The sequence below is a fragment of the Streptomyces sp. A1277 genome, assembly GCF_004795015.1.
Lineage (GTDB): Bacteria > Actinomycetota > Actinomycetes > Streptomycetales > Streptomycetaceae > Streptomyces.
Map to the genome: position 1 here is coordinate 1 of NZ_SSBI01000029.1, position 57,147 is coordinate 57,147.

Genomic DNA, 57,147 nt, shown 5'->3' on the forward strand with positions numbered 1-57,147 from the left:
GGCGGCTGCGGCCGGGGGCGCGAGTGCGCGGGAGCGGCTGGCGCGGGCGGCGCTGACCCGGGTGCTGGAGCCGGGCGACGAGCGCGGCGGCCGGTGGCTGCGGGAGTGCGGTGCGGCGGAGCTCTGGCGCCGGATCACGGTCCCGGGCGGGGAGGCGGAGCGGCTGAGCGGCATGACGGCGAGGCGGCTGGCCGGCTACCGGCTCCGTGCCGAGGGCGTCGACCCGGAGCGGGACCTGGCGGCCGTCGCGGCGGTCGGCGGGCGCTTCGTCTGCCCCGGCGATCCGGAGTGGCCGACGCAGCTGGACGACCTGGGCGATGCGCGGCCGACCGGGCTCTGGGTGCGGGGGAGGCCCGATCTGCGGCTCTGGGCGCTGCGCTCGGTCGCCGTGGTCGGCGCCCGCGCCTGCACGCCGTACGGGGCGCACATGGCGGCGACGCTGGGTGCGGGGCTGGCGGAGCGGGGCTGGGTGGTCGTCTCGGGGGCGGCCTTCGGGGTGGACGGGGCGGCGCACCGCGGTGCTTTGGCCGCCGGCGGGGCGACGATGGCGGTGCTGGCCTGCGGGGTCGACGTCGTCTACCCGCGCGGGCACGCCGAGCTGATCGGGCGGGTGGCCGAGCAGGGGCTCCTCATCGGTGAACTGCCGCCGTCCGAACACCCGACGCGCAGCAGGTTCGTTCTGCGGAACCGGGTGATCGCCGCGTTGACGCGGGGGACGGTCGTGGTCGAGGCCGAGTACCGCAGCGGCTCGCTCGCCACGGCGCGCAGTGCGCAGCGGCTCGGCCGGTTCACCATGGGCGTTCCCGGGCCGGCGACCAGTGGTCTGTCGGCAGGCGTGCACGAACTCCTGCGAGGCGAGGGCGTGCTGGTGACGGACGCGGCGGAAGTGGCCGAACTCGTGGGCGGCATCGGGGATCTGGCCCCGTCCAGAAGCGGCCCCGTGCTGGCCCGGGACCTGCTCGACACCAGCGCCGGCAGGGTGCTCGACGCCCTGCCCGCCCGGGCGTGCGTCGACGCCCGGGAGGTGGCGCGCGCCGCCGGGACGAGCGCCGACGAAGCCCTCGGCAAGCTGTACGAACTGCACTCACTGGGATTCGTCGAACGCGAGGGCGAAGGATGGAGGTTGACGCGGCGGCCCAGTTGCCGGGACGACGCGCGGCGAGGCGGTTCTTGACCTGGGGCATTCGGGTGAAAAGGTGATGCCGATGACCTCGGCGGACGCTTCGACGGTGCCTGAGGGGCCGGTGCCTGCGGCGACGGCCCCGGGCCCCCGACGCGTCCGCGCCCCAGCGGGCTGTCATGTCCGCGGCCCGGTCGCGCGTCATGTCCGTCCGCCCGGGAGCGCAGGGTCCCCATCCCTTATCCTGCGCGCACCGCGACAGTGCGGTCACGCTACGCTCACAAGGATTCCGCCCCAGAGACAAGTCCCAGTACTTCACGGCAGAACGGCTCAAGGCACCACATGCCCCAGCACACCTCCGGGTCTGACCGCGCGGCAGTACCACCGGCTGCGCGTGGCACTGTGCGCCCTCCCGCCCCGTCCTCGCTCGACGAGTTGTGGCGTTCGTACAAGACGACGGGCGACGGGAGGCTGCGGGAGCAGCTGATCCTGCACTACTCGCCCCTGGTGAAGTACGTCGCCGGCCGGGTGAGCGTGGGGCTGCCGTCCAACGTCGAGCAGGCGGACTTCGTCTCCTCCGGGGTCTTCGGGCTGATCGACGCGATCGAGAAGTTCGACATCGAGCGGGCGATCAAGTTCGAGACGTACGCGATCACCCGCATCCGGGGCGCGATGATCGACGAACTCCGGGCGCTGGACTGGATTCCGCGTTCCGTGCGGCAGAAGGCGCGAGCCGTCGAACGTGCCTACGCCACGCTGGAGGCGCAGCTGCGGCGCACCCCCTCCGAAGCGGAGGTGGCGGCGGAGATGGACGTGACGCTGGACGAACTGCATGCGGTTTTCAGCCAGTTGTCGCTGGCCAATGTGGTGGCGCTGGAGGAGCTGCTGCATGTGGGCGGCGAGGGCGGCGACCGGCTGAGCCTGATGGACACGCTGGAGGACACCGCCGCCGACAACCCGGTGGAGGTGGCCGAGGACCGTGAGCTCAGGAGGCTGCTGGCCCGGGCGATCAACACCCTCCCGGACCGCGAGAAGACGGTCGTCACGCTCTACTACTACGAGGGCCTCACGCTCGCCGAGATCGGCAACGTCCTCGGGGTCACCGAGAGCCGGGTCAGCCAGATCCACACCAAGTCGGTGCTCCAGCTCCGCGCGAAACTGGCGGACGCCGGCCGCTGAGCGGCGGGCCCGCCCTCCGACGGCCGCCACCCCGAGTGCCGCCATCCCCAGTGCCGCCATCCCCAGTGCCGCCATCCCCCAGTGCCGCCCCTCCCGTGGCCCGCTTCGGTCACCGTTTGGGCCGTGCTCGTTCTCTTCGGCGGCCCTCGCCGTAGAGTGGAGGCGTGCCCAGGATTCGAGCGGCCTCCGTGGCCGAGCACCGGACCATGCAGCGCGGCGCCCTCCTGGACGCAGCGCGCTCCCTGCTGTCCGAAGGGGGCACGGAGGCGCTGACCTTCCCCGCCCTCGCCGAACGCACGGGCCTCGCGCGGTCCTCCGTCTACGAGTACTTCCGTTCCCGCGCCGCCGTTGTCGAGGAACTCTGCGCCGTCGACTTCCCCGTCTGGGCGGCCGAGGTCGAGAACGCGATGGAGCGGGCGGGGACGCCCGAGGAGAAGATCGAGGCGTACGTCCGCCGACAGCTCGACCTCGTCGGGGACCGGCGCCACCGGGCCGTGGTCGCGATCTCGGCCAGCGAGCTGGACGCCGGTGCGCGCGAGAAGATCCGGGCCGCGCACGGCGGCCTGATCGCCATGATCGTCGAGGCGCTCGGCGACCTCGGCCACGACGAGCCCCGCCTCGCGGCCATGCTGCTGCAGGGCTCCGTGGACGCCGCGGTCCGGCGCATCGAGCTGAGTGTGGCGGAGGAGCCCGGTGTCATCGCGGACACCGCCGTGGCCATGATCCTCAACGGCGTCCGGGGCGCCGCGGCCGACCGGGGCTGACCCCGGCGCCCGACGCCGGGGCCCGGCCCCGGGCCCGACCCCCGGGCCCGCCACGGCCACCGCCCGGCGAGGACTACCAGCACCGCGGGGCCGACCGGGGCCCCGTCACCGCTCACCCCGAACGGCCCGCCGTTACCAGCGGCCGTCCGCGTTTTGAAAGCCTCCCGAGCCCCGGTGGCCTCCCGAGCCCCGGTGGCCTCCCGAGCCCCGCCGGTCACCCCCGCCCCGGTGGCCTCCCGAGCCCCGCCGGTCACCCCCGCCCCGGAGGCCACCCCCGCCCCGGCTGCCTCCGGCAGTGGTACGCCGAAGACCGGCAGGAGGCGGGAGGGTCCGCGCCGCAGCAGTGCGGCCGGCAGCAGCGACAGCGGGTCCAGGTAGGCGTCCGCGCGGCGCAGTCCCCAGTGCAGGCAGCCCGACGGACAGTGGAAAGGACCTGCCTCCAGCACGGCCACCACCTGCCCCGCCGTGACCTCGTCGCCCTTCGCGACGAGCGGGCGCACCGGCTCGTAGGTGGTCCGCAGTGGCGGGTCGCCCGACCCGGCGACCTCGATCGAGACCACCCCGCGTCCGGCGACGCCGCCCGCGAACGAGACCCGGCCCGACGCGGCGGCCAGCACCTCGGCGCCCGGAGCGGCGGCCAGGTCCACCCCACGGTGCCCCCGCCCGTACACCGTGGCCGGCGGCTCCCACCCCCGTACCACCGCCGGCCGGCCGGACAGCGGCCAGGCCCGTCCGCCGTCGCCCGCCCCCGTCGCCGCCATGGCCGTACCGGACCGGCCGCCACACGTCACCGCCAGCAGCGCGAGGACGAGTGCCCAGGCGCTGCGCCACCCTGTGATTCGCATGGCACCACCGTCCCCCGGGGCCCGGGATCGCGGGAATCACAGGCCGGATCTGTGGACTACCCGCTGGTTGTGGACAGCGCCGTCACCCGGGACCCGGCCGGTCCCGTACACTTCTTCTGGCGATCCGGGTCACCGGGTCGACTTCGCACGCCCCGCCACCACCCGCTCTGCGGAGGTGGCCGCGCCTCTCGGTCCCTTGCGGCACGGCGCGTCGGGGCGTCAGGCGCGGCAGCAAACCTGCTGCCGCGACAACCGAGTACCTCAAGGAGTACGGCCATGGCCGTCGTCACGATGCGGGAGCTGCTGGAAAGCGGCGTCCACTTCGGTCACCAGACCCGTCGCTGGAACCCGAAGATGAAGCGCTTCATCTTCACCGAGCGCAACGGCATCTACATCATCGACCTGCTCCAGTCGCTGTCGTACATCGACCGCGCCTACGAGTTCGTCAAGGAGACCGTCGCCCACGGCGGCTCCATCATGTTCGTGGGTACGAAGAAGCAGGCCCAGGAGGCCATCGCCGAGCAGGCGACGCGCGTCGGCATGCCGTACGTCAACCAGCGCTGGCTCGGTGGCATGCTCACCAACTTCTCCACCGTCTACAAGCGCCTTCAGCGTCTGAAGGAGCTCGAGCTCATCGACTTCGAGGACGTGGCCGCCTCCGGCCTCACCAAGAAGGAGCTCCTGGTCCTCTCGCGCGAGAAGGCCAAGCTGGAGAAGACTCTCGGTGGTATCCGCGAGATGCAGAAGGTCCCCAGCGCCGTCTGGATCGTCGACACCAAGAAGGAGCACATCGCCGTCGGTGAGGCGCGCAAGCTCCACATCCCGGTCGTCGCGATCCTCGACACCAACTGCGACCCCGACGAGGTCGACTACAAGATCCCGGGCAACGACGACGCGATCCGCTCCGTCACCCTGCTCACCCGCGTGATCGCCGACGCCGTCGCCGAGGGCCTCATCGCCCGCTCCGGCGCCGCGACCGGCGACTCGAAGCCGGGTGAGAAGGCCGCCGGCGAGCCGCTCGCCGAGTGGGAGCGCGACCTGCTCGAGGGCGACAAGAAGGCCGACGCCGAGGTTCAGTCCTCCGTCGAGACCGAGAAGGCCGCCGCCGCCGACGCGGAGCCGGCCGCCATCGCCGCCGAGCAGGCCGAGGCCCCGGCCGAGGCTCCGGCCGCGGACGCCGAGCAGGCCTGACACCCGTCACGGCTGATGACGGCGGGGGCCGGTGCCACAAGCACCGCCCCCGCCGTCCACCCGTAGATCTTTCAGACTTCGAGAGAGAACACAGACTCATGGCGAACTACACCGCCGCTGACGTCAAGAAGCTCCGCGAGCTCACCGGCGCCGGCATGATGGACTGCAAGAAGGCGCTCGACGAGGCCGACGGCAACGTCGACGGAGCCGTCGAGGCGCTGCGTATCAAGGGCCAGAAGGGCGTCGCCAAGCGCGAGGGCCGTTCCGCCGAGAACGGCGCGGTCGTCTCCCTCGTCTCCGAGGACAAGACGTCCGGCGTTCTGGTCGAGCTGAAGTGCGAGACGGACTTCGTCGCCAAGGGCGACAAGTTCCAGGCCGTCGCCAACGCGCTGGCCGAGCACGTCGCCGCGTCCTCCCCGGCCGACCTGGAGGCGCTCCTCGCCTCCGAGATCGAGCCCGGCAAGACCGTCCAGGCGTACGTGGACGAGGCCAACGCCAACCTCGGCGAGAAGATCGTCCTGGACCGCTTCGCGCAGTTCCAGGGTGCCTACGTCTCCGTGTACATGCACCGCACGATGCCCGACCTGCCGCCGCAGATCGGTGTCATGGTCGAGCTGGACAAGGCCGACGCCGACCTGGCGAAGGGCCTCGCCCAGCACATCGCCGCCTTCGCGCCGAAGTACCTCTCCCGCGAGGACGTCCCGGCGGACGTCGTCGAGGCCGAGCGCCGCGTCGCCGAGGAGACCACCCGCGCCGAGGGCAAGCCCGAGGCCGCCCTCCCGAAGATCGTCGAGGGTCGCGTCAACGGCTTCTTCAAGGAGGCCACCCTCCTCGGCCAGCCGTACGCGCTGGACAACAAGAAGTCCGTCCAGAAGGTCCTGGACGAGGCCGGTGTCACCCTGAAGCGCTTCACGCGCATCAAGGTCGGCATCTGAGTCCGTCCGCGAATTAACGGCGGACCCCGATAGGGTCTGGTGCAGTCGACGGCCGCACACCGCCGTACGACCGCAGATCTGACGAGGAGGCCATTGCCGCTGAGGGACACCAGGCCCACCGGCAATGGCCTCCTTCGTATGTGCACGAGGAGAATTCCCATGAACAAGGGCGCGGACGCCGCCAAAGGTGACCACAAGCGCGACGACGGCAAGGTGGCCGGACGCTTCATGCTGAAGCTGTCCGGAGAGGCGTTCGCCGGCGGCGGAGGTCTCGGTGTCGACCCCGACGTCGTGCACGCCATCGCCCGCGAGATCGCGGCGGTCGTCCGGGACGGCGCCGAGATCGCGATCGTCATCGGCGGCGGCAACTTCTTCCGCGGCGCCGAGCTCCAGCAGCGGGGCATGGACCGGGCCCGCTCCGACTACATGGGCATGCTCGGCACCGTGATGAACTGCCTCGCCCTCCAGGACTTCCTGGAGAAGGAGGGCATCGACTCCCGCGTCCAGACCGCCATCACCATGGGCCAGGTCGCGGAGCCGTACATTCCGCTGCGCGCCGTACGGCACCTGGAGAAGGGCCGCGTCGTCATCTTCGGCGCCGGTATGGGCATGCCGTACTTCTCCACCGACACCACCGCCGCCCAGCGCGCCCTGGAGATCGACGCCGAGGCGCTGCTCATGGGCAAGAACGGCGTGGACGGGGTCTACGACTCCGACCCGAAGACCAACCCCGCGGCGGTCAAGTTCGACGCGCTGGAGTACAGCGAGGTGCTGGCCCGCGATCTCAAGGTCGCCGACGCCACCGCCATCACGCTCTGCCGCGACAACGAGCTGCCGATCCTCGTCTTCGAGCTCACCGCCACGGGCAATATCGCCCGCGCCGTCAAGGGTGAGAAGATCGGCACGCTCGTGAGCGACCGGAGCACCCGCGCCTGACCACGGGTGGTTCCACCGGTGAGGCCCGGTGGAGCCCGGGGGGCGGGACCGCCCCGGAAGATGGACAACGGCCTGCCGGTCGGACACCGTGCAGGTGAGGACGCGACGCAGGACCCGTCGGGCCCGCCGGGCCCGTTCAAGACACGCAGGAGCACGTGGTGATCGAAGAAACCCTCCTCGAGGCCGAGGAGAAGATGGAGAAGGCCGTCGTCGTCGCGAAGGAGGACTTCGCCGCGATCCGTACCGGCCGTGCGCACCCGGCGATGTTCAACAAGATCGTCGCCGACTACTACGGCGCGCCGACCCCGATCAACCAGCTGGCCTCGTTCTCGGTGCCCGAGCCCCGTATGGCCGTCGTGACGCCGTTCGACAAGACCGCGCTGCGCAACATCGAGCAGGCCATCCGCGACTCGGACCTCGGCGTCAACCCGAGCAACGACGGCAATATCATCCGGGTGAACTTCCCCGACCTGACCGAAGAGCGCCGTCGCGACTACATCAAGGTCGCGAAGACCAAGGCCGAGGACTCCAAGATCTCGATCCGGGCCGTCCGCCGCAAGGCCAAGGAGACGCTCGACAAGCTGGTCAAGGACAAGGAGTCCGGCGAGGACGAGGTGCGCCGGGCCGAGAAGGAGCTCGACGACACCACCGCGAAGTACGTCGCGCAGGTGGACGAGCTGCTGAAGCACAAGGAAGCCGAGCTGCTCGAAGTCTGATGAACGACTCGTCCTGGGGTGCTCCGCAGGGCGCCGGCCACCGGGTCGCCCCCGAGATGCGGGCCGCTGCGGCGGGTCCTGCATACGATGCGCATGACGCCCAGCAGACTCGGCCCATGCCCATCGTGCCGGACGTTCCCGACGCAGGTAGAGACGCTGAAGACCGTGATCACCGGGAACAGGGGGCCGGACGCCTGAGCGGCGGCCCCCTGTTCCGCGACCCGAAGCCGCAGGAGCCCATGCCCACCGCGCCGCCGCCACCCCCGCAGAAGAAGCGTGCGGGCCGGGACCTGGGATCTGCCATAGGGGTCGGGCTGGGGCTCGGTGCTCTGGTCGTCGTCTCGCTCTTCTTCGTCAAGGCCGTCTTCGTCGGCGTGATCGTGCTCGCCGTCGTCGTGGGCCTGTGGGAGCTGACCTCCCGGCTCGACGAGCGCAAGGGCATCAAGGCGCCGCTCGTGCCGCTCGCGGTCGGCGGCGCCGCCATGGTCGTCGCGGGGTACGCGCGGGGCGCCGAGGGAGCCTGGGCCGCCATGGCCCTGACCGCCCTGGCGGTGCTCGTCTGGCGGATGACCCAGCCGCCCGAGGACTACCTCAGGGACGTCACGGCCGCTGTCTTCGCCGCGTTCTACGTCCCCTTCCTGGCCACCTTCGTCGCCATGCTCCTGACCGCCGACGACGGGCCGCAGCGGGTGCTCACCTTCCTGCTGCTGACCGTGGTCAGCGACACGGGGGCGTACGCGGTCGGCTGGCGGTTCGGCAAGCACAAGCTCGCGCCGCGCATCAGCCCCGGCAAGACCCGTGAGGGCCTGTTCGGGGCGGTCGGCTTCGCGATGGTGGCCGGTGCGCTGTGCATGCAGTTCCTGATCGACGACGGTTCCTGGTGGCAGGGGCTGCTGCTCGGCCTCGCCGTCGCGGCCAGCGCCACCCTCGGTGACCTGGGCGAGTCCATGATCAAGCGGGACCTCGGGATCAAGGACATGGGGACCCTGCTGCCCGGCCACGGCGGGATCATGGACCGGCTGGACTCGCTGCTGCCGACCGCCCCGGTGGTCTGGCTGCTGATGGTGCTCTTCGTCGGCTCCGGCTGAGCGCGTACAGACCCGTTCACGCGTGAGGGTCCGCCGTCCACGGGACGGCGGACCCTCACGCGTGTGACGTCAGGCATGCTCCCGCAGGGCCGCGCGCATGTGGTGGTACAGCTCCAGCGTCCGCCGGCGCATCCACAGGAGCCAGAGGATGAACCCCGCCACGAGGACCGCCACGCCCAGCGAATACCCCAGCGAGCCGCGGGTGGCGCCGAGGACGAGCAGGCCGACCGCCACCAGCCCCATGACACCCAGCCAGTACGGCAGCCACCGCTCGCCCCGCTCGATCTTGGCCAGCTGGTCGTCCAGCAGCCGCCGCATGACCGCCCGCTCCTCCGGGTCCCGGGGCACCTCGCGATGCCGGATCTTGCGGTTGAGCCCGGCGATGGTGCGCGGGCCGGCCCCGGTCGCACGGCTGGTCCGGTGGCGCTGGACGGCGAGGGTGCCCATGACCACGGCGGTGTAGAGGACGCCCTGGACCATCCATAAGCCCGGATGCTCGTCACGCCGGAACAGCGCGCCCAGGCCCACGCCGAGCACGAGGACCAGCAGGCCCTGCCCGATCAGGCTGTCGCTGAACCAGTGCTTCACGGTGTGCACGGCATCTACCTCCTGCGGCATCTGCGGAATCTCCCTGTGATGACCCGGTTACCCCCGACGGCCCGGTCCATCGGTGCTCCGCCCGCCCGCCCGGTCGGCCGACGCACCCGGGTACCTCCGCACGTCTGCGACACTGGAAGAACCATGCCTAAGCCCGGAGAACTCACTTTCGTCGCGCCCCGCGGAGCCAAGAAGCCGCCGCGGCACCTCGCCGACCTCACGCCCGCCGAGCGCAGGGAAGCCGTCGCCGCGATCGGCGAGAAGCCGTTCCGCGCCCAGCAGCTCTCGCAGCACTACTTCGCGCGGTACGCGCACGACCCGGCCGAGTGGACCAACATCCCCGCCGGGTCGCGGGACAAGCTCGCCGAGGCGATGTTCCCCGACCTGATGTCCGTCGTCCGCCACATCAGCTGCGACGACGGCACCACCCGCAAGACCCTGTGGAAGCTGCACGACGGGACGCTGGTCGAGTCCGTCCTGATGCGCTACCCGGAGCGGGTCACGATGTGCATCTCCTCACAGGCCGGCTGCGGGATGAACTGCCCCTTCTGCGCCACCGGGCAGGCCGGTCTCGACCGCAACCTGTCGACAGCGGAGATCGTCCACCAGATCGTGGACGGCATGCGGGCGCTGCGCGACGGAGAGGTCCCCGGCGGACCCGCCCGGCTCTCCAACATCGTGTTCATGGGCATGGGCGAGCCGCTCGCCAACTACAACCGTGTGGTCGGCGCGATCCGCCGGCTGACCGACCCCGAGCCGGACGGCCTCGGCCTCTCGCAGCGCGGGATCACCGTCTCCACCGTCGGTCTCGTTCCCGCGATGCTGCGGTTCGCCGACGAGGGCTTCAAGTGCCGCCTCGCCGTCTCGCTGCACGCCCCGGACGACGAGCTGCGCGACACGCTCGTCCCGGTCAACACCCGCTGGAAGGTCAACGAGGTCCTGGACGCCGCGTGGGAGTACGCGGAGAAGTCCGGCCGCCGCATCTCCATCGAGTACGCCCTGATCCGCGACATCAACGACCAGGCGTGGCGCGGCGACCGGCTCGGCCGCCTCCTCAAGGGCAAGCGCGTCCACGTCAACCTGATCCCGCTGAACCCGACCCCGGGCTCGAAGTGGACCGCGTCCCGGCCCGAGGACGAGAAGGCGTTCGTCGAGGCCATCGCCGCGCACGGCGTGCCCGTCACCGTCCGGGACACCCGTGGCCAGGAGATCGACGGGGCCTGCGGACAGCTGGCGGCATCCGAGCGCTGAGGCCGGAAAGAGCCGTGTAGCCTGGGGCCGAAATCAACTGCATATTCCGACAGGGGAGCGCCACAGCGCTGAGAGTGCGGCACCGAGGACAGGTTGGCCGCAGACCCTCTGAACCTCGCCCGGGTCATTCCGGGTAGGAAGTTCGGACCATACTCAAGCTGTTGCGCCCTGCCCGCTTCTGGTTTCCACCGGTGCGGGCAGGGCCGCGTCTCTTCCTGGTCACTCCAGGAGGAATCACACATGAGCACCACCCAGAAGGCCGCGGTCGCGGCCGTCGCCGCCGCGCTCGGCGTCACCGCGCTGGCCGGCTGCGGAAGCTCCGACGACCCGGCCCTGGGCGCCGAGGGCACCAAGGGCGCCGGCTCCAAGACCGTGACGCTCGTCAGCCACGACTCCTTCAACGCCTCCAAGGACGTGCTGAAGGAGTTCACCCGCGAGACCGGCTACTCCGTCAAGGTGCTGAAGAGCGGTGACGCGGGCGCCGCCCTCAACCAGGAGATCCTGACCAAGGGCTCCCCGCGCGGCGACGTGTTCTTCGGCGTCGACAACACCCTGCTCTCGCGCGCCCTCGACAACGGCCTGTTCACGCCGTACGAGGCCAAGGGGCTCGACCGCGTCCCGGCCGACGTCCAGCTGGACGCGGGCAAGCACCGGGTCACCCCGGTCGACACCGGTGACATCTGCGTCAACTACGACAAGAAGTACTTCGCCGACAAGAAGCTCGCGCCGCCGAAGACCTTCGCCGATCTGGCGAAGCCCGCGTACAAGGGCCTGCTCGTCACCGAGAACGCCGCGACCTCCTCGCCCGGCCTCGGCTTCCTCCTCGGCACCGTCGCCGCGTACGGCGAGGACGGCTACCAGGACTACTGGAAGAAGCTGAAGGACAACGGCGTCAAGGTCGTCGACGGCTGGGAGCAGGCGTACAACGAGGAGTTCTCCGGCTCCGCGGGCGGCAAGAAGGCCAGGGCCGACCGGCCGCTCGTCGTCAGCTACGCCTCCAGCCCGCCCGTCGAGGTGCTGTACGCCGACCCGCAGCCCAAGACCGCCCCGACCGGGGTCGCCACCGGGACGTGCTTCCGGCAGATCGAGTTCGCCGGGCTGCTGGACGGGGCGAAGAACGAGGCGGGCGGCAAGGCCCTGCTGGACTTCCTGATCGGGAAGAAGTTCCAGGAGGACATGCCGCTCACCATGTTCGTCAGCCCGGTCGCGAAGGACGCGAAGGTGCCGGAACTCTTCAAGAAGTTCGGTGCCACCGCCGAGAAGCCGGCGACCGTCGCCCCGGACACCATCGCCGAGAACCGTGAGCAGTGGGTCCAGTCATGGTCCTCGCTCGTAGTGAAGTAGCGAAGGACCCCGTACGCGGACCGGGCGCGCGCGGGAAGTCCGCACGCGCCCGGGCCCGGCGCGGGAACGCGGTCCGGCTCGGCCTCATGGCCGTGCCGGTGGCCTTCTTCGCCGTGTTCTTCGCCTATCCCGTCGCCGCGATCGTCGGCCGCGGGCTCAAGGCGGACGGCGTCTGGCAGTTCGGCCGGTTCGGCGGGGTGCTGGCCCGGCCCGAGATCCGTGACGTCCTGTGGTTCACGCTGTGGCAGGCGCTCGCCTCGACCGCGCTGACCCTGCTCATCGCGCTGCCCGGCGCGTATGTCTTCGCCCGGTTCGACTTCCCCGGCAAGCAGGTGCTGCGGGCCGTCGTCACGGTGCCCTTCGTGCTGCCGACCGTCGTCGTGGGCACCGCCTTCCTCGCGCTGCTCGGCCGCGGCGGACTGCTGGACGAGCTGTGGGGCGTACGGCTCGACACCACCGTGTGGGCGATCCTGCTGGCCCACGTCTTCTTCAACTACGCGGTCGTCGTCCGCACGGTCGGCGGTCTCTGGGCGCAGCTCGACCCGCGCCAGGAGGAGGCCGCCCGGGTCCTGGGCGCCGGGCGGTTCACCGCATGGCGGCGGGTCACCCTGCCCGCGCTCGCCCCTGCGGTGGCCGCCGCCGCGCTGATGGTCTTCCTCTTCACCTTCACCTCCTTCGGGGTCGTACAGATCCTCGGCGGGCCCGGTTTCTCCACGCTGGAGGTGGAGATCTACCGGCAGACCGCACAACTGCTCGCCCTGCCCACGGCGGCCGTGCTGACGCTCGTGCAGTTCGCCGCGGTCGGCGCGATCCTCGCCGTGCACGCCTGGACCGTACGGCGCAGAGAGCGCGCGCTGAAGCTGGTCGACCCGGCGCAGACGGCCCGCAGGCCGAGCGGCGCCGGACAGTGGACGCTGCTCGCGGGGGTCCTGCTGAGCGTGCTGCTGCTGATCCTGCTGCCGCTCGCCGTGCTGGTGGAGCGCTCGCTCGGCGGCTCCGGCCTCGCCTACTACCACGCGCTGACCTCGGCGGACGCCAACAGCGGTACGTTCCTGGTCGCGCCCATCGAGGCGATCGGCAACTCGCTGCGCTACGCCGTGGTCGCCACCCTCATCGCCCTGGTCGTCGGCGGACTGGCCGCGGCCGCGCTCACCCGCCGGGCGGGCCGGCTCGTACGGGGCTTCGACGCGCTGCTGATGCTGCCGCTCGGGGTCTCCGCGGTCACCGTCGGCTTCGGCTTCCTGATCACGCTCGACAAGCCGCCGCTGGACCTCAGGACCTCCTGGATCCTGGTGCCGCTCGCCCAGGCGCTGGTCGGGGTGCCGTTCGTCGTACGGACCATGCTGCCGGTCCTGAGAGCGGTGGACGCGCGGCTGCGCGAGGCGGCCGGGGTGCTCGGCGCATCCCCGCTGCGGGCCTGGCGCGAGGTGGACCTTCCGTTGGTGCGGCGGGCGCTGCTGGTCGCCGCCGGGTTCGCGTTCGCCGTGTCGCTGGGGGAGTTCGGGGCCACCGTGTTCATCGCCCGGCCCGACAACCCGACGCTGCCGGTGGCCGTGGCCCGGCTGCTCGGGCGGTCCGGGGAGCTCAACTACGGCCAGGCGATGGCCCTCAGCACCATCCTGATGCTCGTGTGCGCGGTGTCGCTGCTGCTGCTCGAACGCATCCGTACCGACCGGTCCGGGGAGTTCTAGAAAAAGGAGAGTTCTGGACGATGCTGACACTCGAATCGGCCACCGTCCGCTTCGGCGAGCGGGCCGCGCTCGACGGGGTGGACCTGGAGGTCGCCGACCACGAGATCGTCTGCGTGCTCGGGCCGAGCGGCAGCGGCAAGTCCACCCTGCTGCGGCTGGTCGCCGGCCTCCAGGAGCCGGACGGCGGACGGGTGCTGCTGGACGGCGCCGACCAGGACGGCGTCCCGGTGCACCGGCGCGGGCTCGGCCTGATGTTCCAGGACCACCAGCTCTTCCCGCACCAGGACGTGGGCGCCAACGTCGCGTTCGGCCTGCGGATGCGCGGGGCGGGCCGGGGCGAGCAGGACCGCCGGGTCGCCGAACTCCTCGACCTCGTCGGCCTCCCCGGCGCCGAACGGCGTGCCGTCGCCGCGCTCTCGGGCGGCGAGCAGCAGCGCGTCGCCCTCGCCCGGGCCCTCGCCCCCAGCCCCAGGCTCCTCATGCTGGACGAGCCCCTGGGCCAGTTGGACCGCAGCCTGCGTGAACGCCTCGTCGTCGAGCTGCGCGCCCTCTTCGGCCGGCTCGGCACGACCGTGCTGGCCGTCACCCACGACCAGGGCGAGGCGTTCGCGCTGGCCGACCGGGTCGTCGTGATGCGTGAGGGGCGCGTCGCCCAGATCGGGACCCCGCTGGAGGTGTGGCAGCGCCCCGCCTCCGCCTTCGTGGCGCGTTTCCTGGGCTTCGACAACGTGGTGGAGGCGACCGTCGAGGGCGAGGCGGCGGACACGGACTGGGGAGAGGTGCCGGTGCCGGCCGGGTCGCCGCAGGGGGCGTGCGATCTGCTGGTGCGGCCGGCCGGGGTGCGGATCGGCGGGCCCGAGGAGGGGCTGCGCTGCGTTGTGGGCGCGCGCACCTTCCGCGGCAGCCACGTCGCCGTGACCCTGCACCCCGAGTGCGGTCCGGTGCTGGACGCCGAGTGCTCGCTGCGCGGGACGCCGGAGGAGGGGGCGCGGGTCGGCGTCACCTTCGACGCCTCGGAGAGCGTGGTGCTGCCCGCGCTGTTCTGACCGGTGCTTGTCCCGTGCTCTTGCGGCCGGCGGTTTTCCCGGGAACTTCTGACCGGCCGGAGGCTTACGCCTTGGACAGCCGGGCCAGCGTCGCGGGCGCTTCCTCCACCGTGTCGACCAGGGCGATGCACGACTCCATCGGGCGCCCGGCGGCCAGGGCCTTCAGGAGCGGCCAGGCGGGCAGCTCCCGCGTCCAGCGGTCACGGCCGACCAGCACCATCGGGACCGGCTCGCCGCGTGAGCCGTAGTAGTTCGGCGTGGTGCTGTCGAAGATCTCCTGGACGGTGCCGGCCGCGCCGGGGAGGAAGATCACGCCCGCGGTCGAGCGCGCCAGCAGCCCGTCCTCGCGCAGGGCGTTGGCGAAGTACTTGGCGATGTGCCCGGCGAACGGGTTCGGCGGCTCGTGGCCGTAGAACCAGGTCGGGATCGACACGGAACGGCCGCCGTCCGGCCAGCGCTCGCGCACCGCGAACGCCGCCCGCGCCCAGTCGGTGACCGAAGGGGTGAACGAGGGGACCTCGCCGAGCAGTTCGCAGGCTTTGTCCAGCATCGTGTCCGGGTGCGGCGCGGCGTACGCGCCGAGGTTGGCCGCCTCCATCGCGCCCGGGCCGCCCCCGGTCGCCACGGTGAGGCCGCTGCGGGCCAGGGTCCTGCCGAGGCGGGCGGCCGCCGCGTAGGACGCGCTGCCCCGGGCCGTGGCGTGACCGCCCATCACGCCCACCACCCGGGTCCCGGCGAGGACTTCCTCCAGGGCGTCGGAGACGGCGTCGTCGTGCAGCGCCCGCAGCATCGAGGCGAACGCGTCCCCGTCCGACCGCGTCCGCTGGAACCAGCGGTAGGCGAGGGCGTCCGGCGTCGCCTCGTAACCGCCCCGCGCGAGCCCGTCGTAGAGCGCGTCGGGGGAGTACAGCAGCCCCCGGTACGGGTCGAAGGGCAGGCCCGGGACCGGCGGGAAGACCAGGGCGCCGTCGGCCCGTATCTTCTCCTCGGGGCCGGGCTCCATCGGGCAGCCGAGGAAGACGGTGCCGGAGGCGTCGGCGGCCAGCAGGGCCGCGCTCCGGTGCGTCAGGTCGACGGACTGCACGCGGCGCCCGGCCAGCGCACCGGCGGCGACCGCCGCGTCGAACGCGGCGAGCGATTCGATCTCGGCGCCGTGGGCGCTCTTGTTCTCGTCCGGGCTCTTCACGGCCCTCATGCTACGAAACGCCGCGGACCGGCCGGCCAGCGCGCCCGGGCCGGTCCGTTTCGTCCGTTCGGTGCCGCTCAGGGGGTCAGCGGCAGCGCGGCCAGTTCCGCGATCGCCCAGGTGAGCGGGGCGAAGACCACCAGCAGTGCGGCCGTGCGCAGGGCCGTCGCCGCGCGCAGCGCCGAGACCGGGGCGCCGAGCCGGAGCAGCGCCCGGGCCGTCTCGGCGCGGGCCTGCTTCGCCTCCAGGGCGGAGGTCAGCAGCGTCGCCGTGGTGCAGCCGATGACGAGCACCGCCCCGAGCGCGGTGAGCGGACCGAACGGCCGGGGCCCGGTCCCGTACAGCGCGAAGGCGGCGATGATCGCCGAGAGGACCGCGCAGACGATGCCGAGCGGCCGGCCGATCCGCTGCGCCTCGTCCATCAGGACCCGGCCGGCCAGCAGGCGTACGGCTCCGGGGCGCGCGGTCTGGAGCAGCCGGCCGCACAGATGGGTCAGGCCGGGGCCCGCCGTGGCCAGGCCGAGCGCGGTCAGCGTCCAGCCGACCAGCACCCAGGCCGGTGTGGCGTCGAGCTTGCCGGGGAGCGGGAAGGGGCTGCCGGCCGAGCCCCGGCTCGCGTACGCCTCGACGGCGAGGCCGGCGGCCGTCAGGGCCACGCCCCAGGGCAGTCCGGCCGGTGGGGCCGCGGGGGCCGGGACCTCCTCGGCGGGCACCAGGTCGCCGGTGTCCTCCGCCGTGCTCGCCGCCCGTACCGGACGGGTGCGCAGCGCCAGCGCGCTGGCCGTCGCGGCGACCGACGGCACCAGGGCCAGCAGGAGGAGGACGGCGGCGGCCGGCAGCGGGGCGTCCGCGCCGAGCAGGCCGGCGGCCGCGCCGTCGAACGGCAGCCCGGACAGGTCGCCGCGCAGGTGGAGGAAGAACAGCAGCGCCACCATGGAGCCGAGAGTGCACGAGACGGCGGTGGAGACCGCGGCGAGCACGCTGAGCCGCACCGGGCCGAGGCCCACGGCGGACAGCCCGGTACGCGGCCGGGTGCTCGGGTCCGTACGGGCCACCGCGACGGCGAACTGCACCGTGGCGGCGAGCGGCACCAGGCACCACAGCAGCCGCAGCACCGAACCGGCCGAGTGGGCGGGGTGCCCGGCGGCGTAGCCGAGGGTGCACAGGAGGAGGAAGCCGACCCCTGCGGAGGCGGCTGCGACCAGCAGCCTCCGCATCAGGACCAGGGGATGGGAACCGCGGGCTAGACGGAGAGCGAGCACGCCGCGCGGCCCTCCGGATCGGTTTCGGCGGGCAGGCCGGCCGTGGAGACGCGGCGCCCGTCCAGCAGGGGCACCACGCGGTCGGCGAGCGCGGCGATCTCCGCGTCATGGGTGGCGAGCACCACCGTGATGCCGTGCGAGCGGGCGGCGCTGGTCAGGGTGCGCAGCACATGGGTGCGGTCGGTGCGGTGCAGACTCGCGGTCGGCTCGTCGGCGAAGATCACCGCGGGGCTCGCGGCCAGCGCACGGGCCACGGAGATCCGCTGCCGCTGGCTCTGCTGGAGGGTGTCCGGGCGCTTCTTGGCGCACATGCCGATGTCGAGGCGTTCCAGCCACTCCATGGCGGTCTTCTTCGCCTCCCGGTGCGGGGCGCCGCGCAGCAGCAGTGGGAGTGCGGTGTTCTCCCAGGTGTTCAGCTCCGGGAGGAGCTGCGGTTCGGGGGCGATCCAGCCGAACTTGTCGCGGCGCAGCCGCTCGCGCAGGCGGGGCCCCATGGTGTGCACGGGGACGCTGTTGAACCAGACCTCGCCCTGCTGGGGGACGAGCTGGCCGGAGAGGCAGTGCAGCAGGGTCGTCTTGCCGCTGCCGCGCGGGCCGGTCACCGCGAGGATCTCGCCGTCGCGGATGCCCAGGGAGACCCCGCCGAGCGCGGGCGAGCCGTTGTGGGAGTGCTGCAGGGAACGTGCCCAGATCACGTCGTTGTCCGGCGGGGCCACCATGGCGTACACCTCGGTTCAGATCAGATATCCCGTTCCCCCGTACGGGGGAACGAACAGGGGGCCGATCGGTCACTCGGCACCGTAGGTATTCGGATGGCGGTGGGCGCACAGCACGCGGCCCGGGTGCCGCTCTTCCCACTCGATCGGGCGCGTCCGGGCTGCGCCGGGCGTATGAGATGACCGCCCGCGGCCCGTCGTGGGACGGTCAAGGGGAGGTCAAGGCGGAGCCAATCGATCAGCTGGTCGAACGTTCGCTCAGAGCTTCGCCCGCGGCCTTGCCCGACACCGCGCGGGGGCGCCCGACTACGCTGGTCGTCTCACCCATTGGACTCACATCAGGAGGGGTGGCCGTGACCGCCGAGGTACGCCGTCTGCGCAACTACATCAACGGGGAGTTCCGGGACGCCGCCGACGGGCGGACGATCGACGTGGTCAACCCGGTGACCGAAGAGGTCTACGCGACCTCGCCGCTCTCCGGCCCCGCCGACGTCGACGCCGCGATGGACGCCGCCGCGGCCGCGTTCCCCGCCTGGCGCGACGCCACACCGGCCGAGCGCCAGCGCGCCCTGCTCAAGATCGCGGACGCGTTCGAGGACCGCGCCGAGGACCTCATCGCCGCCGAGTCCGAGAACACCGGCAAGCCGATCGGGCTGACCCGCACCGAAGAGATCCCGCCGATGGTGGACCAGATCCGCTTCTTCGCGGGCGCCGCCCGGCTGCTTGAGGGGCGCTCGGCCGGCGAGTACATGGAGGGGCTGACCTCCATCGTGCGCCGCGAGCCGGTCGGCGTCTGCGCGCAGGTGGCGCCGTGGAACTATCCGATGATGATGGCCGTCTGGAAGTTCGCCCCGGCCCTCGCCGCGGGCAACACCGTCGTCATCAAGCCGTCCGACACCACCCCGGCCTCCACCGTGCTGATCGCCGAGATCATCGGGCAGATCCTGCCCAAGGGCGTCTTCAACGTCGTCTGCGGCGACCGCGACACCGGCCGCGCGATGGTCGAGCACCGCACTCCGGCGATGGCCTCCATCACCGGCTCGGTCCGGGCAGGCATGCAGGTCGCCGAGTCGGCGGCCAAGGACGTCAAGCGGGTCCACCTGGAGCTCGGCGGCAAGGCGCCCGTCGTCGTCTTCGAGGACACCGACATCGCCAAGGCCGTCGAGGACATCTCGGTCGCCGGCTACTTCAACGCCGGGCAGGACTGCACGGCGGCGACCCGCGTCCTGGTCCACGAGTCCATCCACGACGAGTTCGTCACGGCGCTCGCCAAGGCCGCCGCCGACACCAAGACCGGTCTGCCGGACGACGAGGACGTGCTCTACGGCCCCCTCAACAACGCCAACCAGCTGGCCCAGGTCAGCGGCTTCATCGAGCGCCTTCCCGCCCACGCCCGGGTCGAGGCGGGCGGCCACCGGGTCGGCGACAAGGGCTACTTCTACGCCCCGACCGTCGTCTCCGGCCTCAAGCAGGACGACGAGATCATCCAGCACGAGGTCTTCGGCCCGGTCATCACCGTCCAGTCGTTCACGGACGAGGCCCAGGCGCTGGAGTGGGCCAACGGCGTCGAATACGCCCTGGCCTCCTCGGTCTGGACCAAGGACCACGCCCGCGCCATGCGGATGTCGAAGAACCTCGACTTCGGCTGCGTCTGGATCAACACCCACATCCCGCTGGTCGCCGAGATGCCGCACGGTGGTTTCAAGAAGTCCGGCTACGGCAAGGACCTCTCCGCCTACGGCTTCGAGGACTACACCCGCATCAAGCACGTCATGACCTCCATCGAGGGCTGAGCGCATGTCCCCCGCGGCCCTGTGCGAACCGTCCGGTTCGCGCGGGGCCGCAGCCGTCATCCGGCTTCGGTACGCCTCGCCGGAGGCGGCGTAAAGAGCCGGTAAATGCGGGCGTACGCTGCGGACATGAGCGAGCGACGCGCCCTGCGAAGGCGCATACGCGTGTGGTTGGTCGTCTTCATCGTCTGTCTGGTCCTGAGCGGGCTGACCGCCTTCCCGCTCGTCCACGAACTGCGCTGGACCGAGGACCTGCTGAGCTCCTCGGCCTCGCCCGTCCCCGAGCACTTCCCGGCCCTGATGGAGTGGATCACCCGCGTCCGCACCGGCCTCGACGAGGCCGACGCCCGATATCCCTTCGTGCTGTACGGCACCGACTGGCTGGCCTTCGCCCACCTGGTCATCGCGGTCGCCTTCTACGGCCCCTTCCGCGACCCGGTCCGCAACATCTGGGTGATCGAGTTCGGCATGATCGCCTGCGCCGGGATCGTCCCGCTCGCACTGATCTGCGGACCGATCCGCGACATCCCCTTCTGGTGGTCCGTCATAGACATGTCGTTCGGCGTGTTCGGAGTGATCCCGCTGCTGATCGTGCACCTCAAGATCAAGCGGCTGGAGGCCCTGGACCGGATGGCGGGGCCCGAGCCGGTGACCGTCTGACTCAGTCGGCCGACTGGGCGCCGAAGACCGTGCCCACGACCCCGTGACCAGGGCGTTCTCCCCCTCGGCCTTCGCGTCGGTGGAGTTGATGCTGTAGACGAGGGTGCGGGAGAGATCGCGGGTGGCGCCGATCCCCGCGTTGTAGCCCCAGCGGCCGCCGGTCTTGCCCCAGACCTGGCGGCCGCCCAGCCTCCAGGTGGACAGGCCGGCGCTGTACGCGGGCGCCTTACCGGACTCGAAGTCGCGCACCGAGGGGTCGGGCAGCGTGAACATCTCCTCCAGCAGCGGCCCGCGCACCACCCGGCCGCGGAACAGCGCGGTCAGGAAGTGCTCCAGGTCCGCGGTGGTGGAGATGACGTCCCCCGCCGCCCAGCCGTCGGTCGGGCCCCACACGCTGACGTCCCGCAGACCGGTGCTGCCGTCCTCCAGCCGCACGCGCTGGTAGCCGTGGTCGTACGGGCCGTGGACGCGCGGGTCGGAGCCGGGGAACGACGTGTCGCGCAGGCCCAGCGGGGACAGGACGCGCCGGGAGACTTCCGCCTCGTAGCTGTGCCCGGTGACCTTCTCGATCAGCAGCCCGGCCACCGTGTAGTTGATGTCGAGGTAGTGCTGCCGGGTCCCCGCCGGGAACTCGGGCTCCTTGGCCGTCGCCGAGGCGGCCATCGCGCGCGGGTCGTGCCGCTGGAAGCGGTCGGCGTACCACTCCTCCACCGTGTCGCCCGGGAAGTCGGCGGACGGCAGCCCGCTGGTGTGGTTCAGCAACTGGCGTACGGTGACCGCCCCGTACGCGGAGGGGATCAGCTCCGGCAGGTAGGAGCGGACCGGGCGGTCCAGGCTCAGCTTCCGCTCGCCGGCGAGCTGGAGCACGGTCGCGGCGGTGAAGACCTTGGTGACCGAACCCGCGCGGAACCGGGCGTCCGGGTCCGCCGGGCGCTTCGTCACCAGGTCGTGGACCCCGGCCAAGCCCCTCCAACCTCCCCCGGCGCCGCCCAGCCGGACGAGGGCCGCCGTCGCCCCCTCGTCGGGCAGTCCGGCGATGAGCGCCTTGACCGCCTGGGCGTCCGCCCCGGGGTGGGCAGAGGCGGTGGCGTGCGGGCCGCGGGCCGCCGGGACGCCCGAAGCCAGGGCCGGCCCGGCGGTGCCCGCCGCGATGCCGGCGACCAACGCGGCGGCGAGGACGGTACGGAGAGTGCGGGCGTTCATCGTGGTGCCTCCCGGCGTAGAGATCCGTGGCGGCGAAGTCGTACCGGCCGCGCTGCTGTTGATCCCATCCTGCGCACCGGGAGGCTCCGGCGGATCACCTGAGCGGGGGATTCAGACGGGCCGCTTCCTCCCCTGCGCGGGGGAGGGAGCCGGGGCCGCCCCCTTCGCCGAGGGAGTGACGAGCCCCGTCTCGTAAGCGCTGATGACCGCCTGGACGCGGTCGCGCAGGCCCAGTTTGGACAGCACCTTGCCGACGTGCGTCTTCACGGTGTGGTCGCTGACCACCATGGCCGCCGCGATCTCCGCGTTGGACAGCCCGCGCGCCAGATGGAGCAGCGTCTCGCGCTCCCGGGCGGTCAGGACACCGAGCCGCTGCTCGCCGACCACCGCCGCCGACGCGGCCGGGCGCGGTGTACTCGGCGATCAGCCGCCGGGCCACCGAGGGCGCCAGCAGCGAGTCGCCCGCCGCGACCACCCGCACCGCGTGCACGAGGTCGTCCCGGCGGACGTCCTTGAGCAGGAAGCCGCTCGCCCCCGCGTGCAGCGCCTCGTACACGTACTCGTCGGAGTCGAACGTGGTCAGCATGACCGTCCGGCAGGCGGACCCGGCGCTGATCTCGCGGCAGGCGCCGACGCCGTCGAGCACGGGCATCCGGATGTCCAGCAGGGACACGTCGGGCTCCAGCCGGCGCACCGCGTCCACTGCCTGCGCCCCGTCCCCGGCCTCGGCCACCACCTCGATGTCCGGCTGGGCGTCCAGAATCATCGCGAAGCCACTGCGGAGCAGCTCCTGGTCGTCCGCCACCACGACACGGATCGTCAACTCCCCATCTCCGCCGGTGACGTTACCGGTACGAGCGGCAGCGTGACGTCGACCCGGAACCCTCGGCCGCCCGGGCCGGGGCCGGTGCGCGCGCTGCCGCCGTGCGCCGCCGCCCGCTCCCGGATGCCGACCAGGCCGTGGCCGGTTCCGGAGCCCGTCCTCCCGCCTCTGCCGTCGTCGGTCACCGAGACGGTCAGGGTGTTCTCCCCGTATGCCAGCAGGACGCCGGCCGTGGTGGCGGCGGCGTGCTTGACCGTGTTGGTCAGAGCCTCCTGCATGATCCGGTAGGCGGCGCTCCCGGTGTCCTGTGGCAGCCGCCGCTCCGGGCCTGTCACCGTGCTGGTGACCTCCAGGCCGCTGCCCCGTACGCGCTCCACGAGGCCGGGGAGGTCGGCCAGGGCCGGCTGCGGGGTGCGCGGCGCCCCGGGCCGCTGCTCGTTCTCGCGCAGCACGCCGAGCATCCGGCGCAGTTGGACCATCGCGTCCCGGCCGGTCTCCGAGATCGCGTCGAACACCGCCTCGGCCCGCTCCGGAGCCGTACGGACCGCCACCGGGCCGGCCTCCGCCTGCACGATCATCAGGCTCACCGCGTGGGACAGGATGTCGTGCATCTCCCGCGCGATCCGGGCCCGTTCGCGGGCCGCCGCCTGTTCGGCCTCGATCCGGCGGGTGACCTCCAGCTGCCTCGCCCGGTCCTCGACGGCCCGCGTGTATGCCTGGCGGGTGTCGGTGAACCGGCCGAAGCCGTAGGCCGCCGTGAAGACCATCAGGGAGAAGACCAGCTCACGGACCTCGCCCGTGTTGAGCGCCACCGAGGGGAAGACGATGGCCAGGGTCAGCGCCCCGCAGAGTCGCCTGGCCGGGGACGGGGCGTGGGCGGCGACGCTGTAGAGGGCGACCAGTCCGGTGTACGGCAGGGTCTGCCCCGGGCCCGCGACCGCCAGCCCGTACAGGCTCTGGGCCGTCAGCACGGCCAGCAGCACCCGTACGGGCGGCCCGGCGCCGCCACAGCAGCGGGAGAACGGTCAAGGTGGTCAGCGCATACGCGGCCGGTGCCGCGGGCTCCAGACCCGGGCCGCCGGGCAGCACCCACGGGACCGACACCGCGGCCTGCACCACCAGGGCCACGCCGATGTCCGTCACCCGGGTGCCCGGACCACCGGCCTCCCGCAGCCGGCGCCAGGTCTCCCGCGGGCCTCTCACGGCCGCGGCCCGGCGGTACCGCCCACGTGCCGGTCGATCAGCTTGCGGAGCACGTCGATCCGGTTGGTGGTGACCGAGTCCACGCCGTGGCCGATCAGCCGGCGCATCGTCCGGCCGGTGTCCGCGGTCCAGGCCGAGACCAGCAGCCCGTCCCGGTGGTTGCGGTCCGCCAGCTCCCTGCTGACCAGGCCGAAGCGGTAGTTCAGCCAGCGCGGCCGAACCGCGTCCAGCAGGGCCGGGCGCGGCGGTGCGAGGGTCGTCCAGGTCATCGCGATCTCGGCGGACGGGTCGGCGGCCCGCACCCGCAGCATGGCCTCGGGGCCCGCGCAGTAGTAGACCCGCTCACCGGCCCCGCACTCCCGCACCACCCCCACCGTCCGCTTCACCGACTCGGGCGTGGCGCCCGGCAGATCGATCATCACGCGGTGCGCCCCGACGGCGAGCAGCGCCTCGCGCAGCGTCGGCACACCGCCCGCCGTCAGCTCGGTCAGCTCCTGGTGGGTGAGCCGGTCCAGCCGCAGGTCGCGGCCCCACAGCCGCTCCAGCGTGGCGTCGTGCAGCAGGATCGGCACCCCGTCACGGGTGACCCGGACGTCGATCTCGACCGCGTCCGCCCCCCGTTCGACGGCGGAACGGATCGAGGGGAGGGTGTTCTCGCGGGCGCGGTACGGATCGCCGCGGTGGGCGACGGCGGTGACAGGCATGGGCATGGGGCCATTGTCACCGCCGGGCGGTCACCGGCCGACGCTCGCCAGCCAGTTGTCCGTGTACGTGTCGATCTCGGCGGCCAGCGCGCGCTGGCCGGCCGGGTCGAGGAAGGACGCCTCGACGGCGTTCTTTGCGAGGGCGGCCAGACCCCGTTCGTCGAGACCGAGGATGCGGGCTGCCACCGCGTACTCGTTGTTGAGGTCCGTGCCGAACATGGGCGGGTCGTCGCTGTTGATCGTGACCAGCACACCTGCCTGGACCATCTCCCGGACCGGGTGCTGCTCGATGTCCTTCACCGCCCGGGTCGCGATGTTCGACGTGGGGCAGACCTCCAGGGCGATGCGGTGCTCGGCGAGGTGGTCCAGCAGCTTCGGGTCGGCGACGGAGCTGGTGCCGTGGCCGATGCGCTCGGCGCGCAGTGCCGTCAGCGCGTCCCAGACGGTCTTCGGGCCCGTGGTCTCCCCGGCGTGCGGCACCGAGTGCAGGCCCTCGGCGATCGCGCGGTCGAAGTAGGGCTTGAACTGCGGGCGGTCCACGCCGATCTCCGGGCCGCCGAGGCCGAAGGAGACGAGTCCCTCGGGGCGCAGGTCCACGGCGAGCCGGGTGGTCTCCTCGGCCGCTTCGAGACCGGCCTCGCCCGGGATGTCGAAGCACCAGCGCAGGACGACCCCGAGCTCGCGCTCGGCGGCCTTGCGGGCGTCCTCTATGGCCTCCATGAAGCCCTGCTCGGGAATGCCGCGCCGGGTGGAGGAGAACGGGGTGACCGTCAGCTCGGCGTAACGGATGTTCTGCCGGGCCATGTCGCGGGCGATCTCGAACGTCAGCAGCCGGACGTCCTCCGGGGTGCGGATCAGGTCGACGACCGAGAGGTAGACCTCGATGAAGTGGGCGAAGTCGGTGAACGTGAAGTAGTCGGCCACTGCCTCGGGGGCGGTGGGGACCTTGGAGTCGGGGTGGTGCGCGGCCAGCTCGGCGACGATGCGGGGGGAGGCCGAACCGACGTGGTGGACATGGAGCTCGGCCTTGGGCAGCCCCGCGATGAAGGGGTGCAGATCGGTCATCGGGGCCTCCATGGGCGTGGGGTGGTGACGGGTGCCGCGGTCGCCGGGGCGTCCGGGGCGGGGGACGGGAGTCATCGTAGGACGAGCCCGCCCGTAGCATGACCGCATCACGATGGGGGAGGCCCATGCCAGACAACACAGAGCAGCCGGCGGACGGGGCCGCACCGCGCGATCCGTGGGCTCCGCCGCAGACCAGGGTGCCCCTGGACAAGAAGTCCGATGCGGGCAGGCCGCCGGCCGGTGGCGCACCGGAAGACGCCCGCCCGCCGACGGACGGCGCGCCCGGGACCACCCGCCCGCCGACGGACGGCGCGCCCGGGACCACCCGCCCGCCGACCGTGCACGATCAGCTGACGGTGACCTCGATGCCGGGCGTGGGCACGGGCCCCGTGCCGCCCGTCGGCTTCACCGGTCCGGAGTCGGGGCAGCAGCCCGGCCCGGCCGGCTGGCCCGGCCCCGGGACCGCACCGCCGCCACCGGTCGGCCCGAACGGCCCCGGGCAGGCCCCGCCGCAGTACGGCTACCCCGGCACCCAGCCCTCGCAGTACGGCTACCCCGGCGGTCAGCCCTCGCAGTACGGTTACCCGGCCGCGCAGCAGCCGCAGCACGGCTACCCGGCCTACCCCGGTTACGGGCAGACCTGGGGCGGTCCGCAGCCCGCGAACGGGATGGGCGTCGCCTCGCTGGTGCTCGGCATCATCGCGACGGTCGCCTTCTGCATGCTCGGCCTCGGTATCGTCCTCGGCATTCTCGCGCTGATCTTCGGTCTCATAGGCCGCGGCCGCGTCCGCGACGGCGCGGCCGACAACGGCGGTGTGGCCCTCGCCGGCATCATCCTCGGGTCGATCGGGATCGTCGTCAGCGCGGCGTTCCTGGGGCTCACCATCTGGGCGGCGAACACCGACGACTACGACGAGGACAGCGGCTCGGACTACGAACCGGCCGCGCTCTCCCTGGTCGTCGAGGCACCGCAGCACGCCCCGCTGGGAGGCATCTCCCTGCGGGCCTGAGGGCCCGGGCCGCGAGGTCATCGGCCGTCCGGGGACGGCAGCGGCTCGCGGGGCGGCGGGGACCACTCCCCGTCGCCCCGCGAGCCGTTTCATATGCCGTCGGCCCCGGCCCGCAGCCGCTCGCGCGCCTCCATCAGCGCGAAGCCCAGCAGATTCAGGCCCCGCCACGCAGAGGGGTCCGCCGCGCGCGGATCGTCCGCCGCCAGCCCGATGCCCCAGATCCGGTCCAGCGGACTCGCCTCCACCAGCACCCGGTCTCCCGTGTTCCGCAGGAACGCGCGCAGTTCCGGGTCCTGGCCGAACTTGTGGACGCTGCCCGCCACCACCAGCCCGTACCGCTCGCGCTCCCAGACCGCCTCGTCGAAGCCGCGGACCAGCCGGCCCACCTTCTTCGCCTCGGCCGGGCTCTTCGCCGCCACCGCCCGCCCGGCCGCTTCCGCGTCGCCGAAGAGCCGGGCCTTGCCGGCCATCATCCAGTGCTCGGCCGACGCGTAGTCCACGCCGTCGACCGTGAACGGCGAGGGCCACCACTGGCTCAGGCAGCTCGCGCCGATCCGGCCGTCCGGGCGCGGGCGGTGCCCCCAGAACGGCAGGTACTTCACCTTCTCGCCGCGAGCGGTCAGCTCGGCCAGTGCCTCGGCGCTCCCGACATCCCCCACGTGCTTCATGCCACGGAGTCTGTCACCCGCCACTGACAACCGGCCCGGCCGGGCGACGCAGGCGCAGGTCACAGCCCTGTTTCCGGTGCCCGCAACCGCCGTGACCCAGATCACTACCCATGAGTAGCCGAAGTCGCGTCATGAACCGGCCCGAGCCCGCTCTCCGAGGTGAACGCGTCCGCAGACCTGCCGGCGCGACACGGAAAGGGAGGCGGGCCATGACGGGCTCGGAAGTCAGGGCAGCGGTCGAGTGGCTGGCGTCGGCGGCACCCGATCCGGACGCCTGCCGGTGGGAGTGGGAGCGCGATCCGCGGGGGATTGCGCTGCTGCCCGCCGGCAGGCGCTGGGACGTGCTGATCCTGCCGGGGGAGCTGGGCTGTCCGACGCTCGACGTGCTCACCCGGCTCATCGACCGGCCGGGGCCGGTCCTCGCGGACTTCGGAGAGGCCCGGATGGGCTTCTTCGTGCCCCCGGGCACCGTCGCCCGCTGGGTCGGGACGGGGATCCGGGGCGCGGGGCGGGGCACCTGGATCGTCGTACCGTACCCGGGCCGTCCGGCCGGGAAGGTGCGCTGGCTGGTCCCGCCCGACGGCTCCGGAACGCTCACCGACGCCACATTGCTGGAGCTCGCGATGCACGAGGCGGCCGGGAGCGCGGCCGCGGGTGACGGGGACTGAACCCCCTTGCCGTTGTGGGGAGTTGCCAGCTGTCGCACGGCTGTTCAGGGGGCGGCGACTCCCCACCCGCACGAGGCCGTCGCTGCCAGAGGTCTTGACAACCTGATTGGTCTGGACCATGTTGTGCGCGCCGCACTCAATTCCCCCCTGTACGGAGGCCGTTGTGGAACGCACGGGACCCCCTGCCCGCATGACCGGACTTCTGGCCGCCTTCTCGGCCGCCCTGCTCGCCGCCGGTGGCCTGGCCGCATCGGCGCCCGCCGCCGCCGCGGCCGACGCCGACCTGGCGCTCAACGGCACCTTCGAGGCCGGGCTGACCGGCTGGAACTGCACCGGCGGCAGTGGAGCGGCCGTCAGCACCCCCGTACACGGCGGGACCTCGGCGCTGAAGGCGACCCCGGCCGGAAGCGACAACGCCAAGTGCTCCCAGGCCGTGAAGGTCAAGCCCGACTCCACCTACACGCTGAGCGCCTGGGTGCAGGGCAGTTACGTCTACCTGGGCGCGGACGGCACCGGCACGAGCGACGTCTCCACCTGGACGCAGTCCGCCTCCGGCTGGCAGAAGCTCACGACCACGTTCAAGACCGGGGCGTCCACCACCTCGGTCAACGTGTACACCCACGGCTGGTACGGCACCCCCGCCTACTACGTCGACGACCTCAGCCTGGTCGGGCCCGGCGGCGACCCGGTCGCGATCCCCGCCGCCCCCACGGGCCTCAAGGCGGGGACGGCCACCGCCTCCTCGGTCGCCCTGTCCTGGACCGGCTCCGCGGGCGCCACCGGCTACAACGTCTACCGGGGCTCCACGAAGGTCCAGAGCCTCACCGGCACCTCGGCGACCGTGACGGGCCTCAGCGCCTCGACCGCGTACAGCTTCCAGGTCAGCGCCACCAACGAGGCGGGCGAGTCCGCGAAGTCCGCCGCCGTCTCGGCCACGACCACCGCGGGCAGCGGCGGTGGTGGTGACGACGGCGGCAACACCAGCACCCAACTGCCCGCCCACGCGCTCGTCGGCTATCTGCACTCCAGCTTCGCCAACGGCTCCGGATACACCCGCATGGCGGACGTCCCCGACTCCTGGGACGTCATCGACCTGGCCTTCGGTGAGCCGACCTCCGTCACCTCCGGCGACATCCGCTTCAAGCTCTGCCCGGTCACCGAGTGCCCGAACGTCGAGTCGGAGGCCGAGTTCAAGGCGGCCATCAAGGCCAAGCAGGCCGCCGGCAAGAAGGTGCTGATCTCCATCGGCGGCCAGAACGGCCAGGTGCAGCTCGCCACCACCGCCGCGCGTGACACGTTCGTCTCCTCGGTCAGCAAGATCATCGACGAGTACGGGCTGGACGGCCTGGACATCGACTTCGAGGGTCACTCGCTCTCGCTGAACACCGGTGACACCGACTTCCGGAACCCCACCACTCCGGTCGTCGTCAACCTGATCTCCGCGGTGAAGAGCCTCAAGGCCAAGTACGGCGAGAAGTTCGTCCTGACCATGGCCCCCGAGACCTTCTTCGTGCAGCTCGGGTACCAGTACTACGGCTCGGGCCCGTGGGGCGGCCAGGACCCGCGCGCCGGTGCCTACCTGCCGGTGATCCACGCGCTGCGCGACGACCTCACCCTGCTGCACGTCCAGGACTACAACTCGGGCTCCATCATGGGCCTGGACAACCAGTACCACTCCATGGGCGGCGCCGACTTCCACATCGCGATGACCGACATGCTGCTGGCCGGGTTCCCCGTCGCCGGTGACCAGACGAAGGTCTTCCCCGGGCTGCGCCCCGACCAGGTCGCGATCGGCCTGCCGGCCTCCACCCAGGCGGGCAACGGGCACACCTCGCCCGCCGAGGTCACCAAGGCGCTGAACTGCCTGACCAAGAAGACCGGCTGCGGCTCCTACGCCACCCACGGCACCTGGTCGAACCTGCGCGGTCTGATGACCTGGTCCATCAACTGGGACCACTTCAACAACTGGGAGTTCTCGAAGAACTTCGACGCCTACTTCGGCTGAGCACACCGGGCAGCACGAGCAGCAGAGCGCACAGGAACCAGCTGCCCAGCACATCCAGCGGCCAGTGATAGCCGCGGAGCACCAGACCGATGCCCGTCGCCGCCGTCAGCAGGACGGCGGCGACGGGCATCATCCATGCTCGGCGGCGCACCAGTCGGCCCAGCAGCAGCGCCGAGGCGCCGTACGCCACCGCCGCGGTCGCCGCATGGCCCGACGGGTAGTAGCCGGTTGCCTCCGTCAGCGGTCCGGGACGGGCGATCCAGTCCTTGAGCGGGACGACCAGCAGCGGCACGGCCGCCATGGCGAGGACCGCGCCGAGCGGCGCCCGCCGCTGACCGCGCAGCAGGGACCAGCCGACCGCGCAGCCCAGCACCGGGAGCGCGACCTGCATATTGCCGAGATCGGCGAGGAATTCCGTGAGCCACCGGGGGCCGTGACCGACCAGGGCCCGCCCGGCGCGCTCGTCGAGCCCGCGCAGCGGGCCATCGGCGGCCACCTGCCAGGTGGTCAGCGCGAACAGGGCCGTCAGGCCCGACACCAGGGAGAGGAAAAGAGCCGTCCGCCCCGGAACAGGGGGGGTGGTTCCGGGGCGGACGAGTGGACCGGTTTGCCGCGCGCCCCGGGGGGTGTGGGACGGGCGGCCATCCGATCGGTGAGGAGTTCCGGAGCGCGAGGCTCCAGTGGTGTGCGCGAAGGCACGCCGGGAACGGCGCTGGGGAAGCTCCGACCCGGATTCGCCCGCAGTCCCCTGCGGGCGGGGTGTTTCTCTCATCTGCCGAAACCGTACGTCAGTCGAAGGGGGACCGACAGCGGGTACGGTATCCCGCCATCGGCCCCGCACCTTTTCTTCACAGGCCCACACAGGCCCGTACCGGATCCGGGGGAGAGCCGGAGGGGATCAGATTCCGGTGAACGCCTGCTCAAGGACGTCGAGGCCCTCGTTCAGCAGGTCCTCGCCGATCACCAGCGGCGGCAGGAAGCGCAGGACGTTGCCGTACGTGCCGCAGGTCAGCACGAGGACGCCCTCGGCGTGGCACGCCTTCGCGAGCCGCGTGGCCGCCTCCGGGTGCGGGTCCTTCGTGCCCGGCTTCACCAGCTCGATCGCGATCATCGCGCCGCGGCCCCGGATGTCACCGATCAGCTCGCCGTTCGGCAGCTTCGCCCGCATCCCTTCGAGCCGGCCCTTCATGACCTCCTCGATGCGCTTCGCCTTCTTGTTCAGGTCCAGCTCGCGCATCGTCTCGATGGCTCCGAGCGCGCCCGCGCAGGCGACCGGGTTGCCCCCGTACGTGCCGCCGAGCCCGCCCGCGTGCGCCGCGTCCATGATCTCGGCGCGGCCGGTCACGGCGGACAGCGGGAGGCCGCCCGCGATGCCCTTGGCGGTCGTGATCAGGTCCGGGACGACGCCCTCGTCCTCACAGGCGAACCACTGGCCCGTACGGCAGAAGCCGGACTGGATCTCGTCGGCGACGAAGACGATGCCGTTGTCCTTCGCGAACCCCGCGATCGCCGGCAGGAAGCCCTTGGCCGGCTCGATGAACCCGCCCTCGCCGAGGACCGGCTCGATGATGATCGCGGCGACGTTCTCCGCGCCGATCTGCTTGGTGATCTGGTCGATGGCCTGGGCGGACGCCTCCGCACCCGCGTTCTCGGCACCGGTCGGCCAGCGGTAGCCGTACGCCACCGGCACCCGGTACACCTCGGGCGCGAACGGCCCGAAGCCGTTCTTGTACGGCATGTTCTTCGCCGTCAGCGCCATCGTGAGGTTGGTCCGGCCGTGGTAGCCGTGGTCGAAGACGACGACCGCGGTCCGCTTGGTGTACGCGCGGGCGATCTTCACCGCGTTCTCGACGGCCTCGGCGCCCGAGTTGAACAGCGCCGACTTCTTCGCGTGGTCGCCCGGCGTCAGCTCGGCGAGCTGCTCGCAGACCTCCACGTACCCCTCGTACGGCGTCACCATGAAGCAGGTGTGGGTGAAGTCCGCCAGCTGGGCGGAGGCCCGCCGCACGACGGCCTCCGCGGAGGCGCCGACCGAGGTGACGGCGATGCCGGAACCGAAGTCGATCAGACGGTTGCCGTCCACGTCCTCGATGATCCCGCCGCCGGCCCTCGCGGTGAACACCGGCAGCGTGGAGCCCACGCCTGCGGCGACCGCCGCGAGCCGGCGCTCCTGGAGCTCCACCGACTTCGGGCCGGGAATGGCGGTGACGAGGCGGCGCTCCTGCGGAATTGCGGTCATGCGGGGCTCCTGGGGGGTGTTTCGGACGCTTCTCTTTCTGCAGGCTAGGCGCGGGGCCGGGGGTCGGGCATGCTCCGATCGGGAGTGAAGACGGACGTGTCGTTGTCCGCGACGGACAGAAGCCGGTGCGCGAGCCCGCGGTCCTCCAGCGCGGTCACCATCCGGGCGCGTTGCTGAACTCACCGTGTGCGCGCACTAGATTGACCGGTGCAGGGGTCGGACCCGGCTGGTCAGGGGGCAACGGTTCATGGACAACGACGGTACGCACGGCGTGTGGGGTACGCGGGGTGCGCAGCCACCCGACGGCGCGCCCGCCCGGCCCGGGCACTCCGTACCGCACCCGGCGGGCCCGCCGCCCGCCGCCCCGCCCGCCTACCCGCCCACCGTGCCGCCGCCCACCCGGCCCCCGTCCGTACCGGCTCCGCAGGAGGCCCCGCCCGCGCACTCCCCGGCGCCGGGCGCGGCCACCCCCACCGCCGACTGGTTCAACGCCCCCCGCCCCGAGGCGGGCCCCGGCGTCTGGCGGTACGGCCACGTGCCCCGGCCCGCCGAGCGCGAGGCGCGCCCCTCCCTGGTGGGGCCGATCGCCACGCTGATCCTGTGGCTGCTGCTGTGGCTGCTGCTCACGGAACGCGCGGTCCCCTACGTGTTCAGGCCGATCGAGATCATCACCGGGCCCGAGTGGTGGTCCCTCGGCGGTCTCAGGGAGGACGCGCCCGCCCTCGTCGTCAACTCCACGACCGTCTACTACCAGGTGCTCATCCTCGGCCTCGGCTTCTGGGCCGCCCGGATCGGCGGCTGGGCGGGCGTCTTCCGCTACTTCGCCGGCCCCAACCTCGCCCGCGCCCGCCTCGTGCTCACCCTGGGCGGCGCGCTGCTCACCCTGTGGCTCATCTGGACGCGCCGGGTGCCCCTCGCCGACCTCGTCCTCCCCGCGGTCCCGACGAGCTTGATGCAGGGCGGCGGCAACAAATTCGCGGCGCTGCTCGTCATGCTCGTGCTCTACGCCCTGATCGGCACCGCGGTCGTCTGGCCGTTCGCCCGGACCGGCCACTGGTCGACGGAACTCGGCCCGTTCCTCCGCCGCGAACCCACCCCGCAGGCGCCGTCCGCGACCCCCTCCCCCGCCGACGGCCCCCTCCGCGCCCACTGGCCCGACCTGCGCGCCGCCGGCCACGCGGACGCCGCCGAAGCGCTCACCGCCGCCGTGTACACCGGCCGGATGAACGACGTGGACTGCGTACGTCTCCGCCACGCCTGGGCCGGCGCCCGCACCCGGCCCGACCGGCTCGCGTCCTTCACCGAGACCGTGCTCCGCAACGGCGCCGACGCCTTCCTGCACCCCTCAGGCTTCCGCGACGTGCCCCTGCGCACCGCCACGCACGACCCGCTGACCGGCCAGGTCCGGATCGGTGACTGCGCCGACGACCCGCGCAACCCCTACCCGCGCCGGGGCACGGGCCTGGCCCTGGAACCCGCCTCGCTCGGCACCTCCCTGCTGGCCGTCGGCCCGCCCGGCTCCGGGAAGACGGGCCGGGTGATCCGGCCCGTCGTCGAAGCCCTCGCCCTGCGGGCGCTCACCGGACAGGCGGCGGTCCTCGCCGTCGGCGGCGGGAGCGGCGCGCTCGGCCCGGACGACGCCTACGACGTCGTCGTCCGGATCGGCGACCCGGCCTCCGTGCACGACTTCGACCTGTACGGCGGCACGACCGACCCCGACGAGGCGGCGGCGGCCCTCGCCGAGGGGCTGGCCGGCGACATCCCGACCCTGGACACCCGGCGCGCGGCGACCGCGCTCGGCCAGCTGCTCGGCCCGTACCGCGTCGTCCACGGCCGCTTCCCCTCCGTACCCGAACTCCGCGAACTCCTCGAAGGCTCCGCCGCCGCACTGGGCGCCCTGCGCCAGGCCCTGGAGACCGGGGGCCACCAGGCGATGCTGCGCGAGCTGGAGGCCAGGGCCCGGCAGGCCGGCAGCGCCGCCGACCCGGCCGCCGTCCTCGCCGACCGGCTCGCCGCGCTCGACCGGCCCGCCTTCGCCGGCTTCTTCGCGACCGGCGAGGACGCCCGCCCGTTCTCGCTGCGCTCGCTGGGCCAGCACCCGCTGCGGGTCCGGATCGACCTGCCGGAACGCGTCCACACCGAGGCGTCCCGCATCCTGGCCCGCCTCGTCCTCGCCCAGTTCAACGCCGTCACCGCGGCCCGCGCCGACCGCTCGCTGTTCGTCTGCCTGGTCCTGGACGACGCCACCCACACCGTCACCGCCGAGACCGTCCGGGGTATCCGCCGGCTGCGGTCCGTCAACGCCGGGGCGGTCCTCGCCCTGCGCACCCTGGACGACGTGCCCGAGGGGCTGCACACCGCGCTGCTCGGCGCCTTCGGCTGCACCATGGCCTTCCCCGGCCTCACCACCTGGGACGGCAAGCGCTTCGCCGAGGCATGGGGCAAGGAGTGGGTGGAGGTCCGCGAGGTCGCCCAGCACGGTGTCTTCGCGGACCAGCCGCTCACCCGCGCCCTGCACGCCCTGCGCAAGATGGCCACCGGCAAGGCCGTCACCACGGACGCGGTCACCGTGCGCCAGGTCGAGCGCGAACGCTGGTCCGCCTCCGGACTCGCCTACGAGCTGCCCCCCGGCCACGCCGTGCTCTCGCTGACCACGGTCGCCGGCGAGCACATGTCGCCGCTGCTCGTCCGCCTGTCCGGCTGAAAGCCGCAGGACATGTGAGGGGAGGGACGGGAGCGAGGTGAGTGGCAGCGGTGACAGGGACTGCGCCACCCTGGCAGAATCGAGCCGAGCCGTTCATACGGGACGGCGAAATCGCCCCCGTCCGAAGGCCCCCATCCCCATGCCGCCCACGCTCGCCTCGCTCGTCCAGCACTCGGCGCTCAAACTCACGGTGCGCGCGGGGGCGGACCGCCTCGGCACCCCGGTGCGCTGGGCGCACGCCAGCGAGCTGACCGACCCCGTCCCCTATATGGAGGGCGGCGAGCTGCTGCTGGTCACCGCGACCAACCTCGACGCCGAGAACCCGGAGGCGATGGGCCGGTACGTGCGACGGCTGGCCGCCGCCGGGGTCGCCGGTCTCGGCTTCGCCGTCGGCGTCAACTACGACGAGGTGCCCCAGCCGCTGATCGGCGCAGCCGAGGAAGCCGGCCTGCCGCTTCTCGAAGTGCCCCGCCGCACCCCCTTCATCGCCATCGCCAAGGCCGTCTCCTCCCAGATCGCCGCCGACCAGTACCGGGCCGTCACCGCCGGCTTCGAGGCCCAGCGCGAACTGACGAGTGCGGCGCTCGCCGGGGACGGCCCCGCCGGACTCCTCGCCCGCCTCGCCGCCCACGTCAACGGCTGGGCCGCCCTCTACGACGCCTCCGGGTCCGTCGTGGCCGCCGCCCCCGACTGGGCCGCCCGCCGCGCCGCCCGGCTCACCCCCGACGTGGAACGCCTGCGCGAACGCCCCGCCCCGGCCAGCATGGTCGTCGGCGACACCGACGACCGCGTCGAACTCCAGTCCCTGGGCACCGGCCGCCGGGTACGCGGCGCCCTGGCCGTGGGCACCGGCGCGGCCCTGGGCACCGCCGAGCGCTACGCCGTGCACTCGGCCGTCGCCCTGCTCACCCTCACCACCGCCCGCTCCCGCGCGCTCCAGGGCGCCGAGCAGCGCCTCGGCGCGGCGGTGCTGCGGATGCTCCTGGCCGGCCAGTCCGACCACGCCAGGGCCGTCGCCGCAGACCTCTACGGCGGGCTGCTCGACGCCCCCTTCCGGCTGCTCATCGCCGAGGCCCCCGACCCCTCGGCCACCGCCCAGCTGGCCGACGCCATGGACACCGCCGCCTACCGGGCCGGCGAGACCCTGCTGATGGTGCCCGAGGGCGAACGCCTCCTGGTGCTGGCCGCCGACGGGGGAGCGGCGGTGGCCGCCTGCGCCGCCTACGCCGATGCGCAGGAGGAGCGGACCCCGCGCGAGCCGGCCGCCGCCCAGGACTGCGATGTCGTCGTGGGCATGTCCGCGCCGGCCGGACCGGTCGCCGTCTCCGTCGCGTACAAGCAGGCCGAGCAGGCCCTGTCGGTCGCCCGCCGCCGGGGCAGGGCCCTGGTCGAGCACGCGGAACTGGCCACCGGCTCCGTGCTGCCGCTGCTCGCCGACGACGCGGTGCGGGCCTTCGCGGACGGCATGCTCCGCGCCCTGTACGAGCACGACGCCAAGGGCCGCGGCGACCTGGTCGCCTCCGTACGCGCCTGGCTCTCGCACCACGGCCAGTGGGACGCGGCCGCCGCCGACCTCGGGGTCCACCGGCACACCCTGCGCTACCGGATGCGGCGGGTGGAGGAGATCCTCGGCCGTTCCCTGGACGACCCCGACGTACGCATGGAGCTGTGGCTCGCCCTGAAGGTCACCACACCCCCTGGCCAATAAGGCGCATCCCGGCCCCTCACCGCTCCACGCCGGACAAACGCCGGGCGGCCCGAGCGGCCCTACCGTGGGGGCGGAAACACCCCACGCCATCGAAGGGCCGGACTCCATGACCTCCACCCACGCCTTCTGGCTGGCCGGCCGCGAGGCCACCGGCGAGGAAAGCTTCGACGTCACCAACCCCTGGGACGGGCGGCTCGTCGGCACCGTCGGCGTGCCGACCGAGGCCCAGGTGGAGGAGGCCGTGGCCGCCGCGCACGCCGTGCGCGAGGAGTTCGCCGCGACCCCGGCCCACGTCCGCGCCGCCGCCCTCGATCACGTGGCCCGCCGACTGGCCGAGCGCACCGAGGAGATCGCCCGGCTGATCTCCGCCGAGAACGGCAAGCCCGTCAAGTGGGCGCGCGGCGAGGTCGGCCGGGCCGTCTCCGTCTTCCGCTTCGCCTCCGAGGAGGCCCGCCGCTTCAACAGCGGCGAGGCCCAGCGCCTGGACACCGACGCCGGCGGCACCGGCCGGCTCGGCCTGACCCGGCGCTTCCCGCGCGGCACCGTCCTCGGCATCGCGCCCTTCAACTTCCCGCTGAACCTGAGCGCCCACAAGGTCGCCCCGGCCATCGCCGTCGGCGTCCCGATCATCCTCAAGCCCGCCCCGGCCACCCCGTTCTCCTCGCTGGTGCTGGGCGAGCTGCTGGCCGAGACGGACCTGCCGGCCGGCTCCTGGTCCGTGCTGACGGTCCCCAACGACCGGATGCCCGCCCTCGTCCAGGACGAGCGGCTGCCCGTGATCTCCTTCACCGGCTCCGCCCCCGTCGGCTACGCGATCATGGACTCGGTGCCCCGCAAGCACTGCACGCTGGAACTCGGCGGCAACGGCGCGGCTGTCGTCCTCGGGGACTACGCCTCCGACGAGGACCTGGACTGGGCCGCGAGCCGCATCGCGACCTTCTCCAACTACCAGGGCGGCCAGTCCTGCATCTCGGTGCAGCGCGTCATCGCGGACGCGGCCGTCTACGACCGGCTGCTGCCGAAGATCGTCGCGGCGGTCGGGGCCCAGGTCACCGGCGACCCGTCCGACCCCGCCACCGATGTCGGCCCGCTGGTCGACGAGGCCGCCGCCGAGCGCGTCGAGTCCTGGGTCGACGAGGCCGTCGCCGCCGGCGCCCGCCTGCTCGCCGGCGGGAAGCGCGACGGCTCGACGTACGCGCCGACCGTCCTCGCCGAGCTGCCCGAGGGCGTCACCCTGGCCGCCGAGGAGGTCTTCGGACCGGTCCTGTCCGTGCAGAAGGTGGACGGCGAGGCCGAGGCGTTCGCCGCCGTCAACTCCTCCAAGTACGGGCTCCAGGCGGGCGTGTTCACCCACGACATCCAGGCCGCCTTCCGCGCCCACCGCGCGCTGGAAGTCGGCGGCGTGATCATCGGCGACGTCCCCTCGTACCGCGCCGACCAGATGCCGTACGGCGGTGCCAAGCAGTCCGGCGTGGGCCGCGAGGGCGTCCGGTACGCGATGGACGACTACACCTACGAGCGCGTCCTCGTCCTCACCGGCCTCGCTCTTTAGGGCCTGTCCGGCGGACCGCCGCGTGCGGCGTGCCGCACGCGGCGCAGGGCAGTGGAGTGGTGGCCGACCCGATCGGCGCCCCGAGGCTGGTGGGGCCCGCCGGAATCGGGTACATACGGACAAGTAGAACCGGTCAGGAGCGCACGGCGGACGGCCCCCGCGCCGCCCGCGCGCCTGCCGGGTCCACCCACCCGACGACGCGGCGAGGTGAGCTCCTCATGTCCGCTCCATCCGCACAACGGCCCACGCCCAAGGTCTCCGAACGCGAAGCGCGCCAGGTGGCCGAGGACGCGCGGGAACGGGACTGGCGCAAACCCAGTTTCGCCAAGGAACTGTTCCTCGGCCGCTTCCGCCTGGACCTGATCCACCCGCACCCGCTGCCCGCCGGAGAGGACGTCCGGCGCGGCGAGGAATTCCTCGCCCGGCTGCGCGAGTTCTGCGAGACCAGGGTCGACGGCGCCCTGATCGAGCGCGAGGCCAGGATTCCGGACGAGGTGATCAACGGCCTCAAGGAACTCGGCGCGCTCGGCATGAAGATCGACGTCAAGTACGGCGGTCTCGGCCTGACCCAGGTCTACTACAACCGCGCCCTCGCGCTGGCCGGTTCCGCGAGCCCGGCGATCGGCGCCCTGCTCTCGGCCCACCAGTCCATCGGGGTGCCGCAGCCGCTGAAGACCTTCGGCAGCCAGGAGCAGAAGGACACCTTCCTGCCCCGGCTGGCCCGTACGGACATCTCCGCGTTCCTGCTCACCGAGCCCGACGTCGGCTCCGACCCGGCCCGGCTGGCCACCTCCGCCGTGCCGGACGGCGACGACTACGTCCTGGACGGCGTCAAGCTGTGGACGACCAACGGGGTCGTCGCCGACCTGCTGGTGGTCATGGCCCGGGTCCCGAAGTCGGAGGGCCACCAGGGCGGCATCACCGCGTTCGTGGTCGAGGCGGACGCCCCCGGCATCACCGTGGAGCACCGCAACGCCTTCATGGGCCTGCGCGGCATCGAGAACGGCGTCACCCGCTTCCACCAGGTGCGCGTCCCGGCCGCCAACCGCATCGGCCCCGAGGGCGCCGGGCTCAAGATCGCGCTCACCACCCTCAACACCGGGCGGCTCTCGCTGCCCGCCATGTGCGTCGGCTCGGGCAAGTGGTGCCTGAAGATCGCCCGCGAGTGGTCGGCCGTACGGGAGCAGTGGGGCAGGCCGGTCGCCAAGCACGAGGCCGTCGGGGCCAAGATCTCCTTCATCGCCGCGACCACCTTCGCCCTCGAAGCCGTGGTCGACCTCGCCTCGCAGATGGCGGACGAGAACCGCAACGACATCCGCATCGAGGCGGCCCTCGCCAAGCTGTACGGCTCCGAGATGGGCTGCCTCATCGCCGACGAGCTGGTCCAGATCCGCGGCGGACGCGGCTTCGAGACCGCCACGTCCCTCGCCGCCCGGGGCGAGCGGGCCGTACCCGCCGAGCAGATGCTCCGCGACATGCGGATCAACCGGATCTTCGAGGGCTCCACGGAGATCATGCACCTGCTGATCGCCCGCGAGGCCGTCGACGCCCATCTGAAGGTCGCCGGCGACATCATCGACCCCGACAAGCCGCTCTCCGCCAAGGCGAGGGCGGGCGCCAACGCGGCCGGTTTCTACGCCAAGTGGCTGCCCAAGCTCGTCGCGGGCCCGGGTCAGCTGCCGCGCACCTACGCCGAGTTCCACCCGGCCGGCCACGCCGACCTCGCCACCCACCTGCGCTACGTCGAACGCGCCTCGCGCAAGCTCGCCCGCTCCACCTTCTACGCCATGTCCCGCTGGCAGGGCCGGATGGAGACCAAACAGGGCTTCCTCGGCCGCATCGTGGACATCGGCGCGGAACTCTTCGCGATGAGCGCCGCCTGCGTCCGCGCCGAGCACCTGCGCGTCGCCGACGACCACGGCCGCGAGGCGTACCAGCTCGCCGACGCCTTCTGCCGGCAGGCCCGCATCCGGGTCGAGGAACTGTTCACCCGGCTCTGGTCCAACACCGACGACCTCGACCGGCGCGTGGTCGACGGCGTCCTGTCCGGCACGTACGGCTGGCTGGAGGAGGGCGTGGTGGACCCGAGCGGCGAGGGCCCCTGGATCGCCGACGCCACCCCCGGCCCCTCCACCGAGGAGAACGTCCACCGGAAGATCCGCTGACACCGGACGATCGCCGGCACCGGAAGATCCGCTGAAGCGACGCCCTCCGCGCGGCGGGGCCCGTCCAGTCGCTGGACGTGCCCCGCCGCGCGGTGCCCGGCACGGCAGGATGGCGGCCCGTGACCGTCATCCATGTCCCCGGTTCCAAGTCCGTCACCGCGCGCGCCCTCTTCCTGGCCGCCGCCGCGAACGGCCGCAGCACGCTTCTGCGCCCCCTGAGCTCGGACGACACCCAGGGGTTCGCCGCCGGGCTGACCGCGCTCGGCTACGAGGTCGAGCAGGAGGCGCAGGAGTGGCACATCACCGGCCGCCCCGCCGGGCCCGCCGCCACCGAGGCGGACGTCTACTGCCGCGACGGGGCGACCACCGCCCGCTTCCTGCCCACCCTCGCGGCCGCCGGCGCCCGGGGCAGCTACCGCTTCGACGCCTCCGCGCAGATGCGCCGCCGCCCCCTCGCCCCGCTCACCGAGGCCCTGCGCACCCTCGGCGTCGACCTGCGCCACGAGCAGGCCGAGGGCCACCACCCGCTGCGCATCGAGGCCGCCGCCATCAAGGGCGGCGAACTCACCCTGGACGCCGGGCAGTCCAGCCAGTACCTCACCGCCCTGCTGATGCTCGGACCGCTCACCGAGACCGGGCTGCGGATCACCGTCACCGACCTAGTCTCGGCGCCCTACATCGAGATCACCCTCGCGATGATGCGCTCCTTCGGCGTCGAGGTCACCCGCGGCGGCCCCGGCGACAGCGTGTTCACCGTGCCGCCCGGCGGCTACCGCGCCACCGCCTACGCCGTCGAACCCGACGCCTCCACCGCGAGCTACTTCTTCGCCGCGGCGGCCCTCACCGGCCGCGAGGTCACCGTCCCGGGGCTCAGCGAGGGCGCCCTCCAGGGGGACCTGCGGTTCACCGACGTACTGCGCCGCATGGGCGCGGACGTGCACATGGCGGGCGGCGCCACCACGGTCCGCTCCACCGGCGCCCTGAGCGGCCTCACCGTCAACATGCGCGACATCTCCGACACCATGCCGACCCTGGCCGCACTCGCCCCCTTCGCCTCGGGGCCCGTGCGCATCGAGGACGTCGGCAACACCCGCGTCAAGGAATGCGACCGGCTGGAGGCGTGCGCGAGCAACCTGCGGCGGATGGGCATCACCGTCACGACAGGACCGGACTGGATCGAGATCCTGCCCGGCACGCCCCGGCCCGTGGAGATCGAGACCCACGGCGACCACCGCATCGTCATGTCGTTCGCCGTCACCGGCCTGCGCACCCCCGGCATCACGTTCGACGACCCCGGCTGCGTCCGCAAGACGTTCCCCGGGTTCCACGAGGCATTCGCCGCATTCGCCGGCGCCACCGGCTGAGGACCGGGACAGGACACGCTCGGGGCTACCCGGGACGCCCTGTCCCCGCACACAGACCGAGCGGCGACAATAGGCGCCATGACCGACAGCCCTGCCCCCCTCGCCGACCCGCACCTCGTCTTCGACGCCGTGGAAGGCCGCCGGGATCTCGTCATCCTCGGCTCCACCGGGTCCATCGGCACCCAGGCCATCGACCTGGTGCTGCGCAACCCCGACCGCTTCCGCGTCACCGCGCTGTCCGCGGCCGGCGGCCGGGTCGCCCTCCTCGCCGAGCAGGCCCGCCTGCTGAAGGTGCGCACGGTGGCCGTCGCCTCGCCCGAGGCCGTACCGGCCCTGCGCGAGGCGCTGCGCCAGGAGTACGGGACGGCCGAGCCGCTGCCCGAGATCCTGGCCGGGCCCGACGCGGCCGCCGAACTGGCCGCGAGCGACTGCCACACCGTGCTGAACGGCATCACCGGCTCCATCGGCCTCGCCCCGACCCTGGCCGCGCTGAAGGCGGGGCGCACCCTGGCACTCGCCAACAAGGAGTCGCTGATCGTCGGCGGCCCCCTCGTCAAGGCGCTGGCCGCGCCCGGCCAGATCATTCCGGTCGACTCGGAGCACGCGGCGCTCTTCCAGGCGCTCGCGGCCGGCACGCGCGCCGATGTGCGCCGGCTCGTCGTCACCGCGTCCGGCGGCCCGTTCCGGGGACGGACCAGGAGCGAACTCGCCGACGTCACCCGGGAGCAGGCCCTCGCGCACCCGACCTGGGCCATGGGCCCGGTCATCACGGTCAACTCGGCGACCCTGGTCAACAAGGGACTCGAAGTCATCGAGGCGCACCTCCTCTACGACATCCCCTTCGACCGCATCGAGGTCGTCGTCCACCCCCAGTCCTACGTGCACTCCATGGTCGAGTTCAGCGACGGCTCCACCCTCGCCCAGTGCACCCCGCCCGACATGGGCGGACCGATCGCCATCGGTCTGGGCTGGCCGCAGCGCGTCCCGGACGCGGCCCCCGTCTTCGACTGGACGAAGGCGTCCACCTGGGAGTTCTTCCCGCTGGACACCGAGGCTTTCCCGTCCGTGGGACTCGCCCGGCACGTGGGCGGGCTGGGCGGCACCGCGCCCGCGGTCTTCAACGCGGCCAACGAGGAGTGCGTCGACGCGTTCCTGTCCGGCAGGCTGCCCTTCAACGGCATCATGGACACGGTCACCGCGGTGGTGACCGAACACGGGACGCCCGCTTCGGGAACTTCTCTCACCGTCGCGGACGTCCTTGAAGCGGAGACCTGGGCGCGGACCCGGGCCCGGGAACTCTCGGCCAAGGCCACTGCGGAGGCACGCGCATGAGCATGACGACGATCCTGTTGACGATTGTGGGCATCGCCGTCTTCGTGTTCGGTCTGCTGTTCTCCATCGCCTGGCACGAGCTCGGCCACCTCTCCACCGCCAAGCTCTTCGGTATCCGCGTCCCGCAGTACATGGTCGGCTTCGGCCCGACCATCTGGTCGCGCAAGAGGGGCGACACCGAGTACGGCATCAAGGCCATCCCGGCCGGCGGCTACATCCGCATGATCGGGATGTTCCCGCCCGGGGCGGACGGCCGGCTGGAGGCCCGGTCCACCTCGCCGTGGCGCGGCATGATCGAGGACGCCAGATCCGCCGCCTTCGAGGAGCTCGAACCGGGCGACGAGAAACGCCTCTTCTACACGCGCAAGCCGTGGAAGCGCATGATCGTCATGTTCGCCGGACCGTTCATGAACCTGGTCCTGGCCGTGGCGATCTTCCTCGGCGTCTCCATGGCCTTCGGCTTCCAGACCAACACCACCGAGGTCGCCGGCGTCCAGCAGTGCGTCATCCCGCAGAGCGCGGGCCGGGACACCTGCGAGAAGTCCGACGCCGTCTCGCCCGCACAGGCCGCCGGGCTGAAGAAGGGCGACAAGATCGTCGCCTTCGACGGCGAGCGCATCGACGAGTGGTCCACCCTCTCCGACCGCATCCGCGAGACCATCGGCCCCGCCACCCTCACGGTCGAGCGCGACGGGCAGGAGAAGACCCTGCACGCGGTGCTCATGAAGAACGCCGTGATGAAGAAGGACTCCCACGGCGAGGCGGTCGCCGGGAAGTACGTCACAGCCGGCTACCTCGGGTTCGAGGCGAACAGGGAGATCGTCCCGCTCTCCTTCGGCGACTCGGTCGTGCGCATGGGCGACATGATCGAGAACGGCGTCGACTCGATCGTGGCCCTGCCGTCCAAGATCCCCGCCCTCTGGGACGCGGCCTTCAGCGACGGCGAACGCGCGGCCGACTCCCCGGTCGGCGTCGTCGGCGCGGCCCGGATCGGCGGCGAGGTGATGACGCTGGACGTCCCGGCCCAGAGCCAGATCGCGATGATGCTGTTCCTGCTGGCCGGCTTCAACCTCTCGCTGTTCCTCTTCAACATGCTGCCGCTGCTCCCGCTCGACGGCGGCCACATCGCGGGCGCCCTGTGGGAGGCGCTGCGCCGCAACGGGGCACGGGTCTTCAAGCGCCCCGACCCCGGCCCGTTCGACGTCGCCAAGCTGATGCCGGTCGCCTACGTGGTCGCCGGGGTCTTCATCTGCTTCACCCTGCTCGTCCTCGTCGCCGACGTGGTCAACCCGGTCAAGATCACCTGACCGGGGCGGCCCGCCCGCCCGGCGCACCGCGAGTGACGGCCGGTGCGCACGGCGCGTCCACCCGCCCGACATTCCGTACGGGCCCGGACGCGGTGTGCTCCCGGCCGCTCTCGGTGACGTAACCTCGAAGGCCGGAGCCCGCCGATACCGGGACCTCGATCCACACCTTGGGGATGCTCAGCGCATGACTGCGATTTCTCTCGGAATGCCCGCCGTTCCGACCAAGCTCGCCGAACGGCGGGTCAGCCGCCAGATCCAGGTCGGCTCGGTGGCGGTCGGCGGGGACGCGCCGGTCTCGGTGCAGTCGATGACGACCACGCGTACGTCGGACATCGGCGCGACGCTTCAGCAGATCGCCGAACTGACCGCGTCCGGCTGCCAGATCGTGCGCGTGGCCTGCCCGACACAGGACGACGCGGACGCCCTGAAGATCATCGCCGCGAAGTCGCAGATCCCAGTGATCGCGGACATCCACTTCCAGCCGAAGTACGTGTTCGCCGCGATCGACGCCGGCTGCGCGGCGGTCCGCGTGAACCCCGGCAACATCAAGCAGTTCGACGACAAGGTCAAGGAGATCGCGCGGGCCGCGAAGGACGCCGGCACGCCGATCCGGATCGGCGTCAACGCCGGTTCGCTGGACGCGCGGCTGCTCAAGAAGTACGGCAAGGCGACCCCCGAGGCCCTGGTCGAGTCGGCGCTCTGGGAGGCGTCCCTCTTCGAGGAGCACGACTTCCGCGACATCAAGATCTCGGTCAAGCACAACGACCCGGTCGTGATGGTCAACGCCTACCGCCAGCTCGCCGCCCAGTGCGACTACCCGCTGCACCTCGGCGTCACCGAGGCAGGCCCCGCCTTCCAGGGCACCATCAAGTCGGCCGTCGCCTTCGGCGCACTGCTCAGCGAGGGCATCGGCGACACCATCCGCGTCTCGCTGTCCGCGCCCCCGGCCGAAGAGGTCAAGGTCGGGCTCCAGATCCTGGAGTCGCTGAACCTCAAGCAGCGCCGCCTGGAGATCGTCTCCTGCCCCTCCTGCGGCCGCGCCCAGGTCGACGTCTACAAGCTCGCCGACCAGGTCAGCGCCGGTCTTGAGGGCATGGAGGTGCCGCTGCGGGTCGCCGTCATGGGCTGTGTCGTCAACGGCCCCGGCGAGGCCCGCGAGGCCGACCTCGGCGTCGCCTCCGGCAACGGCAAGGGCCAGATCTTCGTCAAGGGCGAGGTCATCAAGACCGTGCCCGAGTCGAAGATCGTGGAGACCCTCATCGAAGAAGCCATGAAGATCGCCGAGCAGATGGAGAAGGACGGCATCGCCTCCGGCGAGCCCGAGGTCTCCATCAGCTGAGCCCATGCACCCCGCGACCGCGCCCCGCCGGAGGAACGACCTCCGCGGGGCGCCGTCCGTGAGCGGCGTCACCGCGTGCACGGGAAGCCGTATCCGGGCACGGGCGGCGGCCGCCGTGCTCTGCGGGTACAGTGCGGAAATCAGCAGACCGCATGGTGAGGCCCCCTCGTGTTGACGCAGACCACCACCCGGGTCCTCGAACCCAGCGACCTCGGCGCCGCCCTCGCGGTGCTCGAGAGCGAACCCGTGACCAACGCCTTCGTGACGTCCCGCGTCCAGATCGCCGGCCTCGACCCCTGGCGCCTCGGCGGCGAGATGTGGGGCTGGTACGCCGACGGCCACCTGCGCTCCCTGTGCTACTCGGGCGCCAACCTCGTCCCCATCTGCGCCGGCCCCGAAGCCGTGCGCGCCTTCGCCGAGCGCGCCCGCAGGGCCGGCCGCCGCTGCTCCTCGATCGTCGGCCCGGCCGAGCCCACCGCCCAGCTCTGGCGGCTCCTCGAACCGGGCTGGGGCCCCGCCCGCGAGGTCCGGGCCAACCAGCCCCTGATGGAGACCGAGAGCCCGTCCGCCGACGTGGAACCCGACCCGCTCGTCCGCCGCGTCCGCAAGGACGAGATGGACGTCCTCATGCCGGCCTGCGTGGCCATGTTCACCGAGGAGGTCGGCGTCTCCCCGCTGGCCGGCGACGGCGGCCTCCTCTACCAGGCCCGCGTCGCCGAACTCGTCGCCGCCGGCCGCTCCTTCGCCCGGATCGAGGACGGGAAGGTCGTCTTCAAGGCGGAGATCGGCGCCACCACGCCCCAGGCATGCCAGATCCAGGGCGTGTGGGTCGCCCCGGAGTACCGCGGCCGCGGCCTCTCCGAGACCGGCATGGCCGCCGTGGTGCGGGACGCGCTGGCCGACGTCGCCCCGATCGTCAGCCTCTACGTCAACGACTACAACACCCCCGCGCGCAAGGCGTACCGCCGCATCGGCTTCCGGGAGACCGGCGCGTTCATGAGCGTGCTGTTCTGACCGGCCCCCGGGCCGGCGGCGAGGACAGTAGGGTCGGTCCATGGCAGCAGCTTCCGGGGGCGGCGGCCCCCGCACCACCGGCATCCGCGTCGGGCCGATCGACCTCGCCGCACGCGTCGACGAGGCGCTCGCCGTACAGGCCGTCGCCTTCGGCCTCGGCGCCGAGGAGATCGAGGTGCGCCGCCACATCGTGCTCCGGCACCTCGACCACCCGCACGCCCGCGCGCTCGGCGCCCTGACCCCCGACGGCCGGCTCGTCGGCTTCGTCTACGGCATGCCCAACGACCGCGGCCACTGGTGGTCCACCGTGGTCGAGCCCTATCTGCGCGCCACCGGCTCCGCCCACTGGCTGGACGACTCCTTCGTGATCACCGAACTGCACGTCCACCCGGACGTCCAGAACCGGGGCATCGGGCGCACCCTCATCACCACCGTCACGGACGCCGTCGCCCAGCCACGCTCGATCCTCTCCGCCATCGACACGGACAGCCCGGCACGCGGCCTGTACCGCTCGCTCGGCTACCAGGACCTGGCCCGGCAGGTCGTCTTCCCCAGCGCCCCCAAGCCGTACGCGGTCATGGGAGCGCCCCTGCCGCTGCGCCGTACGTGAGGGAATGGATTTCCGCCCGCGCGGGCCGCCCCGCTAACCTCGGGCCCATCACCCTTCCGAGCAGGAGTTCACCATGGCCCAGGTCCAGCGCATGTCCCGATTGATGATCAAGACACTGCGCGACGACCCGGCGGACGCCGAGACGCTCAACCACAAGCTCCTCGTCCGAGCCGGCTACGTACGACGCACCGCCGCCGGAATCTGGTCCTGGCTGCCGCTCGGCAAGAAGGTCCTGGAGAACATCACCCGCGTCGTCCGCGAGGAGATGGACGCCATCGGCGGCCAGGAGGTCCTGCTCCCCGCGCTGCTGCCCAAGGAGTCGTACGAGGCGAGCGGCCGGTACGACGAGTACGGCGACCTGCTGTTCCGGCTGCGGGACCGCAAGGGCGCCGACTACCTCCTCGGCCCCACCCACGAGGAGATCTTCACCCAGGTCGTCAAGGACATGTGCTCGTCCTACAAGGACCTGCCCGTCATCCTGTACCAGATCCAGACGAAGTACCGCGACGAGGCCCGCCCCCGGGCCGGTGTGCTGCGCGGCCGCGAGTTCCAGATGAAGGACTCGTACTCCTTCGACACCACCGACGAGGGCCTGGTGGAGGCGTACCAGCTGCACCGCGCCGCCTACATCCGGATCTTCGAGCGGCTCGGCCTGGACCACCGCATCGTCTCCGCGGTCTCCGGCGCCATGGGCGGCTCCGCCTCCGAGGAGTTCCTGGCGCCCGCGCCCGCCGGCGAGGACACCTTCGTGGACTGCCCGAACTGCGACTACGCGGCCAACACCGAGGCCGTGACCTTCAACGCCACCCCGGGCGACGCCTCGGCCGTGGACGCCGTCGAGGAGCTGGACACCCCCGACACCCCGACCATCGAGACCCTGGCCGCCCACCTCGGCGTGCCGGCCTCCGCCACCCTGAAGAACCTCCTGGTCAAGGTGGACGGCGAGATCGTCGCCGTGGGCGTCCCCGGTGACCGCGAGGTCGACCTCGGCAAGCTCGGCGAGCACCTGGCGCCCGCCGTGGTCGAGCTGGTCACCGCCGAGGACTTCGTGGGCCGCCCCGACCTGGTACGCGGCTACGTCGGCCCGCAGGGCCTGGAGAAGGTCCGCTACGTCGCAGACCCCCGCGTCGCCGCGGGCACCGCCTGGATCACCGGCGCCAACAAGGACGGCAAGCACGCGAAGAACGTCGTCGCGGGCCGCGACTTCGAGGTGGACGACTACCTCGACGTCGTCGTGGTCGAGGCGGGCGACCCCTGCCCCAAGTGCGGCAGCGGCCTCCAGGTCGACCGCGCCATCGAGATCGGCCACATCTTCCAGCTCGGCCGCAAGTACGCCGACATCTTCGCGCTCGACGTGCTCGGCCAGCAGGGCAAGCCCGTCCGCGTCACCATGGGCTCGTACGGCATCGGCGTCTCCCGCGCGGTGGCCGCCCTCGCCGAGCAGACCGCCGACGACAAGGGCCTGTGCTGGCCCCGCGAGGTCGCCCCGGCCGACGTGCACGTGGTCGCCGCGGGCAAGGCGCTCCAGACGGAACTGGCCCTCGACGTCTCCGAAAAGCTGGGCGCCGCCGGTCTGCGGGTCCTGGTGGACGACCGCGCGGGCGTCTCGCCCGGCGTCAAGTTCACCGACTCCGAGCTCATCGGCGTCCCGAAGATCCTGGTCGCCGGCCGCCGCTCGGCCGAAGGCGTCCTGGAGCTGAAGGACCGCCGCACCGGCGAGCGCGAGGAGCTGACCGTGGACGAGGCGGTCGCCCGCCTGACGGAGCAGCAGGACTGACCCGCCTTCTTACGCGTAGGGGCCCCACACGGAACGTTCCGTGTGGGGCCCCTACGCGTAGCAACGGGTCTCTACAGCCAGCCCGCGAACTCCAGCGTCACTTCGCCCTCCTGACGGCGCCCGGCCGCAAGGGCCCGGGTGCCCGACTCCACGGCCCGGAACAGCGTCCAGCCGTGCAGCCGCCGCTGGTCCACGTCCAGCGAGTCCGCGAGCTTCTTGACCCGGCGCCGAGCCGTCGTGGCGCCTGCGGGCGAGGCGATCAGGTCCTCGACCCGGTCCCGGACCAGCCGCGCCAGGTCGTAGGCCCGCTCGCCGACCAGCGGCTCGGGCCCGACCGTCAGCCAGGGCGCCCGCTCACCCGCGAGCACCTTGCTCTGCCGGAAGTTGCCGTGCAGCAGCAGCGTCTCGGGGGAGTGGGCGACCAGTTCCTCACGGGCCGCCAGCGCCGCCGTGACCAGGGGCTCCAGCGCGGAGTCGGACGCGGCGGCGGCCCGCATCGCGTCCGTACGCCGCCCGGTCCGCTCGGCGACCGTCTCGAAGGCGTGGCCGGCCGGCGGCTCCACCCACAGCCGCCGCACCGTCCCGGCCGCCTCCAGCAGCGCCTTCGCCTCCGGCAGCGAACGCAGCGACATCTCCGGGTGCAGCCGTTCCAGGAGCAGCGCACCCTCGACGGGCCCTGCGTCGTCGGCGGGATCGAGCAGCCGGACCGCGCCCCAGCCGTTCCAGTGCGCCAGCGCGGCCTCTTCGAGGGCGGGCGCGGCGCCGGACGGGGCGAGCTTCAGGGCGGCCGGGGTGCCGTCGGACCCCCGTACCAGCAGGACCAGGCTGCTGCGCCCGCCGGGGGCGGCGACCCGCTCCACGGCCGGTGCGCGCCCGGTCGCGGCCAGCGCCTGTTCGGTCAGTGCGTCGAGCCCCGCGAGCCATTCGCCGGCGGCCGTATCCCCGTACGACTCGCCGAGCGCTCGCACCAGACGCTGCGGCGGTTCAAAACCCATACGTGCCGTGTTCCCTTTCAGAGCCTTCTTCAGTGCGCCGCGCCGGCCTCGGTCTTCGCGCTGGTCCCGGTCTTCGTACCGGCCCGCTCGGCGAGCCCGGGAAAGGGTACGCCGCTGCCCCGCCAGCGCACCGCGCGCACCGCGGCCTCGCGCAGCGCGTCCGCCGCGCTGCGCCGCAGTTCCCCCTCGGCGGCCCGGACCAGATCGGAGTAGACGTACGCCACCCGGTCCTCCAGGAAGGCGGCCAGCCGCACCGCGGCCGCCGCGTCCGGCACCGCGAACGGCAGAGCGTACGCGGCGTCGGATGCCACCGGGTCACCGCCCAGGTCCCGGACCGTGCGCACCAGGGCGTCCCGGCGGGCGCGGTGGGCGTGGTGCGCTGCGGTGGCCTCGGCCCGGCGGGCCGGGGCGACCCGGCCGCCCGCCACCCCGTAGCCGTAGACCGCCGCGTGCTCGGCGGCCAGCGCCGCCTGGGCCGCTTCCAGCGTGCCGTCGCTCATGCGGGGGTCTCCTTGGCCAGTTCGGTCAGCAGGTAGGCGTGGGCCGAGCAGGCGGCGGCCACCGAGGCGAGCAGCCGGGCCAGCTCCCCGGGCGCCTCCAGGAGCAGGGCGGTGTAGGTATCGGCCGCGCCGCGCTCCGCGGCGGCCAGCTCCTTGACCGCGGCGGCGGGTTCGGTGGCCCGGGAGCGGGCCATGCCGAGCGCCGGCGCCTTTTCCGGGGCGAGCGCCTTGAGGTGGGCGCGGACCGTGTCACGCAGGGGGGTGAGCGCGGTGGCCGTCGAAGGGTGGGACCTGAGCACGTGCTCGTACCCGGCGAGCAGGGTCGCCGTGGTGCGCGAGGCGCTGGTGCGCAGCGCCTTCTCCGTGCGCACCGACGACGTCCCGTCGGCCGCCGTCCGTGCCCCGCTGTGGGCGGAGCCCTTGCGGCCCGAGCCCGTGTCCTCGGTGTCGCCTCCGCAGCCCGACAGCACCGCGCCGACGGCCAGCGCGCCCGTCGCCGCGAGCGCGCCCCTGCGCGTCGTCCCCGTACGCCGCACTTGTTCTCCTTCGGGCTGGATCTGTTGTGACTGGATCTGTCCGGAAGTGATCACCCTTGGTGAGCGTACCCGCGCCCCGAGGACCGGCTGACAGCAACACCCCTTGCGACCGGATACCCTTTGACCAGACACGCGAGGATCCCCACAACAGCACACGCGGCCGAGGAGTCACCCGGATGAGCACCACCCAGAGCGAGAGGCTGCGCGGGCTGGTCGAGCCGCTCGTCAGCGCCGAGCAGCTGGAGCTGGAAGAGATCGAAGTGTCCCGGGCCGGCCGTCGCCGGGTGTTGCGGATCGTCGTGGATTCCGAGGAGGGCGTCGAGCTCGACGCCTGTGCGGAACTGAGCCGCGCGATCTCCGCGAAGCTGGACGAGACCGACGCGATGGGCGAGGACGAGTACGTCCTGGAGGTCAGTTCCCCCGGTGCCGACCGCCCGCTGACCGAGCACCGCCACTACGTGCGCGCCACCGGCCGGCTGGCCAGGCTGACGCTGCACGAGGGCGGCGAGCTGGTGGCCCGCATCCTGGCCGTGGACGAGGACGGACTCGACCTGGAGGTGCCGGGCGTCAAGGGCCGCAAGCCCACCGCCCGCCGGATCGCCTTCGCCGAGATCGCCAAGGCCCGCGTGGAGCTGGAATTCAACCGCAAGGACAAGAAGGAAGAGGAGGCGTAGCCGTGGACATCGACGTGAAGCTTCTGAGGGGCTTGGCGCAGGACAAGGAGATCCCGTTCGACGTCCTCGTCGAGGCGATCGAGTCGGCCCTCCTCATCGCGTACCACCGCACGGACGGCAGCCACCGCAGGGCGCGCGTGGAGCTGGACGAGCGCGGCCATGTGACGGTCTGGGCCAAGGAGGACCCGGCCGACCTGGAGGAGGGGCAGGAGCCCAAGGAGTTCGACGACACCCCGTCGGGCTTCGGCCGGATCGCCGCGACCACCGCCAAGCAGGTCATCCTCCAGCGGCTGCGCGATGCCGAGGACGACCGCACGTTCGGCGAGTACGCGGGCCACGAGGGCGATGTCGTCACCGGCGTCGTCCAGCAGGGCAAGGACCCGAAGAACGTCCTGGTCGACATCGGCAAGCTGGAGGCCATCCTGCCGGTGCAGGAGCAGGTGCCGGGCGAGGAGTACACCCACGGCCTGCGGCTGCGCACCTACGTCGTGCGCGTCGCCAAGGGAGTGCGCGGCCCCTCGGTCACGCTGTCGCGGACCCACCCCAACCTGGTGAAGAAGCTCTTCGCGCTGGAGGTGCCGGAGATCGCCGACGGTTCCGTCGAGATCTGCGCCATCGCCCGCGAGGCCGGCCACCGCACCAAGATCGCGGTCCGCTCCACCCGCTCCGGGCTCAACGCCAAGGGCGCCTGCATCGGCCCGATGGGCGGCCGGGTGCGCAATGTGATGGCCGAACTGCACGGCGAGAAGATCGACATCGTGGACTGGTCGGACGACCCGGCCGAGATGGTCGCCAACGCGCTGTCGCCCGCCCGGGTGAGCGAGGTCGAGGTCGTTGACCTCGGTGCCCGTTCCGCCCGGGTGACCGTGCCGGACTACCAGCTCTCCCTGGCGATCGGCAAGGAGGGGCAGAACGCCCGCCTCGCCGCCCGCCTCACCGGCTGGCGCATCGACATCCGCCCGGACACCGAGACGGACGCCGAGCGCGATGTCGCCGACCGCGAGCGCGCCGAGCGGGCCCGGGAGCGCTCCGAGCGGCGCTGAGGCTCCGAGCGGCGCCGGGGCTCCGAGCGGCGCCGGAGCTCCGAGCTGCGCCGAGGGAATAGATCCCGTCGGCACGTCGCTGAGATCACGACAACGTCCGTTCGATTTTTGCCCCAAAGGGGTGAGGTCGGTGCGGGGAGGTAGACTTAACCGTGTCTGGCCGGACGCACGCCCGCGCTTGCCCTGAACGAACCTGTGTGGGATGCCGGGAGCGGGCGGCCAAGAACGAGTTGCTGCGCATCGTGGTGGACGAGGACGCCTGCGTCCCCGATCCTCGCGGTACGCTGCCCGGCCGGGGTGCGTACGTGCACCCCGTCCCCGACTGTCTGGACCTGGCGGTTCGCCGCCGGGCATTCCCCCGGGCCTTCAAGGCCAAGGGGCCGTTCGACCCCACCGCGGTACAGCGGTTCGTCGAGCGGGTGACACCGTAAGAAATGAACGGCACGGGTCCCCGTGCGGTCAGGTACCTCGCGAGTTGGAAGTAGGTCGAGATTGCGATGAGCACTCGATGAGTACGCGATGAGTACGCCCATGAAGTAGCGACGGTCCGGCGGTAACCCGGACCTAAAAGGAGCGAAGTGGCTAAGGTCCGGGTATACGAACTCGCCAAGGAGTTCGGGGTTGAGAGCAAGGTCGTCATGGCCAAGCTCCAAGAACTCGGTGAATTCGTCCGTTCGGCGTCCTCGACCATCGAGGCGCCGGTCGTACGCAAGTTGACTGACGCACTGCAGGGGCCCGGCGGCAACGCCGGCAAGTCCGCTGCCAAGCCCGGCGCGCCCCGCAAGGCCGCGCCCGCCAAGCCCGCAGCGCCCTCCCCGGCCGCTGCGGCACGTCCCGCTGCCCCGAAGCCCGGCGCCCCGGCCCCCAAGCCGGCCGCCGCCGAGGCTCCCAGCAGCACCCCTTCCGCCCCCTCGGCACCGGCTCCCGGCCCGCGTCCGGGCCCCAAGCCCGCGCCGAAGGCCGCCCCGGTCACACCGGTGCCCGCCGCCGAGTTCTCGGCTCCGGCCCCGGCCCAGCCGGCCGCGCCGCAGCAGGCACCGCGTCCCGCCGGCGCCACCCCGGGTCCCCGTCCCGCCCGTCCGGCTCCGGCCGGTCAGCAGGGCGGCGGCCGCGACGGTGGTCAGCGTGACGGTGGCCGCGGCGGCGAGCGCCCCGCGCGTCCCGCCGGCCAGGGCGCCCCGCGCCCCGGCGGCGCCCGTCCGGCCGGTCCCCGTCCGGGCAACAACCCCTTCACCTCCGGTGGCTCGACGGGCATGTCCCGTCCGCAGGCGCCCCGTCCCGGCGGCGCCCCGCGTCCCGGTGGCGGCCAGGAGCGTCCCGGCGCCCCGCGTCCGCAGGGCGGCCCCGGTGGCGCCCCGCGCCCGCAGGGTCAGGGCGGCGCCCGTCCGACCCCGGGCGGCATGCCCCGCCCGCAGGCTCCCCGTCCGGGCGGTGGCCCCGGTGGTAACCGTCCGAACCCGGGCATGATGCCGCAGCGTCCCGCTGCCGGCCCGCGTCCCGGTGGTGGCCCCGGCGGTGGCCGCGGTCCCGGTGGCGGCGGTCGTCCCGGCGGGGGCGCAGGCCGTCCCGGTGGCGGTGGCTTCGCAGGCCGTCCGGCCGGTCCCGGCGGCGGTGGCGGCGGTTTCGCCGGCCGTCCCGGTGGCGGCGGTGGCGGTGCGGGCCGTCCCGGTGGTGGCGGTGGCTTCGGCGGCCGTCCCGGTTTCGGTGGCCGTCCCGGCGGTCCCGGTGGCCGTGGTGGCACGCAGGGCGCCTTCGGCCGTCCCGGCGGTCCCGCGCGTCGTGGTCGCAAGTCGAAGCGGCAGAGGCGCCAGGAGTACGAGGCCATGCAGGCCCCGTCGGTCGGCGGCGTGATGCTGCCCCGCGGCAACGGACAGGCCGTCCGGCTGTCGCGCGGTGCCTCGCTCACCGACTTCGCCGAGAAGATCAACGCCAACCCGGCGTCGCTCGTCGGCGTGATGATGAACCTCGGCGAGATGGTCACTGCCACGCAGTCCGTCTCCGACGAGACGCTGAAGCTCCTCGCCGACGAGATGAACTTCGTCCTGGAGATCGTCAGCCCGGAGGAGGAGGACCGCGAGCTGCTCGAGTCCTTCGACATCGAGTTCGGCGAGGACGAGGGCGGCGACGAGGCCATGCAGCCGCGTCCGCCGGTCGTGACCGTCATGGGTCACGTCGACCACGGTAAGACCCGGCTCCTCGACGCCATCCGCAAGACGAACGTCATCGCGGGCGAGGCCGGCGGCATCACCCAGCACATCGGTGCCTACCAGGTCTCCTCGGAGGTCAACGGCGAGGACCGCCGGATCACCTTCATCGACACCCCGGGTCACGAGGCGTTCACCGCCATGCGTGCCCGTGGTGCGAAGTCCACCGACATCGCGATCCTCGTGGTCGCGGCGAACGACGGTGTGATGCCCCAGACGATCGAGGCGCTGAACCACGCCAAGGCGGCCGACGTGCCGATCGTGGTCGCGGTCAACAAGATCGACGTCGAGGGCGCGGACCCGACCAAGGTGCGCGGCCAGCTCACCGAGTTCGGTCTGGTGGCCGAGGAGTACGGCGGCGACACCATGTTCGTCGACATCTCCGCCAAGCAGGGTCTGCACATCGACCAGCTGCTGGAGGCCGTCGTCCTCACCGCCGACGCCTCGCTCGACCTGCGGGCCAACCCGGAGCAGGACGCGCAGGGCATCGCGATCGAGTCCCACCTCGACCGCGGCCGCGGTGCCGTCGCGACCGTCCTGGTCCAGCGAGGCACCCTGCGGGTCGGCGACACGATGGTGGTCGGCGACGCCTACGGCCGTGTCCGCGCGATGCTCGACGACAAGGGCGAGAACGTCGAGGAAGCGGGTCCCTCGACCCCCGTCCTCGTGCTGGGTCTCACCAACGTCCCGGGCGCCGGCGACAACTTCCTGGTGGTCGACGAGGACCGTACGGCCCGTCAGATCGCCGAGAAGCGTGCCGCCCGCGAGCGCAACGCCAACTTCGCCCGCAAGGGTGTCCGGTTCTCCCTGGAGAACCTGGACGAGGCGCTCAAGGCCGGTCTGGTCCAGGAGCTCAACCTCATCATCAAGGGCGACGCGTCCGGTTCGGTGGAGGCTCTCGAGTCCTCGCTGCTCCAGCTCGACGTCGGTGAAGAGGTCGACATCCGGGTCCTGCACCGCGGTGTGGGTGCGGTCACCGAGTCGGACATCGACCTGGCGACCGGCTCCGACGCCATCGTGATCGGCTTCAACGTGCGCGCCGCCGGGCGTGCGCAGCAGATGGCCGACCGCGAGGGTGTGGACGTCCGGTACTACTCGGTCATCTACCAGGCGATCGAGGAGATCGAGGCGGCCCTCAAGGGCATGCTCAAGCCGGAGTACGAAGAGGTCGAGCTCGGTACGGCGGAGATCCGCGAGATCTTCCGCTCGTCCAAGCTGGGCAACATCGCCGGTGTGCTGGTCCGGTCCGGCGAGGTCAAGCGCAACACCAAGGCGCGCCTGCTGCGCGACGGCAAGGTCGTCGCGGAGAACCTCACCATCTCCGGTCTGCGCCGCTTCAAGGACGACGTCACCGAGATCCGCGAAGGGTTCGAGGGCGGTATCAACCTCGGAAACTTCAACGACATCAAGATCGACGACGTCATCGCGACGTACGAGATGCGCGAGAAGCCGCGAGGCTGACCCGTACCTCAACAGTCGGGGCCGGTCGACGGGACGTATTTCCGTCGATCGGCCCCGGCCGTTCCGTGTACGGTTCTTGTGTCCCCGCCGATGACCGGCGGGGCGCGAACCCGAACCGGCGGGACATCCGGGCATACATGTATGTGGGGACACTGTCCTTCGACCTGCTTCTCGGCGACGTACGGTCGCTGAAGGAGAAGCGCTCCCTGGTCCGTCCGATCGTCGCCGAGCTCCAGCGCAAGTACGCGGTGAGCGTGGCGGAGACGGGCGGGCAGGATCTGCATCGCAGGGCCGAGATCGGCCTCGCCGTGGTTTCCGGGGACACCCGGCACCTCACAGACGTACTCGACCGGTGCGAGCGCCTCGTCGCCGCCCGGCCGGAAGTGGAGCTGCTGTCCGTACGACGGCGGCTGCACAGCGACGAAGACGATTGAGCTTGAGCAAGGCGAGAAGGAGACGGACCAGTGGCCGACAACGCGCGGGCTAAGAAGCTGGCGGACCTCATCCAGGAGGTGGTCGCCGAGAAACTGCAGCGTGGCATCAAGGACCCGCGCCTGGGTACGCACGTGACCATCACGGACGTCAGGGTCACCGGTGACCTGCGGGAGGCCACGGTCTTCTACACGGTCTACGGGGACGACGAGGAGCGGGCGAGCGCGGCGGCCGGCCTGCAGAGCGCCAAGGGCATCCTGCGGTCCGCGGTCGGCTCGGCGGCGGGGACGAAGTTCACCCCCACGCTCACCTTCGTGGCGGACGCGCTGCCGGAGAACGCCCGGGCCATCGAGGACCTCCTCGACCGGGCACGGGCCTCGGACGCCAAGGTGCGCGAGGCGTCCTCGGGCGCCGCGTACGCCGGCGACGCCGACCCGTACCGCAAGCCGGAGGACGAGGACACCGCCTCCGAATGACACCGCAGAACAAGACGCCGGATGGCTTGGTCATTGTCGACAAGCCGTC

Annotated in this window: 47 protein-coding genes, 4 pseudogenes and 1 riboswitch (1 of these 52 only partly in view); of the genes and pseudogenes, 35 read left to right on the forward strand and 16 right to left on the reverse strand. The window is 72.4% G+C overall.

Annotation, left to right across the window (positions count from 1 at the left end):
* Positions 1-37: 37 nt before the first annotated feature.
* The 3 genes from dprA (at position 38) to E6R18_RS20010 (ending at position 3,063) form a co-directional block, all read left to right on the forward strand.
* Positions 38-1,174, forward strand: coding sequence for a DNA-processing protein DprA (gene dprA, locus E6R18_RS20000; RefSeq protein WP_136318331.1), 1,137 nt, complete (start codon positions 38-40; stop codon positions 1,172-1,174).
* A gap of 288 nt (positions 1,175-1,462) precedes the next feature.
* Entirely contained in the window at positions 1,463-2,299 is an 837-nt protein-coding gene (gene whiG / locus E6R18_RS20005; protein ID WP_136203972.1) for an RNA polymerase sigma factor WhiG, read from the forward strand.
* Positions 2,300-2,487: 188 nt separating this feature from the next.
* Entirely contained in the window at positions 2,488-3,063 is a 576-nt protein-coding gene (locus tag E6R18_RS20010; RefSeq protein WP_136318332.1) for a TetR/AcrR family transcriptional regulator, read from the forward strand.
* Between the two features lie 296 nt (positions 3,064-3,359).
* On the opposite strand, the pseudogene E6R18_RS20015 reads toward E6R18_RS20010, so the two are convergent.
* Positions 3,360-3,800: pseudogene (locus E6R18_RS20015) on the reverse strand (M23 family metallopeptidase); the annotation flags it as partial.
* Between the two features lie 384 nt (positions 3,801-4,184).
* On the opposite strand from E6R18_RS20015, the gene rpsB reads away from it, so the two are divergent.
* The 5 genes from rpsB to E6R18_RS20040 all read left to right on the forward strand — a co-directional run bounded on the left by rpsB (position 4,185) and on the right by E6R18_RS20040 (position 8,774).
* Positions 4,185-5,099, forward strand: a complete 915-nt coding sequence (gene rpsB, locus E6R18_RS20020; RefSeq protein ID WP_136318271.1) for a 30S ribosomal protein S2 — start codon at positions 4,185-4,187, stop codon at positions 5,097-5,099.
* Between the two features lie 98 nt (positions 5,100-5,197).
* Positions 5,198-6,034 (forward strand): translation elongation factor Ts, encoded by an 837-nt coding sequence (gene tsf / locus E6R18_RS20025; protein ID WP_136318272.1) that lies wholly within the window; start codon positions 5,198-5,200, stop codon positions 6,032-6,034.
* 159 nt (positions 6,035-6,193) lie between these two features.
* Positions 6,194-6,970, forward strand: a complete 777-nt coding sequence (gene pyrH, locus E6R18_RS20030; protein WP_136318273.1) for a UMP kinase — start codon at positions 6,194-6,196, stop codon at positions 6,968-6,970.
* 158 nt (positions 6,971-7,128) lie between these two features.
* On the forward strand, positions 7,129-7,686 hold the full coding sequence (gene frr, locus E6R18_RS20035) for a ribosome recycling factor (protein ID WP_018551793.1): 558 nt from the start codon (positions 7,129-7,131) through the stop codon (positions 7,684-7,686).
* Positions 7,686-8,774, forward strand: coding sequence for a phosphatidate cytidylyltransferase (locus E6R18_RS20040; protein ID WP_136318274.1), 1,089 nt, complete (start codon positions 7,686-7,688; stop codon positions 8,772-8,774). The genes frr and E6R18_RS20040 overlap by 1 nt, the downstream gene beginning before the upstream one ends.
* 69 nt (positions 8,775-8,843) lie before the next feature.
* Here the strand turns inward: E6R18_RS20040 and E6R18_RS20045 are convergent, their stop codons facing one another.
* Positions 8,844-9,392 carry a hypothetical protein gene (locus E6R18_RS20045; protein WP_136318275.1) on the reverse strand — a complete coding sequence of 183 codons (549 nt, stop codon included), beginning with the start codon at positions 9,390-9,392 and terminating at the stop codon, positions 8,844-8,846.
* A gap of 123 nt (positions 9,393-9,515) precedes the next feature.
* Between E6R18_RS20045 and rlmN the strand changes: the two genes are divergently transcribed.
* The 4 genes from rlmN to E6R18_RS20065 all read left to right on the forward strand — a co-directional run bounded on the left by rlmN (position 9,516) and on the right by E6R18_RS20065 (position 14,703).
* Positions 9,516-10,622 carry a 23S rRNA (adenine(2503)-C(2))-methyltransferase RlmN gene (gene rlmN, locus E6R18_RS20050; RefSeq protein ID WP_136318276.1) on the forward strand — a complete coding sequence of 369 codons (1,107 nt, stop codon included), beginning with the start codon at positions 9,516-9,518 and terminating at the stop codon, positions 10,620-10,622.
* Positions 10,623-10,663: 41 nt separating this feature from the next.
* A riboswitch (TPP riboswitch) is annotated at positions 10,664-10,780 on the forward strand.
* Between the two features lie 82 nt (positions 10,781-10,862).
* On the forward strand, positions 10,863-11,966 hold the full coding sequence (locus E6R18_RS20055; protein WP_136318277.1) for a thiamine ABC transporter substrate-binding protein: 1,104 nt from the start codon (positions 10,863-10,865) through the stop codon (positions 11,964-11,966).
* Positions 11,967-12,052: 86 nt separating this feature from the next.
* Positions 12,053-13,657, forward strand: a complete 1,605-nt coding sequence (locus E6R18_RS20060) for an iron ABC transporter permease (protein ID WP_136318333.1) — start codon at positions 12,053-12,055, stop codon at positions 13,655-13,657.
* 20 nt (positions 13,658-13,677) lie between these two features.
* Positions 13,678-14,703, forward strand: a complete 1,026-nt coding sequence (locus E6R18_RS20065; protein ID WP_136318278.1) for an ABC transporter ATP-binding protein — start codon at positions 13,678-13,680, stop codon at positions 14,701-14,703.
* Positions 14,704-14,767: 64 nt separating this feature from the next.
* Here the strand turns inward: E6R18_RS20065 and E6R18_RS20070 are convergent, their stop codons facing one another.
* From E6R18_RS20070 to E6R18_RS20080, 3 genes are all read right to left on the reverse strand, one after another.
* Positions 14,768-15,898: an LOG family protein gene (locus E6R18_RS20070; RefSeq protein WP_136318279.1), complete on the reverse strand. Its 1,131-nt coding sequence runs from the start codon at positions 15,896-15,898 to the stop codon at positions 14,768-14,770.
* Between the two features lie 68 nt (positions 15,899-15,966).
* A complete protein-coding gene (locus E6R18_RS20075) occupies positions 15,967-17,106 on the reverse strand; it encodes a hypothetical protein (RefSeq protein WP_136318280.1) in 1,140 nt (379 codons plus the stop codon).
* Between the two features lie 26 nt (positions 17,107-17,132).
* On the reverse strand, positions 17,133-17,870 hold the full coding sequence (locus E6R18_RS20080; RefSeq protein WP_136318281.1) for an ATP-binding cassette domain-containing protein: 738 nt from the start codon (positions 17,868-17,870) through the stop codon (positions 17,133-17,135).
* Positions 17,871-18,220: 350 nt separating this feature from the next.
* Between E6R18_RS20080 and E6R18_RS20085 the strand changes: the two genes are divergently transcribed.
* Positions 18,221-19,660, forward strand: a complete 1,440-nt coding sequence (locus tag E6R18_RS20085) for a gamma-aminobutyraldehyde dehydrogenase (RefSeq protein WP_136318282.1) — start codon at positions 18,221-18,223, stop codon at positions 19,658-19,660.
* A gap of 126 nt (positions 19,661-19,786) precedes the next feature.
* On the forward strand, positions 19,787-20,317 hold the full coding sequence (locus tag E6R18_RS20090) for a hypothetical protein (protein ID WP_206308329.1): 531 nt from the start codon (positions 19,787-19,789) through the stop codon (positions 20,315-20,317).
* Position 20,318: 1 nt separating this feature from the next.
* Here the strand turns inward: E6R18_RS20090 and E6R18_RS20095 are convergent.
* The 5 genes and pseudogenes from E6R18_RS20095 to E6R18_RS20115 form a co-directional block, all read right to left on the reverse strand.
* A pseudogene (locus tag E6R18_RS20095) lies at positions 20,319-21,520 on the reverse strand (serine hydrolase domain-containing protein).
* A 111-nt stretch (positions 21,521-21,631) separates the two neighbouring features.
* Positions 21,632-22,343 (reverse strand): annotated as a pseudogene (locus tag E6R18_RS20100) (response regulator transcription factor).
* Positions 22,340-23,486: pseudogene (locus E6R18_RS20105) on the reverse strand (histidine kinase). The pseudogenes E6R18_RS20100 and E6R18_RS20105 overlap by 4 nt, the downstream one beginning before the upstream one ends.
* 56 nt (positions 23,487-23,542) lie before the next feature.
* Positions 23,543-24,256 carry a glycerophosphodiester phosphodiesterase gene (locus E6R18_RS20110; protein ID WP_136318283.1) on the reverse strand — a complete coding sequence of 238 codons (714 nt, stop codon included), beginning with the start codon at positions 24,254-24,256 and terminating at the stop codon, positions 23,543-23,545.
* Positions 24,257-24,280: 24 nt separating this feature from the next.
* On the reverse strand, positions 24,281-25,315 hold the full coding sequence (locus E6R18_RS20115) for an adenosine deaminase (protein WP_136318284.1): 1,035 nt from the start codon (positions 25,313-25,315) through the stop codon (positions 24,281-24,283).
* A 125-nt stretch (positions 25,316-25,440) separates the two neighbouring features.
* Here E6R18_RS20115 and E6R18_RS20120 point away from each other — a divergent pair, with 125 nt between their 5' ends.
* On the forward strand, positions 25,441-26,325 hold the full coding sequence (locus tag E6R18_RS20120; RefSeq protein WP_136318285.1) for a DUF4190 domain-containing protein: 885 nt from the start codon (positions 25,441-25,443) through the stop codon (positions 26,323-26,325).
* Positions 26,326-26,414: 89 nt separating this feature from the next.
* On the opposite strand, the gene E6R18_RS20125 is transcribed toward E6R18_RS20120, so the two are convergent.
* Positions 26,415-26,993 carry an NADAR family protein gene (locus E6R18_RS20125; protein WP_136318286.1) on the reverse strand — a complete coding sequence of 193 codons (579 nt, stop codon included), beginning with the start codon at positions 26,991-26,993 and terminating at the stop codon, positions 26,415-26,417.
* A 209-nt stretch (positions 26,994-27,202) separates the two neighbouring features.
* Here E6R18_RS20125 and E6R18_RS20130 point away from each other — a divergent pair, with 209 nt between their 5' ends.
* Positions 27,203-27,661 (forward strand): hypothetical protein, encoded by a 459-nt coding sequence (locus tag E6R18_RS20130; protein ID WP_136318287.1) that lies wholly within the window; start codon positions 27,203-27,205, stop codon positions 27,659-27,661.
* Between the two features lie 163 nt (positions 27,662-27,824).
* Entirely contained in the window at positions 27,825-29,666 is a 1,842-nt protein-coding gene (locus E6R18_RS20135) for a glycoside hydrolase family 18 protein (protein ID WP_136318288.1), read from the forward strand.
* On the opposite strand, the gene E6R18_RS20140 is transcribed toward E6R18_RS20135, so the two are convergent.
* Complete coding sequence (locus E6R18_RS20140) at positions 29,620-30,438, reverse strand: phosphatase PAP2 family protein (RefSeq protein WP_240799791.1); 819 nt, start codon at positions 30,436-30,438, stop codon at positions 29,620-29,622. The genes E6R18_RS20135 and E6R18_RS20140 overlap by 47 nt on opposite strands.
* Positions 30,439-30,564: 126 nt before the next feature.
* Complete coding sequence (gene gabT / locus E6R18_RS20145; RefSeq protein WP_136318290.1) at positions 30,565-31,905, reverse strand: 4-aminobutyrate--2-oxoglutarate transaminase; 1,341 nt, start codon at positions 31,903-31,905, stop codon at positions 30,565-30,567.
* A gap of 247 nt (positions 31,906-32,152) precedes the next feature.
* On the opposite strand from gabT, the gene E6R18_RS20150 reads away from it, so the two are divergent.
* The 11 genes from E6R18_RS20150 to E6R18_RS20200 all read left to right on the forward strand — a co-directional run bounded on the left by E6R18_RS20150 (position 32,153) and on the right by E6R18_RS20200 (position 48,777).
* Entirely contained in the window at positions 32,153-34,609 is a 2,457-nt protein-coding gene (locus E6R18_RS20150) for an ATP/GTP-binding protein (protein ID WP_136318291.1), read from the forward strand.
* 139 nt (positions 34,610-34,748) lie between these two features.
* Entirely contained in the window at positions 34,749-36,317 is a 1,569-nt protein-coding gene (locus E6R18_RS20155) for a PucR family transcriptional regulator (RefSeq protein WP_136318292.1), read from the forward strand.
* A gap of 106 nt (positions 36,318-36,423) precedes the next feature.
* On the forward strand, positions 36,424-37,869 hold the full coding sequence (locus E6R18_RS20160; protein ID WP_136318293.1) for an aldehyde dehydrogenase family protein: 1,446 nt from the start codon (positions 36,424-36,426) through the stop codon (positions 37,867-37,869).
* 218 nt (positions 37,870-38,087) lie between these two features.
* On the forward strand, positions 38,088-40,034 hold the full coding sequence (locus E6R18_RS20165) for an acyl-CoA dehydrogenase family protein (protein WP_136318294.1): 1,947 nt from the start codon (positions 38,088-38,090) through the stop codon (positions 40,032-40,034).
* Positions 40,035-40,153: 119 nt separating this feature from the next.
* Positions 40,154-41,398: a 3-phosphoshikimate 1-carboxyvinyltransferase gene (aroA, locus tag E6R18_RS20170; RefSeq protein WP_136318295.1), complete on the forward strand. Its 1,245-nt coding sequence runs from the start codon at positions 40,154-40,156 to the stop codon at positions 41,396-41,398.
* A gap of 78 nt (positions 41,399-41,476) precedes the next feature.
* Positions 41,477-42,730 (forward strand): 1-deoxy-D-xylulose-5-phosphate reductoisomerase, encoded by a 1,254-nt coding sequence (gene dxr / locus E6R18_RS20175; RefSeq protein ID WP_136318296.1) that lies wholly within the window; start codon positions 41,477-41,479, stop codon positions 42,728-42,730.
* The gene (locus tag E6R18_RS20180) at positions 42,727-44,037 is read left to right on the forward strand and encodes a site-2 protease family protein (RefSeq protein WP_136318297.1); all 1,311 of its coding nucleotides are present in this window, start codon (positions 42,727-42,729) and stop codon (positions 44,035-44,037) included. The genes dxr and E6R18_RS20180 overlap by 4 nt, the downstream gene beginning before the upstream one ends.
* Before the next feature lie 184 nt (positions 44,038-44,221).
* The gene (gene ispG / locus E6R18_RS20185; RefSeq protein ID WP_136318298.1) at positions 44,222-45,376 is read left to right on the forward strand and encodes a flavodoxin-dependent (E)-4-hydroxy-3-methylbut-2-enyl-diphosphate synthase; all 1,155 of its coding nucleotides are present in this window, start codon (positions 44,222-44,224) and stop codon (positions 45,374-45,376) included.
* Positions 45,377-45,544: 168 nt separating this feature from the next.
* Positions 45,545-46,390: a DUF4081 domain-containing GNAT family N-acetyltransferase gene (locus tag E6R18_RS20190; RefSeq protein ID WP_206308330.1), complete on the forward strand. Its 846-nt coding sequence runs from the start codon at positions 45,545-45,547 to the stop codon at positions 46,388-46,390.
* A gap of 40 nt (positions 46,391-46,430) precedes the next feature.
* Complete coding sequence (locus tag E6R18_RS20195) at positions 46,431-47,000, forward strand: GNAT family N-acetyltransferase (protein ID WP_136318299.1); 570 nt, start codon at positions 46,431-46,433, stop codon at positions 46,998-47,000.
* A 73-nt stretch (positions 47,001-47,073) separates the two neighbouring features.
* The gene (locus E6R18_RS20200) at positions 47,074-48,777 is read left to right on the forward strand and encodes a proline--tRNA ligase (RefSeq protein ID WP_136318300.1); all 1,704 of its coding nucleotides are present in this window, start codon (positions 47,074-47,076) and stop codon (positions 48,775-48,777) included.
* A 71-nt stretch (positions 48,778-48,848) separates the two neighbouring features.
* Here E6R18_RS20200 and E6R18_RS20205 read toward each other — a convergent pair whose 3' ends face one another.
* Genes E6R18_RS20205 through E6R18_RS20215 form a run of 3 tightly spaced genes read right to left on the reverse strand, consistent with a single transcriptional unit; the run spans position 48,849 to position 50,808 of the window.
* The gene (locus E6R18_RS20205) at positions 48,849-49,772 is read right to left on the reverse strand and encodes an aminoglycoside phosphotransferase family protein (RefSeq protein ID WP_136318301.1); all 924 of its coding nucleotides are present in this window, start codon (positions 49,770-49,772) and stop codon (positions 48,849-48,851) included.
* Positions 49,773-49,801: 29 nt separating this feature from the next.
* A complete protein-coding gene (locus E6R18_RS20210; protein WP_136318302.1) occupies positions 49,802-50,272 on the reverse strand; it encodes a ferritin-like domain-containing protein in 471 nt (156 codons plus the stop codon).
* Positions 50,269-50,808 (reverse strand): hypothetical protein, encoded by a 540-nt coding sequence (locus E6R18_RS20215; RefSeq protein WP_136318336.1) that lies wholly within the window; start codon positions 50,806-50,808, stop codon positions 50,269-50,271. Before E6R18_RS20215 ends, E6R18_RS20210 begins: the two co-directional genes overlap by 4 nt.
* A gap of 176 nt (positions 50,809-50,984) precedes the next feature.
* On the opposite strand from E6R18_RS20215, the gene rimP reads away from it, so the two are divergent.
* The 7 genes from rimP to truB all read left to right on the forward strand — a co-directional run.
* On the forward strand, positions 50,985-51,482 hold the full coding sequence (gene rimP, locus E6R18_RS20220) for a ribosome maturation factor RimP (protein ID WP_136318303.1): 498 nt from the start codon (positions 50,985-50,987) through the stop codon (positions 51,480-51,482).
* 2 nt (positions 51,483-51,484) lie between these two features.
* Positions 51,485-52,525 carry a transcription termination factor NusA gene (nusA, locus tag E6R18_RS20225; RefSeq protein WP_136206568.1) on the forward strand — a complete coding sequence of 347 codons (1,041 nt, stop codon included), beginning with the start codon at positions 51,485-51,487 and terminating at the stop codon, positions 52,523-52,525.
* A gap of 152 nt (positions 52,526-52,677) precedes the next feature.
* Positions 52,678-52,956: a YlxR family protein gene (locus E6R18_RS20230; RefSeq protein WP_206308331.1), complete on the forward strand. Its 279-nt coding sequence runs from the start codon at positions 52,678-52,680 to the stop codon at positions 52,954-52,956.
* 147 nt (positions 52,957-53,103) lie between these two features.
* The gene (infB, locus tag E6R18_RS20235; RefSeq protein ID WP_136318305.1) at positions 53,104-56,190 is read left to right on the forward strand and encodes a translation initiation factor IF-2; all 3,087 of its coding nucleotides are present in this window, start codon (positions 53,104-53,106) and stop codon (positions 56,188-56,190) included.
* Between the two features lie 137 nt (positions 56,191-56,327).
* On the forward strand, positions 56,328-56,624 hold the full coding sequence (locus tag E6R18_RS20240) for a DUF503 domain-containing protein (protein WP_018551833.1): 297 nt from the start codon (positions 56,328-56,330) through the stop codon (positions 56,622-56,624).
* Between the two features lie 30 nt (positions 56,625-56,654).
* Complete coding sequence (gene rbfA / locus E6R18_RS20245; protein ID WP_018551834.1) at positions 56,655-57,098, forward strand: 30S ribosome-binding factor RbfA; 444 nt, start codon at positions 56,655-56,657, stop codon at positions 57,096-57,098.
* Positions 57,095-57,147: the 5' portion of a tRNA pseudouridine(55) synthase TruB gene (truB, locus tag E6R18_RS20250; RefSeq protein ID WP_136318306.1), read on the forward strand. It continues 847 nt past the right edge of the window; 53 of the gene's 900 nt are visible here — the first part of the coding sequence; its start codon is at positions 57,095-57,097; the stop codon falls past the right edge of the window. The genes rbfA and truB overlap by 4 nt, the downstream gene beginning before the upstream one ends.

What these genes read in the sequence shown, in the direction of transcription:
- rlmN (WP_136318276.1), top strand. Translation starts at nt 9,516, where the DNA reads ATGCCTAAGCCCGGAGAACTCACTTTCGTCGCGCCCCGCGGAGCCAAG.
- E6R18_RS20115 (WP_136318284.1), bottom strand. Translation starts at nt 25,315, where the DNA reads ATGACCGATCTGCACCCCTTCATCGCGGGGCTGCCCAAGGCCGAGCTC.
- E6R18_RS20065 (WP_136318278.1), top strand. Translation starts at nt 13,678, where the DNA reads ATGCTGACACTCGAATCGGCCACCGTCCGCTTCGGCGAGCGGGCCGCG.
- E6R18_RS20075 (WP_136318280.1), bottom strand. Translation starts at nt 17,106, where the DNA reads ATGCGGAGGCTGCTGGTCGCAGCCGCCTCCGCAGGGGTCGGCTTCCTC.
- E6R18_RS20125 (WP_136318286.1), bottom strand. Translation starts at nt 26,993, where the DNA reads ATGAAGCACGTGGGGGATGTCGGGAGCGCCGAGGCACTGGCCGAGCTG.
- E6R18_RS20160 (WP_136318293.1), top strand. Translation starts at nt 36,424, where the DNA reads ATGACCTCCACCCACGCCTTCTGGCTGGCCGGCCGCGAGGCCACCGGC.
- pyrH (WP_136318273.1), top strand. Translation starts at nt 6,194, where the DNA reads ATGAACAAGGGCGCGGACGCCGCCAAAGGTGACCACAAGCGCGACGAC.
- dxr (WP_136318296.1), top strand. Translation starts at nt 41,477, where the DNA reads ATGACCGACAGCCCTGCCCCCCTCGCCGACCCGCACCTCGTCTTCGAC.
- E6R18_RS20130 (WP_136318287.1), top strand. Translation starts at nt 27,203, where the DNA reads ATGACGGGCTCGGAAGTCAGGGCAGCGGTCGAGTGGCTGGCGTCGGCG.
- E6R18_RS20070 (WP_136318279.1), bottom strand. Translation starts at nt 15,898, where the DNA reads ATGAGGGCCGTGAAGAGCCCGGACGAGAACAAGAGCGCCCACGGCGCC.
- E6R18_RS20120 (WP_136318285.1), top strand. Translation starts at nt 25,441, where the DNA reads ATGCCAGACAACACAGAGCAGCCGGCGGACGGGGCCGCACCGCGCGAT.
- E6R18_RS20150 (WP_136318291.1), top strand. Translation starts at nt 32,153, where the DNA reads ATGGACAACGACGGTACGCACGGCGTGTGGGGTACGCGGGGTGCGCAG.
- E6R18_RS20155 (WP_136318292.1), top strand. Translation starts at nt 34,749, where the DNA reads ATGCCGCCCACGCTCGCCTCGCTCGTCCAGCACTCGGCGCTCAAACTC.
- E6R18_RS20140 (WP_240799791.1), bottom strand. Translation starts at nt 30,438, where the DNA reads ATGAGAGAAACACCCCGCCCGCAGGGGACTGCGGGCGAATCCGGGTCG.
- E6R18_RS20110 (WP_136318283.1), bottom strand. Translation starts at nt 24,256, where the DNA reads ATGCCCATGCCTGTCACCGCCGTCGCCCACCGCGGCGATCCGTACCGC.
- E6R18_RS20205 (WP_136318301.1), bottom strand. Translation starts at nt 49,772, where the DNA reads ATGGGTTTTGAACCGCCGCAGCGTCTGGTGCGAGCGCTCGGCGAGTCG.
- E6R18_RS20165 (WP_136318294.1), top strand. Translation starts at nt 38,088, where the DNA reads ATGTCCGCTCCATCCGCACAACGGCCCACGCCCAAGGTCTCCGAACGC.
- E6R18_RS20055 (WP_136318277.1), top strand. Translation starts at nt 10,863, where the DNA reads ATGAGCACCACCCAGAAGGCCGCGGTCGCGGCCGTCGCCGCCGCGCTC.
- E6R18_RS20040 (WP_136318274.1), top strand. Translation starts at nt 7,686, where the DNA reads ATGAACGACTCGTCCTGGGGTGCTCCGCAGGGCGCCGGCCACCGGGTC.
- E6R18_RS20060 (WP_136318333.1), top strand. Translation starts at nt 12,053, where the DNA reads ATGGCCGTGCCGGTGGCCTTCTTCGCCGTGTTCTTCGCCTATCCCGTC.
- E6R18_RS20045 (WP_136318275.1), bottom strand. Translation starts at nt 9,392, where the DNA reads ATGCCGCAGGAGGTAGATGCCGTGCACACCGTGAAGCACTGGTTCAGC.
- E6R18_RS20080 (WP_136318281.1), bottom strand. Translation starts at nt 17,870, where the DNA reads ATGGTGGCCCCGCCGGACAACGACGTGATCTGGGCACGTTCCCTGCAG.
- E6R18_RS20090 (WP_206308329.1), top strand. Translation starts at nt 19,787, where the DNA reads ATGAGCGAGCGACGCGCCCTGCGAAGGCGCATACGCGTGTGGTTGGTC.
- E6R18_RS20180 (WP_136318297.1), top strand. Translation starts at nt 42,727, where the DNA reads ATGAGCATGACGACGATCCTGTTGACGATTGTGGGCATCGCCGTCTTC.
- E6R18_RS20210 (WP_136318302.1), bottom strand. Translation starts at nt 50,272, where the DNA reads ATGAGCGACGGCACGCTGGAAGCGGCCCAGGCGGCGCTGGCCGCCGAG.
- tsf (WP_136318272.1), top strand. Translation starts at nt 5,198, where the DNA reads ATGGCGAACTACACCGCCGCTGACGTCAAGAAGCTCCGCGAGCTCACC.
- E6R18_RS20195 (WP_136318299.1), top strand. Translation starts at nt 46,431, where the DNA reads ATGGCAGCAGCTTCCGGGGGCGGCGGCCCCCGCACCACCGGCATCCGC.
- E6R18_RS20200 (WP_136318300.1), top strand. Translation starts at nt 47,074, where the DNA reads ATGGCCCAGGTCCAGCGCATGTCCCGATTGATGATCAAGACACTGCGC.
- whiG (WP_136203972.1), top strand. Translation starts at nt 1,463, where the DNA reads ATGCCCCAGCACACCTCCGGGTCTGACCGCGCGGCAGTACCACCGGCT.
- gabT (WP_136318290.1), bottom strand. Translation starts at nt 31,905, where the DNA reads ATGACCGCAATTCCGCAGGAGCGCCGCCTCGTCACCGCCATTCCCGGC.
- E6R18_RS20240 (WP_018551833.1), top strand. Translation starts at nt 56,328, where the DNA reads ATGTATGTGGGGACACTGTCCTTCGACCTGCTTCTCGGCGACGTACGG.
- rimP (WP_136318303.1), top strand. Translation starts at nt 50,985, where the DNA reads ATGAGCACCACCCAGAGCGAGAGGCTGCGCGGGCTGGTCGAGCCGCTC.
- ispG (WP_136318298.1), top strand. Translation starts at nt 44,222, where the DNA reads ATGACTGCGATTTCTCTCGGAATGCCCGCCGTTCCGACCAAGCTCGCC.
- rpsB (WP_136318271.1), top strand. Translation starts at nt 4,185, where the DNA reads ATGGCCGTCGTCACGATGCGGGAGCTGCTGGAAAGCGGCGTCCACTTC.